At 31.7% G+C, this 57671-nt stretch carries 53 protein-coding genes and 1 tRNA gene (2 of these 54 running past the window's edge); 38 read left to right on the forward strand and 16 right to left on the reverse strand.

Going from position 1 to position 57671, the window contains the following annotated elements:
* The 14 genes from acs to GB234_RS12485 form a co-directional block, all read left to right on the forward strand.
* A protein-coding gene (gene acs / locus GB234_RS12420) for an acetate--CoA ligase (protein ID WP_151894899.1) crosses the window boundary here: on the forward strand, window positions 1-53 show its final stretch. The gene continues 1855 nt to the left of window position 1, outside the view; the window shows 53 of its 1908 coding nt (coding positions 1856-1908); its start codon lies beyond the left edge, outside the window; it ends in the stop codon at window positions 51-53.
* A gap of 225 nt (window positions 54-278) precedes the next feature.
* Complete coding sequence (locus GB234_RS12425; protein ID WP_151894900.1) at window positions 279-1112, forward strand: DMT family transporter; 834 nt, start codon at window positions 279-281, stop codon at window positions 1110-1112.
* A gap of 289 nt (window positions 1113-1401) precedes the next feature.
* Entirely contained in the window at window positions 1402-3717 is a 2316-nt protein-coding gene (locus GB234_RS12430) for a chondroitinase-B domain-containing protein (protein WP_151894901.1), read from the forward strand.
* A 25-nt stretch (window positions 3718-3742) separates the two neighbouring features.
* Window positions 3743-4786, forward strand: a complete 1044-nt coding sequence (locus tag GB234_RS12435; protein WP_151894902.1) for a polysaccharide lyase family 7 protein — start codon at window positions 3743-3745, stop codon at window positions 4784-4786.
* A 29-nt stretch (window positions 4787-4815) separates the two neighbouring features.
* Window positions 4816-5931, forward strand: a complete 1116-nt coding sequence (locus tag GB234_RS12440; protein ID WP_151894903.1) for a polysaccharide lyase family 7 protein — start codon at window positions 4816-4818, stop codon at window positions 5929-5931.
* Window positions 5932-5992: 61 nt separating this feature from the next.
* Window positions 5993-6340: a cupin domain-containing protein gene (locus tag GB234_RS12445; protein WP_151894904.1), complete on the forward strand. Its 348-nt coding sequence runs from the start codon at window positions 5993-5995 to the stop codon at window positions 6338-6340.
* A gap of 247 nt (window positions 6341-6587) precedes the next feature.
* On the forward strand, window positions 6588-9770 hold the full coding sequence (locus GB234_RS12450) for a SusC/RagA family TonB-linked outer membrane protein (protein ID WP_151894905.1): 3183 nt from the start codon (window positions 6588-6590) through the stop codon (window positions 9768-9770).
* A gap of 12 nt (window positions 9771-9782) precedes the next feature.
* Window positions 9783-11105: a RagB/SusD family nutrient uptake outer membrane protein gene (locus tag GB234_RS12455; protein WP_151894906.1), complete on the forward strand. Its 1323-nt coding sequence runs from the start codon at window positions 9783-9785 to the stop codon at window positions 11103-11105.
* Between the two features lie 203 nt (window positions 11106-11308).
* Window positions 11309-12016: a FadR/GntR family transcriptional regulator gene (locus GB234_RS12460; protein ID WP_151894907.1), complete on the forward strand. Its 708-nt coding sequence runs from the start codon at window positions 11309-11311 to the stop codon at window positions 12014-12016.
* Between the two features lie 164 nt (window positions 12017-12180).
* Entirely contained in the window at window positions 12181-13449 is a 1269-nt protein-coding gene (locus GB234_RS12465) for an MFS transporter (RefSeq protein ID WP_151894908.1), read from the forward strand.
* Window positions 13450-13464: 15 nt separating this feature from the next.
* Window positions 13465-14229, forward strand: coding sequence for an SDR family NAD(P)-dependent oxidoreductase (locus GB234_RS12470; protein WP_151894909.1), 765 nt, complete (start codon window positions 13465-13467; stop codon window positions 14227-14229).
* Between the two features lie 116 nt (window positions 14230-14345).
* Window positions 14346-15368 carry a sugar kinase gene (locus GB234_RS12475; RefSeq protein WP_151894910.1) on the forward strand — a complete coding sequence of 341 codons (1023 nt, stop codon included), beginning with the start codon at window positions 14346-14348 and terminating at the stop codon, window positions 15366-15368.
* A 10-nt stretch (window positions 15369-15378) separates the two neighbouring features.
* On the forward strand, window positions 15379-16056 hold the full coding sequence (locus GB234_RS12480; protein WP_151894911.1) for a bifunctional 4-hydroxy-2-oxoglutarate aldolase/2-dehydro-3-deoxy-phosphogluconate aldolase: 678 nt from the start codon (window positions 15379-15381) through the stop codon (window positions 16054-16056).
* Window positions 16057-16214: 158 nt separating this feature from the next.
* Window positions 16215-17198: a type I glyceraldehyde-3-phosphate dehydrogenase gene (locus tag GB234_RS12485; RefSeq protein ID WP_151894912.1), complete on the forward strand. Its 984-nt coding sequence runs from the start codon at window positions 16215-16217 to the stop codon at window positions 17196-17198.
* Window positions 17199-17385: 187 nt separating this feature from the next.
* On the opposite strand, the gene GB234_RS12490 is transcribed toward GB234_RS12485, so the two are convergent.
* The 4 genes from GB234_RS12490 to GB234_RS12505 form a co-directional block, all read right to left on the reverse strand.
* Window positions 17386-18255: an alpha/beta fold hydrolase gene (locus tag GB234_RS12490; RefSeq protein WP_151894913.1), complete on the reverse strand. Its 870-nt coding sequence runs from the start codon at window positions 18253-18255 to the stop codon at window positions 17386-17388.
* Window positions 18256-18410: 155 nt separating this feature from the next.
* Window positions 18411-19025, reverse strand: a complete 615-nt coding sequence (locus GB234_RS12495; RefSeq protein WP_151894914.1) for a MarC family protein — start codon at window positions 19023-19025, stop codon at window positions 18411-18413.
* Window positions 19026-19079: 54 nt separating this feature from the next.
* Entirely contained in the window at window positions 19080-20918 is a 1839-nt protein-coding gene (locus GB234_RS12500; protein WP_151894915.1) for a monovalent cation:proton antiporter-2 (CPA2) family protein, read from the reverse strand.
* A gap of 42 nt (window positions 20919-20960) precedes the next feature.
* A complete protein-coding gene (locus GB234_RS12505; RefSeq protein WP_151894916.1) occupies window positions 20961-21842 on the reverse strand; it encodes an AraC family transcriptional regulator in 882 nt (293 codons plus the stop codon).
* A 169-nt stretch (window positions 21843-22011) separates the two neighbouring features.
* Between GB234_RS12505 and nfsB the strand changes: the two genes are divergently transcribed.
* The 8 genes from nfsB (at window position 22012) to GB234_RS12545 (ending at window position 29692) form a co-directional block, all read left to right on the forward strand.
* The gene (gene nfsB / locus GB234_RS12510) at window positions 22012-22671 is read left to right on the forward strand and encodes an oxygen-insensitive NAD(P)H nitroreductase (RefSeq protein WP_151894917.1); all 660 of its coding nucleotides are present in this window, start codon (window positions 22012-22014) and stop codon (window positions 22669-22671) included.
* An 18-nt stretch (window positions 22672-22689) separates the two neighbouring features.
* Window positions 22690-23703, forward strand: a complete 1014-nt coding sequence (locus tag GB234_RS12515; protein ID WP_151894918.1) for a zinc-binding alcohol dehydrogenase family protein — start codon at window positions 22690-22692, stop codon at window positions 23701-23703.
* Window positions 23704-23708: 5 nt separating this feature from the next.
* The gene (locus GB234_RS12520) at window positions 23709-24542 is read left to right on the forward strand and encodes a DUF4437 domain-containing protein (RefSeq protein ID WP_151894919.1); all 834 of its coding nucleotides are present in this window, start codon (window positions 23709-23711) and stop codon (window positions 24540-24542) included.
* Between the two features lie 97 nt (window positions 24543-24639).
* Entirely contained in the window at window positions 24640-25503 is an 864-nt protein-coding gene (locus tag GB234_RS12525; RefSeq protein WP_151894920.1) for an AraC family transcriptional regulator, read from the forward strand.
* Between the two features lie 122 nt (window positions 25504-25625).
* Complete coding sequence (locus tag GB234_RS12530) at window positions 25626-26471, forward strand: enoyl-CoA hydratase/isomerase family protein (RefSeq protein WP_151894921.1); 846 nt, start codon at window positions 25626-25628, stop codon at window positions 26469-26471.
* A gap of 41 nt (window positions 26472-26512) precedes the next feature.
* Window positions 26513-27496 (forward strand): zinc-dependent alcohol dehydrogenase family protein, encoded by a 984-nt coding sequence (locus GB234_RS12535; protein ID WP_151894922.1) that lies wholly within the window; start codon window positions 26513-26515, stop codon window positions 27494-27496.
* Window positions 27497-27766: 270 nt separating this feature from the next.
* Window positions 27767-28729 (forward strand): 2OG-Fe(II) oxygenase, encoded by a 963-nt coding sequence (locus GB234_RS12540; RefSeq protein ID WP_151894923.1) that lies wholly within the window; start codon window positions 27767-27769, stop codon window positions 28727-28729.
* A gap of 168 nt (window positions 28730-28897) precedes the next feature.
* Window positions 28898-29692, forward strand: a complete 795-nt coding sequence (locus GB234_RS12545; RefSeq protein WP_151894924.1) for an SDR family NAD(P)-dependent oxidoreductase — start codon at window positions 28898-28900, stop codon at window positions 29690-29692.
* A gap of 24 nt (window positions 29693-29716) precedes the next feature.
* Here the strand turns inward: GB234_RS12545 and GB234_RS12550 are convergent, their stop codons facing one another.
* From GB234_RS12550 to GB234_RS12560, 3 genes are all read right to left on the reverse strand, one after another.
* Window positions 29717-30334 carry a hypothetical protein gene (locus GB234_RS12550; protein ID WP_151894925.1) on the reverse strand — a complete coding sequence of 206 codons (618 nt, stop codon included), beginning with the start codon at window positions 30332-30334 and terminating at the stop codon, window positions 29717-29719.
* Between the two features lie 173 nt (window positions 30335-30507).
* Window positions 30508-30581 (reverse strand) — tRNA-Arg (locus tag GB234_RS12555).
* Window positions 30582-30630: 49 nt separating this feature from the next.
* Entirely contained in the window at window positions 30631-31083 is a 453-nt protein-coding gene (locus GB234_RS12560; RefSeq protein ID WP_151894926.1) for a GatB/YqeY domain-containing protein, read from the reverse strand.
* Between the two features lie 231 nt (window positions 31084-31314).
* Here GB234_RS12560 and GB234_RS12565 point away from each other — a divergent pair, with 231 nt between their 5' ends.
* Both GB234_RS12565 and GB234_RS12570 read left to right on the forward strand, forming a co-directional pair.
* On the forward strand, window positions 31315-32220 hold the full coding sequence (locus tag GB234_RS12565; RefSeq protein WP_151894927.1) for a serine hydrolase: 906 nt from the start codon (window positions 31315-31317) through the stop codon (window positions 32218-32220).
* Between the two features lie 88 nt (window positions 32221-32308).
* A complete protein-coding gene (locus tag GB234_RS12570; RefSeq protein WP_235906132.1) occupies window positions 32309-35092 on the forward strand; it encodes an Npt1/Npt2 family nucleotide transporter in 2784 nt (927 codons plus the stop codon).
* Here the strand turns inward: GB234_RS12570 and GB234_RS12575 are convergent.
* The 3 genes from GB234_RS12575 to GB234_RS12585 form a co-directional block, all read right to left on the reverse strand.
* Window positions 35079-36323, reverse strand: coding sequence for a serine hydrolase (locus GB234_RS12575; RefSeq protein ID WP_151894929.1), 1245 nt, complete (start codon window positions 36321-36323; stop codon window positions 35079-35081). The two genes, GB234_RS12570 and GB234_RS12575, sit on opposite strands and share 14 nt — an antisense overlap.
* A gap of 51 nt (window positions 36324-36374) precedes the next feature.
* On the reverse strand, window positions 36375-39305 hold the full coding sequence (locus GB234_RS12580) for a PEP/pyruvate-binding domain-containing protein (RefSeq protein WP_151894930.1): 2931 nt from the start codon (window positions 39303-39305) through the stop codon (window positions 36375-36377).
* Window positions 39306-39601: 296 nt separating this feature from the next.
* Window positions 39602-40621: a helix-turn-helix domain-containing protein gene (locus GB234_RS12585; RefSeq protein WP_151894931.1), complete on the reverse strand. Its 1020-nt coding sequence runs from the start codon at window positions 40619-40621 to the stop codon at window positions 39602-39604.
* Between the two features lie 177 nt (window positions 40622-40798).
* Between GB234_RS12585 and GB234_RS12590 the strand changes: the two genes are divergently transcribed.
* The 3 genes from GB234_RS12590 to GB234_RS12600 all read left to right on the forward strand — a co-directional run bounded on the left by GB234_RS12590 (window position 40799) and on the right by GB234_RS12600 (window position 43111).
* Window positions 40799-41332: a DUF8685 domain-containing protein gene (locus GB234_RS12590; RefSeq protein ID WP_151894932.1), complete on the forward strand. Its 534-nt coding sequence runs from the start codon at window positions 40799-40801 to the stop codon at window positions 41330-41332.
* Window positions 41333-41502: 170 nt separating this feature from the next.
* Window positions 41503-42204 carry a Bax inhibitor-1/YccA family protein gene (locus tag GB234_RS12595; protein WP_151895077.1) on the forward strand — a complete coding sequence of 234 codons (702 nt, stop codon included), beginning with the start codon at window positions 41503-41505 and terminating at the stop codon, window positions 42202-42204.
* A 58-nt stretch (window positions 42205-42262) separates the two neighbouring features.
* The gene (locus GB234_RS12600) at window positions 42263-43111 is read left to right on the forward strand and encodes a zinc-dependent peptidase (RefSeq protein ID WP_151894933.1); all 849 of its coding nucleotides are present in this window, start codon (window positions 42263-42265) and stop codon (window positions 43109-43111) included.
* Window positions 43112-43136: 25 nt separating this feature from the next.
* On the opposite strand, the gene GB234_RS12605 is transcribed toward GB234_RS12600, so the two are convergent.
* The 6 genes from GB234_RS12605 to GB234_RS12630 form a co-directional block, all read right to left on the reverse strand.
* The gene (locus GB234_RS12605; protein WP_151894934.1) at window positions 43137-44114 is read right to left on the reverse strand and encodes a YpdA family putative bacillithiol disulfide reductase; all 978 of its coding nucleotides are present in this window, start codon (window positions 44112-44114) and stop codon (window positions 43137-43139) included.
* 88 nt (window positions 44115-44202) lie between these two features.
* Complete coding sequence (gene rpe, locus GB234_RS12610; RefSeq protein ID WP_151894935.1) at window positions 44203-44862, reverse strand: ribulose-phosphate 3-epimerase; 660 nt, start codon at window positions 44860-44862, stop codon at window positions 44203-44205.
* A 2-nt stretch (window positions 44863-44864) separates the two neighbouring features.
* Window positions 44865-45263 (reverse strand): BLUF domain-containing protein, encoded by a 399-nt coding sequence (locus GB234_RS12615; RefSeq protein WP_151894936.1) that lies wholly within the window; start codon window positions 45261-45263, stop codon window positions 44865-44867.
* Window positions 45264-45536: 273 nt separating this feature from the next.
* Window positions 45537-46208, reverse strand: a complete 672-nt coding sequence (locus GB234_RS12620; RefSeq protein ID WP_151894937.1) for a hypothetical protein — start codon at window positions 46206-46208, stop codon at window positions 45537-45539.
* Window positions 46198-46752 (reverse strand): RNA polymerase sigma factor, encoded by a 555-nt coding sequence (locus tag GB234_RS12625; protein ID WP_151894938.1) that lies wholly within the window; start codon window positions 46750-46752, stop codon window positions 46198-46200. The genes GB234_RS12620 and GB234_RS12625 overlap by 11 nt, the downstream gene beginning before the upstream one ends.
* Window positions 46753-46817: 65 nt before the next feature.
* Window positions 46818-47789, reverse strand: a complete 972-nt coding sequence (locus GB234_RS12630; RefSeq protein WP_151894939.1) for a C1 family peptidase — start codon at window positions 47787-47789, stop codon at window positions 46818-46820.
* A 236-nt stretch (window positions 47790-48025) separates the two neighbouring features.
* Here GB234_RS12630 and GB234_RS12635 point away from each other — a divergent pair, with 236 nt between their 5' ends.
* The 11 genes from GB234_RS12635 to GB234_RS12685 form a co-directional block, all read left to right on the forward strand.
* Window positions 48026-48505: a hypothetical protein gene (locus GB234_RS12635; RefSeq protein ID WP_151894940.1), complete on the forward strand. Its 480-nt coding sequence runs from the start codon at window positions 48026-48028 to the stop codon at window positions 48503-48505.
* 153 nt (window positions 48506-48658) lie between these two features.
* Entirely contained in the window at window positions 48659-49072 is a 414-nt protein-coding gene (locus GB234_RS12640; protein ID WP_151894941.1) for a response regulator, read from the forward strand.
* On the forward strand, window positions 49072-49611 hold the full coding sequence (locus GB234_RS12645) for a heme NO-binding domain-containing protein (RefSeq protein ID WP_151894942.1): 540 nt from the start codon (window positions 49072-49074) through the stop codon (window positions 49609-49611). Before GB234_RS12640 ends, GB234_RS12645 begins: the two co-directional genes overlap by 1 nt.
* Window positions 49611-51977, forward strand: coding sequence for a PAS domain S-box protein (locus tag GB234_RS12650; protein ID WP_151894943.1), 2367 nt, complete (start codon window positions 49611-49613; stop codon window positions 51975-51977). Before GB234_RS12645 ends, GB234_RS12650 begins: the two co-directional genes overlap by 1 nt.
* 4 nt (window positions 51978-51981) lie before the next feature.
* The gene (locus tag GB234_RS12655) at window positions 51982-52296 is read left to right on the forward strand and encodes an Hpt domain-containing protein (RefSeq protein ID WP_151894944.1); all 315 of its coding nucleotides are present in this window, start codon (window positions 51982-51984) and stop codon (window positions 52294-52296) included.
* A gap of 8 nt (window positions 52297-52304) precedes the next feature.
* Entirely contained in the window at window positions 52305-53018 is a 714-nt protein-coding gene (locus GB234_RS12660) for a LytR/AlgR family response regulator transcription factor (protein WP_151894945.1), read from the forward strand.
* A 216-nt stretch (window positions 53019-53234) separates the two neighbouring features.
* On the forward strand, window positions 53235-53936 hold the full coding sequence (locus GB234_RS12665; RefSeq protein WP_151894946.1) for a hypothetical protein: 702 nt from the start codon (window positions 53235-53237) through the stop codon (window positions 53934-53936).
* Between the two features lie 216 nt (window positions 53937-54152).
* Window positions 54153-54728: a cysteine hydrolase family protein gene (locus GB234_RS12670; RefSeq protein WP_151894947.1), complete on the forward strand. Its 576-nt coding sequence runs from the start codon at window positions 54153-54155 to the stop codon at window positions 54726-54728.
* Window positions 54729-54745: 17 nt separating this feature from the next.
* Window positions 54746-55954, forward strand: a complete 1209-nt coding sequence (locus tag GB234_RS12675; RefSeq protein WP_151894948.1) for a sensor histidine kinase — start codon at window positions 54746-54748, stop codon at window positions 55952-55954.
* A 331-nt stretch (window positions 55955-56285) separates the two neighbouring features.
* Window positions 56286-56972 (forward strand): response regulator transcription factor, encoded by a 687-nt coding sequence (locus tag GB234_RS12680; RefSeq protein ID WP_151894949.1) that lies wholly within the window; start codon window positions 56286-56288, stop codon window positions 56970-56972.
* Window positions 56973-56979: 7 nt separating this feature from the next.
* Window positions 56980-57671, forward strand: partial view of a HAMP domain-containing sensor histidine kinase gene (locus GB234_RS12685; protein ID WP_151894950.1) — the 5' portion only. It continues 688 nt past the right edge of the window; only the first 692 of its 1380 coding nucleotides appear in the window; its start codon is at window positions 56980-56982; the stop codon falls past the right edge of the window.

The following is a 57671-nucleotide window of genomic DNA, read 5'->3' on the forward strand; positions in this document are numbered from 1 at the left end:
GTACACTTTTAAATCCCGAATGTGTTCAGGACATTATGGATAATGTTTTATAAGAGTAAAATAATTATAGATGTAATTATATTTAACGCACAACTATTTTTTTAGTTGTGTTTTTTTTTTAGAGCAATAAAACAAGTGTCTTTAAATTGAATAAATTAAAAATCCAATTTAATGTTTCATAGTATTTTAATATTCTTTACTTCAAATAGACTAGTTTTGCCGGCTTAAATTCACTCAAAATAATCTGTATAAATTATCTAGCTATAATTTTTAATAATATGTTGAAAAAATCAATTTATTATATGATCGTTAGCGCTATGGCATTTACTTTCTTAAATGTTATTGTGAAACTCCTTGGTAGATTTGATGTAGCTCAAATTGTTTTCTTTAGATCTGTGGGTTCTTTGATTTTTACATTCTGGTTTTTGGCTAAACACAAAATAGCTCCTTTGGGAAATAAAAAGGCATTATTAGTTTTAAGAGGAGTAGCAGGATTACTTTCTATGGGACTCTTCTTTGCTGCCATAAAAGAATTGCAATTAGGATCAGCTGTTTCTTTGCGATACACTTCGCCAATTTTTGCCTTAATTTTTGCATTACTTTTTTTGAAGGAAAAAATTAAACCCATCCAATGGCTCTTTATAAGCATTGCTTTTTTAGGAGTTTTATTAATGAAAGGGTTTGATACTGAAGTTAACGGTATAGGGATGATTTATATCCTAGGTTCGGCAATCTTTAGTGGATTTGTATTTATAATAATTAGGAAGATAGGGGACCGAGATCATCCTGTTGTTGTCGTAAATTATTTTATGATTATCGCTGCAATAGTTAGTGGGTTTTTTGCTATTTATAACTGGAAAACTCCCATAGGATTAGACTGGTTTTTTCTACTAAGTCTTGGAGTTTTTGGTTATGTAGGTCAATATTTTATGACTAAAGCTTTTCAGATAGAGAAGACCAATCTTGTAGCCCCATTAAAATATTTAGAAGTTATTTTTACAATGCTACTAGGTTTTATGTGGTTTAATGAAATCTACTCTTTTTGGACTTTAGCGGGTATTTTATTAGTAATAACTGGGTTGCTTTTAAATACATTATTGAAACGCAATTAAATTTTAAGCTATCGTAACTTCATTTTTTCCCTTTGTAATTTTTCTGAAATATTTAGATTTTATTACGCCACAATTGCATACATACATATAAATAATAAGTACGTTATTAAAAATTAATGTTATTGCACAATCTTTAATTTTAAAGGATATAATTTACATCATGATATTTTTTTAACACAAAATTTGTTTTTAAAATATTAATATGCATATATTTGGTAAACCAATTTGGTAAACCAATTTTTTATTTTTAAGAAGATATCTCTTAAACTTCAAAATAAATAAACAAAATATGTCCATAAAACCACTATTAATTTTAGCCTTGGCTATTATTACAATACTATCTTCTTGCGATACAAAACAAGAGAATCATATTATTGTCAGTGATATAGCAGGTTATAATAATGCAATTTCAAAAGCAGAGCCAGGAGATGCTATTATATTAAAAAATGGTGTTTGGAAAGATGCTGAATTTATTTTTATTGCTAATGGTACAAAAGAAAATCCAATAACATTAAAAGCAGAAACACCTGGAAAAGTTTTTATTGAAGGTGTATCAAGTTTAAAACTTGGTGGAAATTATTTAGTCGTTGACGGCTTACATTTTAAAAATGGTTATTCCCCATCCAATGCAGTTGTAGAGTTTTGGGTTGATGAAAATAACATTGCAAACCATAGTACTTTAACAAACTGTGTTATTGAGGATTTTAACAAAATGTCAAGGGATGATTCAGACCTTTGGGTATTGTTAAGAGGTAGGCATAACACTTTAAGTAATTGTTATATTGAAGGAAAAACTAACCGAGGCCCTACGGTGAGAGTAGACGTTGCAGGAAGAGAAAGTATAAATAACTATCATCAAATTATCAATAACCATTTTGGGCCAAGACCAACTAAAGGTGGTGCTAGTGGAGAAACCATACAAATAGGCGATAGTTTTACCTCTATGTCGCCGAGCTACACTATGGTTGCAAATAATCTATTCGAAAAATGCAATGGGGAGGTTGAGATTATATCAAGTAAAACAAATTTTAATGAATTTAGAAACAATGTTTTTTATCAAAGCGAGGGTTCATTAGTTACACGTCACGGAAATTATGCAACCATCAACGGAAATTATTTTATTGGTGATGGTGTAAATGAAAATTATGGTGGAATTAGAATAATAAATACAGGACATACAGTTACAAACAACTATTTCTACAGCATAATAGGAAAGAACTTTAGAAGTCCTCTAGCTGTCATGAATGGCATTCCAAAATCACCTTTAAATAGATACAATCAAGTCACAGATCTTGTAGTTGCATATAATACTTATATTAATTGTGCATCTCCGTGGCAGTTTGGGGTAGGCACAAACATTAATCAAAAAGATGTTTTGCCGCTGTCCGAAATTCGTTCTGCACGTCCAATAAGGTCTATTGTTGCAAACAATGTTATTTACAATGAAAAAGGAGACCCAGCTCCTATTATCGAACATGATGAAGCAGATGGTGTATCTTTTAAAAGTAATGTAATTAACAATCAAGCCGTTGCTTTTAAATCTCATAAAGGGGTGAAAAATGTAAATTTCAAGGTAAAAGAAATTGCTCCTAATATTTACATACCCTCTGAGACTTTAAATACTAAGGCTTTTCAAGGATTTGGATTTGATGAATTTTCAAAAGATCTCTTCGGAAATTCTAGACAAAATGATAATTTGGTTGGGGCAAGTGTAACTACTGATATAAAAAACCCAATGATTTTAGATAAATCAAAATATGGAGCAAAATGGTATTCAAATGAAAAAGAGCTAAAAGAACCCACCACACATAATGTTACTAATGCAGATGAATTAAAAATAAAAATAGATGACGCTGAAGATGGTGATATTATAATGTTAAAGATGGGTAATTATAATATTGATTCTTCATTACAGATTAACAAAAAACTTAACATTACGGCTGAAGATAACTCAAACACTACAATTAATTATTCTGGCGCTAAAAACACCCCGCTTTTTGAATTACAACCTAAAGGGTTTTTAGACCTAAAAAATTTAGCTATAAAAGGAACAAACTCCCAATTTACATTTTCTAGTTTAAAAGAAAACATGTTTACTCATTTTGGGTTAAATGTTTCAAACTGTGTAATAAGTGATTTTGATTATGTATTAAAAGTATATAAAGAATCATTTGCAGAACGTATAACTTTTCAAAACACAACGATTTTAAATTGTGTAAATGGATTAGAACTATCTGAAGAAACAAACGATAAAGGAGATTACAATACGGAATATTTAACCATTAAAAATTGTGTATTCACAAATATCGATAAAAATGTAATTGACTATTATCGAGGCGGATATGATGAATCAACTATAGGTGGAAATCTACTTCTTACAAATTCTACATTCACTAATTGCGGTGCAAAAGAAGAGAACGGAATTTTAATAAATACACGTGGTATTATAAATGTTAATATTTCAGAAAATACCTTTAAAAATAATCCTGTAAAATTAGTTGCGCTACTTTGGGGTGCAAAAAATAACTCACATGCAAACAATAAAATTTCTAACTCAGGAGAGATCATTGTAGAAGAAAACTTAAAGCTTAAGTTATTCTATTAATAATAAAAAAAATAAATTTCAGTCAATGAAAAACATCGTATATATAATAGTTATATTTTTTGTCATAGTTGCTTGTAAAGACAAGGTGCAAAATATTTCAGAAGAAATTACACAGACCAATGAGATTGTAAAATATCCAAGTGATGTTTTACCATTTATGAACCAATGGAAAATTTTATTAGGTGACGGCACCGATAATGAAACGTTGGTTAATTACACAAAAAAAGATTTTTTCTATGTTGAAAATGATAGTGTAACAAATTGGGTAGTTTATAAAACACCAAACTCAGGGATTACTTCAAAAAATTCAGGGAATACAAGAACAGAATTAGGACAAAAAAAACGCTGGATTCCTGAAACTGGAGGTAAACTTACTGGAACACTTAAAGTTCAACACGTCTCCACTACTGGTGATGCGAGAGTCGCTGCTTCATACTCAGTAGTTGTAGGGCAAATTCACAGTGATGAAGGCCATAAAAATGAGCCCTTAAAAATATTTTACAAAAAATTTCCTGGGCATGAAAAAGGTTCAGTTTTTTGGAATTATGAAATTAATACAGAAGGGGATAATTCAAAAAGATGGGATTTTTCTACCGCCGTGTGGGGGCATGATATGTCAGTTATTGGAGAAGGCTCAAATACTTACCCTAAAGAGCCTGAAAATGGTATTGCTTTAGGGGAGGAATTTGCTTATGAAATAAATGTTTTTAAAGGTATAATGTATCTCACATTTACAAACGACACACAAGACACTAAGACCTTTACAAAAAACTTATTAGTGTCAGACTACTCAAAGAAATCTAATATCCCTCAACAGACGATAACTTTATTTTCATCTATAGGTCAAGATGGTACTGAAAGAGCAAATGCTTATGCTGGGGAATTACAATTTTTTAAACAAGGAGCTTACAATCAAACAAATGGAAAGAACCCTAAAACAAATATGGTGTGGAGTACGGGGTCAGAAATTTATGAAGGAGATATAAAAAAGCAATATGAAAACGGGAGCTACGCAGAAGTCTGGTTTAAAGAAGCTTCTTTAAGTTCTGGAACTGCCCCAAACAATTAAAATATATAAAATTTTCTAACCAAAATATAATGAAAAATAAAACTAATATAAGTTTCATCAACTTTTCAATACCGGGACTACTATTCTTGTTTTTTGTTACTCTCTTACCACTAAATAGTTGTAAAGATGAAAGTAAAGAATCAAAAAAAGAAGAAAAAGGATTTTCAAAAATAGAATACCCAAGCGATGTAATCCCTTTTTTTAATAAATGGAATTTAATTTTAGGTGACGGCTCAAATGCTGGAGTTGCAGAAAAATTTAAAAAAGAAGACTTCTTTTACACTGAAAATGATGATAAAAATAATTGGGTGGTTTTCAAAGCACCAAATTCAGGAGATACACATGGGACGTCAAATAACACAAGAACAGAATTAGCACAATTAAAAAAGTGGTATCCAAAAACAGCTAATGATAAGTTATCTGCTACACTAAAAGTAATGAATGTTTCAACTACGGGGGATGCCCGAGTCGCTGCATCGTATTCGGTTGTTGTGGGTCAAATACATAGTGCTGATGGTCATGAAAATGAACCGCTAAAAATTTTTTATAAAAAATTTCCAGGGCACACTAAAGGTTCTGTTTTTTGGAATTACGAGATTAATACAGCTGGTGATGATAACTCTAAAAGATGGGATTATTCTACACCTGTCTGGGGTTATGACTTTTCTAAAGTAGGCGAAAGCCCTGATACATATCCAGAAGAACCAACTGATGGTATTGCTTTAGGAGAAGAGTTTAGTTATGAAATTAAAGTCCTTGATGGTGTTATGAGTTTAACATTTACCAGCAAATCAAACAAAACCAAAACGTTTTCAAAAAACTTATTAGAATCTGAATATTTCGAAAAGTCTAGCACTCCAAAACAAACACAGAATTTATTTGTGCCAATAGGCCAAGATGGAGTGGAGCGTAAGAATGCTTATGCTAATGAAGGTTGTTTTTTTAAGCTAGGTTGCTACAATCAAACAAACGGGAAGTCTCCTGAAGTAAATATGAATTGGTGCTCTGGTGCAGAAACGCATGGAGGAGACATCCAAAAACAATATGCAGATGGAAGCTATGCAGAAGTTTGGTTTAAAACAGGAAGCATATTTGTAAGTGATGCTGCCGTTTCAAACGAAGAATATTTTACTAAAAATGATTAAACATTAATTATGAAATGCAATTATAAAATTTTGCATATTAATATAAATAAAATGATAAACTATGAAAACATTTGGAGCAAGTAAAGAATTTCTATTAGATAAAAACCAAGAATGGGAGGTTGTTGGTGAAGGCGTTAAAAGAAAAATTATGGGTTATGATGATAAGATTATGCTTGTCAAAGTAGAATTTGATACAGGAGGAATTGGTTACAAACATGAACATCATCATTCTCAAGTAACATATGTTGAAAGTGGTTCATTTGATTTTTCAATTGGGGAAGAAACTAGAACTGTAAAAGGAGGAGATTCTGTTTATATTCCTCCACATGTAATGCATGGAGCTATTTGTACAGAAAAAGGAATTCTTATTGATGTATTTAGTCCAATTCGTGAAGATTTCATGAAATAGCCTTGAAATTTTACGGATAATACTTTTTAATTAACAATATTTTAATATATTTGGTAAACCAATCTGGTAAACCAATTTGGTTTGCCAAAAAAAAAGGACGGGCACACACCTATCCTTTTTATAATATTACTTCTTTGGAGGGAAGTAAATTTCACGTAGTAGCGAACTAAAACATGAAATGCAAAGATATTAAAATGCAATTTTGTTTTTAAGTGTCTATGATTAACTAATCATTAAATTTTTAAATATGAATTTAAAAACAAAGTTAAATTTAATTATCATGCTTTTTAGTAGCATTGTAATAATAGCGCAGGATAACTACTCACTCACGGGTACTGTAGTTTCTGCAGTTGATCAAATGGGAGTTCCTGGGGCAAACGTAATAGTTAAAGACACGTCTAGTGGTGCAATTACAGATTTTGATGGAAACTTTGAAGTTGAGGTTAAGAGTGGTGATGTTTTAAAAATTTCATATATAGGATTTGTTACTCAAGAAATTTTAATCTCTAATCAAACTACATTAAACGTAATATTAGCTGAAGATGCTAATAATTTAGACGAGGTTGTAGTTGTAGGTTATGGAACTCAACGTAAAAGTCATGTAACGGGTTCTGTAGCTAAAGTAGAAGGAGGAGATCTTGCAGCCATACAAGCTAGTCGTGTTGATGAGGCTCTTGCGGGTAAACTTGCGGGTGTCTTAATTCAAAACCAAGATGGTTCACCCGGTGCAGATCCTAAGATACAAGTAAGGGCTGCGTCTTCAATTAATGGTAATTCAAACCCGTTGATTGTAGTTGATGGATATCCAATTTCTGGGAGTTTAGCAACCGTCAACCCTAATGATATACAAAGTTTAGAAGTTCTTAAAGATGCGGCTTCAGCTGCAATTTATGGATCTAGAGGAGCCAATGGTGTTATTTTAGTAACTACTAAAAAAGGAAAATCTGGCGAGCCTAGATTTAGTTATAATGCTTACACTAGTATTTCAAGTGTTTATAAAAGTGATAGAATTAATAGTACCGCTGGCGAATGGGCAAATACATTAGAAACTGGGATAGCAAACGGTACATATGATGTTTCTGAGTTAGATCCTGCTTTCGTTAATTACAAAATTAATGCATACAGAAATTCACCAGATGTATGGGCTGTTGAAGATTGGTTATACGGTGAAGGTTATAGTAACAGCCATGATTTTAGCTATAGTGGTGGTTCCGAAAACTCAAATTATTTTGCTTCAATAGGGTATCAAAATACAGATGGAGTTGTAAGAACCGAAGGTTTTGAAAGAGTAAATGCTCGTTTAAATGTAGAAACTAAATTGGGAGATAAATTTGAAACAGGGCTAAGCTTTAATGGATTTGTATCCAAAAGAGATATTATAGGTCATGATCAAAGAGATCTTATAAGGGCTTATAATATTAGCCCAATTTACCACACAGCAGAGTCTATTGCATTTGTACAGCAATTAGATCAACAAGCACAGGCATTAGGTCTTGATCCATTTGATGCTGGTTACAGAGCAGGCCCAGATGCTCCTTTTAATCAAAGTATCTACACATTACAACCTGGTGATACAGCTCAAGACTGGCATTATGGGAGGAACGGTAACGGTATTGGAGGGTCTGGAGATGCTGGTCCGGCAACAAAGCTCGACAATACAGATAGATGGCAAAAAACGTATTTTGGAAATGTGTCTACATATCTACAATATAATATTATTAAAGGTTTAAATATTAAAGCAGTATTAGGAGCGGATCTTAGAGATACTGAAGATTATTTTTACAGAGGACTTGAATTTGATGCAAGAGCAAGATCTAATCAAACTGCTTTAGATCAAACAAATATAAAGCAAACCTCAACGTTAAGTGAAACCACATTAAATTATGCTACAACTATAGGTAAGCATGATGTTTCAGCAGTAGCTGGAATTGAATTCCAAAAAATATTTTTTAAAGGCACTGCCTTAAGAGGTACAAATGTTCCTTTTAGTGATATTATTAATTATAATTTACTAAGACCTGAAGATATTGTAGTTACAGAAAGAGATGAGACTATTTCTAGATGGAGTTATTTTGGTAGAGTTAATTATGCGTTTGATAATCGATATTTAATAACTGCGTCTGTAAGGAGAGATGGTGATTCTCGTTTTGGAGCTAATAACAGATACGCTACATTTCCCGCACTTTCATTAGGGTGGAATGTACATAATGAAGCTTTTTACAACTTCGATCTTATTAGTTTGTTAAAACCAAGATTTAGTACCGGTTCTTTAGGTTCTACTTCAGATTTAGGAGCTTATAACTCGTTAAGTTTATTAAACCCACAACCTACAGCATATGGTACGGGGTTTCTTATCCCAGATGATATAGCAAATTCAGATTTGACATGGCAAACAAATACGGAAACTAACTATGGTTTAGACTTAGGTTTTTTAAATAACCGTATTAGACTAGGGATGGATTATTACACTTCGGATATTGAAGACATTTTAATAAATCAAAGTGTTTCTGAAGTTTTTGGTACTCCTTCAATAAGACTTAACTCTGGTGATGTAAGAAGCTCAGGGTTTGAACTTGAAATTTCAGCAGGAATTATTAGAAGCGAAAATTTAAGATGGGATTTTGGTGCTAACCTTTCTACAGTAAAGACAGAAATCACAGATTTAGGTGGCTTAGATGAACTACCTCAAGCAATTTATGGTCAAAGTGGTAGAGGTCCCGTTTTTAGAAACTATGTGGGTGGAGAAATTGGAGAAATGTGGGGAATCGAAACAACTGGAGCTGTTGAGGACAATTATATTACAGATCCAACAAGGGTTATAGATACAAATAGTTCTGCATTTTATGTAGTTGATCAAAATGGGGATGGTGTAATTGACAAAACTAAAACCGTTGAAGAAGGTGGAGATTTAGTGAAAATTGGACAAAATACCCCAGATTTTTACTACGGTTTTAATAGTACAGTAAATTATAAAGATTTTGATTTGTCATTTCAATTTCAGGGAGCAGAAGGAGGAGATGTTTGGAATGTAGATCCAATTTATTACAATTCAGAATTCGGTGGTAGATTACGTGATAGTTTTGACGCAAATAATGATGGTATTGCAGATCATAATGGACAGCATTATTTAGATTCTAACAATCAATTAGATGCTCAACTACAAGATGCTTCTTTTTTAGCATTGCGAAATTTAACTATTGGATACACACTTAAACCAGAGTTGATATCACAAGTAGGTTTAGATTCGGCGAGAATATATCTGGCATCATCTAATTTACTTTATTTCTGGGGTGATGATTATACCTCTTACAATCCAGAAGGTGTTGAGACTAATAATGCTGATTATCTAGGACCAACCACTTATGGAGTACAAGTAGGAGCAAGTCCTATAGTAAGAAGTTTCGCTTTTGGTATGAATGTTAATTTTTAAATTAAAGAAAAGATGAAAAAAGTATATATATTATTTTTAGGATCATTATTATTAACAATGTCTTGTAGCACAGACTTAGATGAAGTACCACCAAACATTGCGAGTTCAGATTCTTTAACAGATTTCACTGGAGTTTTAAATGCTGCATATTATTACCAACTTGGTTCTGTAACACCAATGGCAGTAATGGGCGATTTTAGAGCAGACAATGCATTAATGCAAGAAGCTCCATATACAGAGTTTGATGAATTTGACCCAGGGTTAACGGCAATGGAAGATCAGTTTTTTGGGCCGCTCTACACTGCATTATATAGATCAATATTAAGCGCTAATAATGTAATTTTAAATTCAGAAAACGCTACTCATATTGGCGAAGCAAAATTTTTAAGAGCTTTATCTTATTTTAAACTAGTTCAAGTATTTGGTGATGTAAGTGTTGTTTTAACCGTACCAGGAATTGAAGACATTCCTACATTTGATTTAACTAGACAATCCACAACAGCAGTTTACGATACTGTAATTATTCCAGACTTACAAGATGCTATTGCAACCTTAAATAATGGCGGAATAACTACTGGTAGGGCATCTAGGTTAGCTGCTCAAGGACTACTTGGTAAAGTGTATGTCCACAGAGGCAGTTTTAGTAGTGCAGAACCTATTCTTGCAAATGTTTTAAGTGAAGCATCGTCAGCCGGTGTAACCTTGGAAGAAAACTACGAAGATATATTTGATTTGGCAAATGTTGAAAATTCTGAAATATTATTTGCTACTTTAATTTCTAGTTCTGTTGAAGACGAATATGGCTTTTCAGAATTTTGGGAATGGTATTTAGGACAAGATACTAAAGCACCTACGCCATTAGATCCAGATTTAGTTGCTGCTTTTGATGAAAGCCCTGGAGATTTAAGAAGAGTTGTAAATATTGATGAAGCCGCTTCTAGGTCGCCAAAATATACGCAAGCTGGAGGTCCAGACCACGATTGGATAGAGCTAAGACTAGCAGACATGGTTCTATTGTATGCAGAATCATTAAATGAAAATGGAGCTCCAGCGTCAATAGTATTGCCATTACTAAATCCTATAAGAACTAGAGCTGGGTTAGATGTTTTAGACCCTAATATATTAAACACTCCAGAGCTTGTTAAACAAGCAATACAAGATGAACGAAGATTAGAATTAGCATTTGAAGGTCATAGGTGGTTTGATTTAGTTAGAACAGGAACTGTTAATGCTGAAATGAATCAAGATATAAACCCTAATTATTTTGTATTTCCAATCCCAATTTCAGAAATTCTTGCAAGCGATGGGGTAATTACGCAAAATCCTGGATATTAAGAAGATTTAGTTATAATTGACTTATTTCTAAATCTTACAAACGAATTTTTGGATTAGCTATATAAAATTCGTTAATAGTTTTACTGACCTTATCAGTAAAGGTCAGTAAAACTTATCTAAAATAAATGTATTACTAAAATATAAGAGGCATCTAACTTTAAAATTATAAATTTGGTTAACCAATTATTCAATATATAAATTTTATGAAAGTAGAGGTCTTTACAACACATGATAATTACTCAGTCCAAAAAAGAGTGATAGCTAAAATTAGAGATTTAATAAATTATAAAAATCTAGAGCCAGGTGATAAATTACCATCTGAGAGAATGCTTTCAGAAAAATTTGAAGTAACAAGAAGTACAATTCGTGAGGCAATTCAAAAACTTGAATTATATGGATTATTAAAGTCTATACCTCAAAGTGGAACATTTATAGCAAACATTGGTGTTGTAGCAATGAATGGAATGATTGAAGATATTCTGCGTCTTGAAGACCCAGATTTTAAATCACTTGTTGAAACAAGAATTTTATTAGAATTAAAAACAGCAAGGTTAGCAGCAATTCGAAGAACAAATGAAGACCTCACTAGCATAAAAAATGCTCTTGAATCTTATGCTTCTAAGGTAAATAATGGTGAAGATGCTGTTCAAGAAGACTTGCTTTTTCATCTAGCAATAGCAAAAGCTAGCGGAAATAGTACTATGAATACATTTATGTTAATTATCACCCCAGAAATTATTACAAATTTCGGAAAATATCATGTATGCGATGCTGCTTCAGCTTTTTCAGGAATTGAAGAACACAGGCTTATTTATGACGCAATTAAAGAGCAAAATCCTCAGCTAGCTAAAAAAAGAATGAAAAAACACTTTAAAGAGCTTTATAAATACTGCTATAACGTAGATATGTAAAATATTCTTTAAAAAATAAACAATCAGTTTAGCTTATAATTTTTTTATAAGCTAATGATTACTCAAAAGCAATTACAAACTATAGCCCATTGTTAATTGAATTTTAACTAATAATTAATCAAATGCCTAATTCTAAGAATTTAGCTTAACTGAAATATAAAAACATGAAAGTAAAAGGACTTAGGTGGTGGATTATAGGACTTGTTTGTCTCGCAACAATTATAAATTATATAGATAGATCTGCATTAGGAATAATGTGGCCAGAGATGAGTAAAGACTTAGGTTTAACTGAGGCAGACTACGCTTGGGTAATTAACATTTTCACCGCCACTTATGCAGCTGGTAAATTTATTTCTGGAAAAGTATATGATAAAGTTGGAACAAAAATTGGTTTCGTTTTATCCATTGCCCTTTGGTCATTAGCATCTGCATTACATTTTTTTGCAAAAGGTGCTGCATCTCTAGGAATTTTTAGAGGACTTTTAGGAATAGGTGAAGCAGGAAACTGGCCAGGTGCAGTTAAAAATAATGCAGAATGGTTTCCTATACAAGAAAGAGCACTTGCTCAAGGAATTTTCAATGCTGGAGCAGGGATTGGATCAATAATTGCCGCTCCAACAATCGCCGAACTTTTTGGAGCTTATGGATGGCAAATAACATTTCTTATTATTGGTGTTCTTGGTTTTCTATGGATAATTCCATGGGTTATAATGAATAAGAAAAGCCCTGTAGCACACCCATGGATTACTGAAATGGAGAGACAATATATACTTGCTGGAAGACACGAAAGCAGGAAAGATCAAGTAAATGGGCTCAGTTTAAGTGTGAAAGAAATTTTATCAAAAAAAGAATCTTGGGGGGTAATTATTTCACGATTTTTTATTGAACCTATCTGGTGGTTGTTTGTATTCTGGATGCCTATATATTTATTTAATGAATATAACTTTAGTGTAAAAGAGATTGGCTATTATGCCTGGTTCCCTTATGTAGGAGCGATGATAGGTAGTTTAGCCGGAGGCTGGTATGCAAAAAACCTAATCAAAACTAAAACCATTGATTACAGTAGAAAGAAAACTGTTGTTATAGGAGCTGTAGTCATCGTAGTATCAATCTTAGGAGCAATACTATTTGCAGACACACCATTAAAATTTGTTTGTTTTGTTTTTCTGGTATTATTTGGTTTCCAGTTTGCTATTAGTAATATTCAAACAATTCCAAGCGACCTTCTAAGTGGTGAGTCAGTTGGAACACTTGCAGGATTATGCGGAAGTATAGGGGCTGTGTCAGTAATAATTATGAACTGGTTAATTCCAATAATAACGGTTGACTCTTACACACCAGCATTCATTATTTTGGCTGTGTTAGCACCACTAGCAGTATTGTCAATATTCTTACTAATTAAGAATATTGAACCAATAGATATAAATGATTAAGTATAAATTATAAAAATGAGTAAAATGGAAAAGAAAGTTGCAATAATTACAGGAGCCACAGGAGGTATTGGATTTGCAGTAGCAAAAAGATTAGGCAAAGATGGTTATACTGTTGTTTTAAACGGTATCAATGCTGAGGCAGGAGCAGAAAGAATTAAAGAACTTACAGACGAAGGAATCACTGCTGAATATTATGAGTTTGACGTTACTAATGAAGATGCTGTTACAGCAAACATTAAAAAAATAGGAGAGAAGTATGGCAAAATAGATGTTCTGGTTAACAATGCTGGAGGTTTAGGGGGCAGGTCTAGATTTGAAGAAATGACAACTGAATTCTACAGAAATGTTATGGCATTAAACTTAGATTCCGTGTTTTTTGCATCTAGAGCAGCGATTCCATTTTTGAAAGATGGAGAGCACCCTTCTATCATTAATTATACATCAAATGCGGGATGGACAGCTGGAGGACCTGGAGCAGGGATTTACGGCACATCAAAAGCGGGAGTACATGCTATTACTAGAGCATTAGCAAAAGATTTAGCAGAATACGGGATTAGAGTTAATGCAGTATCTCCTGGAACAATTGATACGCCATTCCACGCTCAAATAAAAGCTACAAAACCAGAGGTTTTTGCTTCTTGGGCTAATAATATTATGCTAGGGAGATTAGGTCAACCTGAAGATGTCGCTGGTGTTGTGTCTTTTCTAGCTAGTAAGGATGCATCCTTTATTACTGCGGAGACTGTTCAAATAGGTGGTGGACAAGCACTAGGAATTTAAAAATGTAGCAAATAGCTTTATTATTTTTTATCCTTTTTATTTAATATAATATGGGGACTTCTAATAAAGCTATTTGGCTTTTTAAATTTTAAGATTTAGTAAAAAAAAATTATAAAATGAATAAAGTTGTCACATTTGGTGAGATTATGTTAAGGCTCTCAACAGAGCGTCATCTAAGGTTTTCTCAAGCAAAAACTTTTGCTGCTACATACGGTGGTGGTGAATTTAACGTAGCAGTATCTTTAGCAAATTATGGGATTCCTGTCGAGTTTATAACTAGGCTTCCAGAGAATGAAATTGCTGCTTGTGCACTTAAAGAAATGCGCAAATTTAATATTGTGTCTAAAAATATTGTTTACGGAGGAGATAGATTAGGTATTTATTTTCTAGAAACAGGTGCTGGTACTCGTGGTAGTAAAGTGGTCTATGATAGGACAAATAGTTCAATGGCCACTATTGAAAAAGGTTCTATAGATTGGGAGTCAGTTTTAAAGGATGTATCATGGTTTCATTGGAGTGGTATAACTCCAGCAATTTCTGAATCTGCTGCGGAAGAATGTCTTGAAGCGATAAAGGTAGCACACAATCTAGGAGTTACAATCTCTTCAGACTTAAATTATAGATCTAAACTATGGCAATATGGTAAAGAACCCCATCAAGTAATGCCCGAACTTTTAAAGTATAGCAACATTATCTTAGGAGATATCGATACCGCTTTATTTATGTTAGGGAAAGATAAAGTTGATCCCAATTACCATAATGAAACTTCTCTACCTGTGTTATATGATCAAATATTTAAACTATGTCCTAACTTACAAACTGTAGCTACAACGTTAAGGTATTCTGTTAGTGCATCTCACCAACGTATTGGGGGTATTTTATATGATGGTAAGACAATCTATAATGCAGATATTAAAGAAGTAACTCCAGTTGTTGATAGAGTGGGAAGTGGCGATGCATTTATGGGAGGATTAATTTATGGATTATTAAAAGATACTAATGATAAACAAAGAGCACTTAATATTGCAGTTGCTGCTTGTTGTTTAAAACATACTGTTTCGGGAGATTATAATTTAATTACACTCGAGGAAATCGAAAACTTATTAAGCGGGAATACTTTTGGCGAAGTATCAAGATAACATTATTAAAATGGCACAATATTCAAGAATAGAAGTAGCACAGAAAATGGAAAAAACTGGCTTGGTTCCTTTATTTTTTCATCCAGATTTAGAAACAGGAAAACAAGTTTTAAAAGCATGTTATGATGGAGGTGCAAGATTAATGGAGTTTACTAGTAGAGGTGATTTTGCTTTTGAAATATTTTCTGAATTAAATAAATATGCAATTGGAGAGCTCCCAGGGATGATTATGGGTGTTGGCTCAGTTACAGATGCAGCAGCGGCATCATTATATATGCAGTTAGGTGCAAACTTTATAGTTACTCCTGTCTTAAGAGAGGATATTGCTACAGTTTGTAATAGAAGAAAAGTATTGTGGTCGCCTGGTTGTGGTTCTTTAACAGAAATTGCTAAAGCTGAAGAATTAGGTTGTGAAATTGTGAAATTGTTTCCTGGTGGAATTTATGGCCCAGATATAATTAAAGCAATTAAAGGGCCTTGTCCATGGACGAGTATTATGCCTACTGGTGGTGTTTCTCCCACGAAAGAAAATTTAACAGGGTGGTTTAATGCTGGAGTAACTTGTGTGGGTATGGGGTCAAAATTAATGGTCAAAAATAATGAAGGAAATTTTGATCTTCCTAAAATACAATCACTTACAAAATTGTCTATAGAAATCATTTCAGAATTAAAGAAACAAGTACACTAATAATTGTTGTTTTAAATGAGAAATTTTATTTGATTAAAATTTCCGAAGAGAATATATAAGTAGCTGGAAGTAAAGACGTACAAATAAAGAAATCTGTTCCTTTTAAAAACAGGTTACACATCATATATATATCAATTTTATAGTTAAATTAAAAAGGAATGAAGAAAATAGCAATTAATGGTTTTGGCCGAATAGGAAGAGCTGCATTTAAGGTTATAGAAAATACTGCAGATTTGAAAGTGGTTGGTATCAATGATTTAATGAGTATAGAAAATGCTGTTTATGCTTTAAAATATGATAGCGTCTACGGGAATTACGAAAAAGTTGTAACTCACGATGCCGATAATTTAATTATTGATGGAGTTAAGATTAAATATACATCTATTAAAGATCCCGAATTATTACCCTGGGAAGATCTTGAAATTGATGTTACTATAGAAAGTACAGGTTTTTTTACAAATATGGCTGGTGCTCAAAAGCATATTATTGCTGGGTCTAAGTTTGTGATTATATCTGGTCCTACAAAAGATACACCTATGATTGTTCATGGTGTAAATAATAGTAAAGAGAAAATGAATGTTTTTTCTTGTGCAAGTTGTACAACTAACAACACTAGTCCAATTATTGAGATTTTAGGCCGTCGTATAGGAATAAAAAAAGCGATACTTAATACCATTCACGCTTATACAACATCACAATCACTTGTTGATGGGCCTTCGAATAGCAATTTGAGAATGGGAAGAGCTGCGGCGATAAATCTAGCACCGTCTACAACAGGTGCAGCAATTGCAACGACTAAGGCATTACCACAGTATGAGGGCAAATTTGATGGTGTTGCTGTAAGGGTTCCTGTTCCTGTGGGTTCTATTTCAGACATAACTTTCATAACAGAAAGACCAACTTCGATAGATGAAATCAATTCAATTTTAACAGACGAGTCAAAATCTAAAAGATATAATCAAGTGGTCGCTGTTACATTAGAGCCATTAGTTTCATCCGATATTGTTAAAAGTTCTTTCGCGGCAACTGTTGACTTAGCAATGACTAAAGTGGTTGATGGTGATTTAGTAAAGGTAATGGCGTGGTATGATAATGAATGGGGGTTCACAAATCAAATGATTCGGTTAGTTCAAGAAATATAAGTGTTTTCGTGTTTTTTCTGTGTTTTGCTGAAATAAAATACAATTTTATTTTTACACCCGCTAATAATATCTTGTAAGCACCTATTATTGTGTTTATAGGAACATTAAAAATTGAAAAATAAGCGACATTTTTTGATATGATTTCTCTAGTGAATTCAATGTTTTTAAATAAATTTTATTTGAAACTTTAATTAAAAACAGTATCAATAAATTTAAGAATTTCGGGCTTAACAATGTCAATTCTTTCCCATGCTAAATTATGCCCAATTTTTGGTATTAATTTTATGGTGCTATTTGGAAAAATTGAATCTGTATATTTTAGATTGCCAACGGGGACTACGTTGTCATCCGATCCGTGAAGATGGAGTACTGGAGTTTTAAGATTATTCCAGTCCTTTTCTATTTTTTTTAATTCAAATGAATGCACTTTCTTTTCATCTCCTGCCACTCTGTAACCAGTAGGAACAATCCAACGTGTCAACCACCAGCGAGTAAATCGAGAAGCCCAAATATCTTTTTCTTGAATGGGATCCATTGCCGCAGATAAAAGTATAACACCCTTGACATTTTTATTGAGTACTGCTAACCTTGCGGCTAGTGACCCTCCATATGATGTTCCTATGGTAATAATATTGTCTAATTTTAAATCTTTTACAACTGCATTTATTAATACGGCTTGTTCCTCAATGGATGGCATTGCTTTGCCAAAATTAGAATACCCATAACCTGGTCTATCAATTGCAAATAAATTTGCTGCTTTTCCAAGTGCCGGATCGCCCATATATTCCTGCCAAGCTGTGAGAGAACTAGGTGAGCCGTGAAAAAAAACTACGTTGATATCTTGGTCAGAAAGCTTTACTTTTTGAACCCGGATATTAATGTTTAATTCATCTTTTTGATAATAATACATTTCAGAAGAGACCCCTTTTTTCTTAAACTCATCAATAATTTTAATATCTGGTTTTCTGTATTGTAAAGAAGTACAAGACATAAATAATAGGCAAGAATATATGACTACTCCCCATATAATTGTCTTTCTAAAATATATTTGAGTCATTTTTTTATTAAGCTTGATATTTATATTTAGAAATGAATTTATGTATGAATACAAAAAAGTATAAATAATTATCATTTAAAGAAAGTGTCATTATTTGAATGTTTAATATTTTTTTGTCAAAAATAAATTTTTGTAAGTTCCTTGCTCATTTCTGGTTATAAATCAAAAGCAATTCTTATTCCTTCGATAATCATACCAGTTCCAATTATACCAATAAGTAACCCCATAATTTTTCCAATAACAGAAATTACATTGTTCCCTAATACTTTTACTATTAGATCACTGGCCCGAAATGTTATGAAAGTTAATAAACACATTAATCCAAAAATTGCTATAACCAGTCCTATCTGCAAATAGCTTACATCTGAAACAGCATTCATGGCAGTTACAATAGTTCCAGGTCCAGCTATAATAGGAATGGCTAATGGTGATACTGCTATGTTTTCATCGACATCAACTACTTTTAAATGTTTAACATTAGATTTTTTTGACTGAAGCATTTCAAAACCTATAAAGAAAACTAAAATACCTCCAAAAATTTTAAATGCTGGTATGGTAATGTTGAATAATTCAAAAATGAATTTACCTAAAACTATAAATAACGTTACAATTATAAATGCAATAATATTTGCTCTTTTATTAATACTATGCTTGGTTTTAGCAGTAGCCCCTTCGGTTAATGATAGGAAGACTGTCATGTTTGAAATAGGGTTTGTAATTGCAAAAAAACCTGTAAACACTGTTATTGAAAAGGATAATAAATTCTCCATGTTTTTTATCTATAAATACTTTAATAATGTGAATTGATATATTGTTTTAATATTTTAAATTTTACTGCTTCCCATCTTAAGATCTTCCATCAATAATTTTTCCTGTTGTGCGATTTCTTCTCGTGCTTTAAATATATATTCTTTTTCGTTTTTTGGTGTTACAGCTAAACGTTGTAAACTAGCTATGTCAAGTTGCGTAAATTTTTGAGCCTGTTCATCAGTTGCGTTTCTATCAAAACCCATAAAATGTAATACATCACTCGCCATTTTGACTGAAGTATCAAGCGATTCCCGGTATATATGCTCAATTCCTAAATTATGAAGTTCATAAGCGTCGTATCGATTTTTAGCACGGACTAATAATTTTACATTAGGATATTTTTCTTTTACTTTCTTTATGATACCCAGTGCGGCTTCTGGGTTGTCGATAGCGCAAATTAAAAAATCTGCTTCTGAAATACCTGCAGACTCTAAAAGATCCATTCTGGATGCGTCTCCATAGAATACCTCAAATCCCATTTTTCTTAAAAAATCTACTCTATTTGAATCTAAATCAAGTACAGTGGTGGGTACACCATGTGCACGAAGAAACCTTCCTACGGTACTGCCAAAATGGCCAAAACCTACTAAAATAACTTTATGGTTTTTTTGAATTTCGTCCATAGGTCTTTTTTCAGCTTCTTTAGTGCCTATTCTAGGAAGACACAATCGTTCATTTAATATCCATAATATGGGTGTAAGCGTCATTGTGAGTGCTGTTACCACAAGCATAATGTCTAATTGTTCGCGCTCAAAAATATTAAGCTGAAATGCAAAAGAAAGTAATACAAATGCAAATTCGCCTATTTGTGCTAATCCCACCATTAATAATAGACGTTGATCAATCTTAAGTTTAAAGATGACTCCTACGACAAATAATACTATTGCTTTAATAAGAATAACTGCGATTACTAAACCACTTATTAATAATGGATTTTCGCCTATTACAACAAAATTAATAGAAGCCCCTACTGCCATAAAAAACAATCCTAAAAGTAACCCTTTAAAAGGGTCGAGAGTGCTTTCTAATTCATGTTTAAATTCACTTGTAGCTAAAACGACTCCTCCTAGAAAAGCTCCCAAAGCAGGGCTTAGTCCTACTAATTCCATTAAAAAAGAAATCCCTACCACAATTAATAAAGAAGAAGCTACTAATAATTCTCTTACTCTTGCCTTAGCAACTAATCTTAACATAGGAACTATAAGATATCTACCTGTTAATACTATTAACGCTATAGATACAACGATGGCGAGCGCTTGTAAACCTAAAGGTAAACTTTCGAGAAGGTTTGTATGAGCATTGTGTGTGTCATCTCCAGCTGAAGTAGTGCCTGAGACATTAGATAGCAAAGGAAGTATTCCTAACATGACAATTACTATAATGTCTTGAAATAAAAGAATTGAGAAAGAGGACGTTCCATATGTGGTTTCCATTAATCCTTTTTCCTTATTTGTTTGTAGGGTAATTGCCGTAGAAGATAGTGCTACTGCCATAGCCACAGTTAATGATAAAGTCCAATCTATCCCTAAGCCATACAACAGTAAAAATGTTAGTGTCATGGTTCCAAAAACTTGAATACTTCCCATACCTAAGACTAATTTTCTCATTTGCCAGAAACTCTTTGGTTTTATTTCTAACCCAATAATAAAAAGCATCATCACTACTCCAAATTCAGCAAATTCAAGAATGTCTTCACCTTCCTGACCCACAAAGCCTAAAATGTAAGGACCAATTAACATTCCAGCTAATAAATACCCAATTACCGAACTTAATCCAAGTCGTTTAACAATAGGTACACATATTACTGCACCGGCCAAAAAAACGATGGCTTCAAAAAGAATGCTTCCACTCATATCACTAAATTAGATTTTAAAGTTTTTTTTCTGAAATTTTAATTAGGAACAAGCTGTACGTTTCAGCAGCATATATTCTCCATTATTTTTAAACTCACGTAAGGATATTCCCGAATAACGTTTAAAAGTTTTAGATAAGTGACTCACATCAGTAAAACCTAATTCTTCAGCAATTTGAGTTAATGTGAAATCAGAATTTAATAAGCGTATTTCAACTAATTTCAGCTTTGCTTTAATTATATACTCACGTAAGGATATGTTCACTTGTTTTTTAAAAAATTCGCTAACATAGGTTGAAGACATCATAAAAACATTTGCTAAGTTTTCAACTTTTAGTAATTCTGTTTTATCAATATTTTCATTAATATATGTCAGCATTTTAGTGATTCTATCATCCGTGTTTTTTTGTTGAATTTCGTAATAACTACTCTTTTTAATGTTTCTAATTAACAACTCTAAAACGCTTGTCATTAAGCTAGTTATCAGACTAACAGATTCCTTACCATAATTTCTAGATTCTTGTAAAATCATTTCAATCAAACTTGTTAAATGATTTCTATCTATATCGTTTTTAATGATATCTCCTGGTAATTGGTTGTAATTAGATAATATATATGATGCCTCTTTAAACCATTCATTTCTATCAATAGTTACATTATTTATATTTTTAAAAAATGAATCTGTAAATTTGAGAAATACAAATTTTGTAGGTTTCTCAATAGTAAATGAATGGCATTTTAAAGGTGGGAGCAAATAAACACTTCCGTTTTGATAATTAGATTCATTATAGTTTATACATTGAATGCCTTTGCCACTTTTCACTAAAACCAATTCAAAAAAATTGTTTTTGACAGGACGTTGTTTCCACTCCTCTAATTCAATTTCTTGTATTTCAAAAGGTTTATATGATTCAATTATGTTCATTATTACAACATTTTGCTTCAAAATTAGGTAAAATAACTATATAATTTAGAATTACTTGAGAGTAAACCTTTATTTGTACAATCATTCCCTTTGCTTGTACATTAATGAGTTTCTTTATGTATTTATCTTTGTCCCACTAATTAGAATCAACCTTATTAAATATACTTAAATGAATTTAAAAGAAATTTTAAACTGGAGATACACAACTAAAGAATATGATGCAACCAAAAAAATATCTGATGCAGATATGGCTGAAATTAAAAACTTGTTAAGAATGAGTCCTTCAAGCGTAAACCTACAACCTTGGCACTTTATAGTTGCTGAAACTACCGAAGGTAAAGCACGTGTCGCAAAAGGAACACAAGGCTTTTTCAGTTTTAACGAACCTAAAGTAACTAATGCTTCAGCTGTAGTTTTATTTTGTTCAAAAATTGATGCAGATGAAGATTACTATAATCACATAGCAAACACAGAGGATGCAGACGGAAGATTTCCAAATGAAGATATAAAGAACGGATTCTTAGGTGCTGTTAAAGCATTTGCAGGAATTCATAAATACGATTTAAAAGATTTACAACATTGGATGGAGAAGCAAGTATACCTTAACATTGGTAGCTTTTTATTAGGTGTTGCTAGTTTAGGAATTGATGCTACACCAATGGAAGGTATCGATGTAAAAGCTTTAGACGAAGAATTCGGGTTAAGAGAAAAAGGATACACATCTTTAGTCGCTGTATCTTTAGGATATCATGCTGAGTCTGATTTCAATTCCACAGAAAAAACACCAAAATCAAGATTACCAGAAAGCGAAACTTTCACAATAATATAATTTCAAATTTTTTGTCAGATGAAAGCAATAGGATACAAAGAGAATTTACCGATCGACAATGTAAATTCTTTACAAGAAATAGAATTAGAAACACCAAAAGCAACGGGAAGAGATATTCTTGTTGAAATTAAAGCCATTTCTGTAAATCCAGCAGATTACAAAGTGCGTGCAGGAATGCCTGTAGAAGGAGACGATTGGAAAGTAATTGGTTGGGATGCAACTGGTATTGTAAAGGAAGTTGGAGAAGATGTTACTTTGTTTAAGGTTGGAGATGAAGTTTGGTATGCAGGAGATTTTACACGTCAAGGAAGTTATGCAGAATATCAAGTTGTAGACGAACGTATTGTTGGTAAAAAACCTTCAAGCTTATCTTATGCTGAAGCTGCTGCTTTACCATTAACGACACTTACAGCATACGAAATGTTGTTTGATAGATTACAAGTTTCTAAAGACAATGCCAACAAATCTATTTTAGTTATTGGTGCTGCTGGGGGTGTTGGTTCTATATTGGTTCAACTAGCTAAAAAGCTGACAAAATTAAACATTATTGGTACTGCTTCTCGCGAAGAAACGACGTCTTGGTTAAAAGAATTAGGCGCAGATACAGTGATCAATCACAGAAATAAATTAAGCGAAGAGTTTAAAAAATACAACCTTCCTGCACCAGAATATGTAGTGAGTTTAAATGCCACAGAACATCATGTAGATGAAATTGTAAAACTGATTAAACCACAAGGTAAATTCGGATTTATTGACGATCCAAAATCGTTAAACGTGATGCCTTTTAAAGGGAAAGCCGTTTCTACGCATATCGAGTTAATGTTCACACGTGCAATGTTTCAAACGGAAGACATGATTGAACAACACAATATTTTAAACAAAGCTTCCCAATTAATTGATAACGGTACGATTAAAACAACCTTAGGCGAAAACTTCGGAACTATAAATGCCGAAAACCTTAGAAAAGCCCACGCTTTCTTAGAAACAGGAAAAGCTAAAGGTAAAATTGTTTTAGAAGGATTTTCAAAATGAAAAACATGAAAAAAAATATCTTAATCGCATTAGCACTAGTCACTGGTGTTTTTGTAAACGCACAGACACCAACAACAGACAGTATTAAATCTGTAAATGAAGTCGTAACTGCAGACAACGTGGAATCGGGTTGGTTAAATCCGTTACGAGGTGATAAAAGTCCTGCAGCAGGAAAACTTTGGGGAGACCGAACAAAAAACGAACCAGCAGGGTTCTTAGTAAAATTCAAAAAGGGTTTTTCTTCACCACCACACATTCATAATATTACCTATCGTGGAGTAGTAATTCAAGGTTTATTACATAATGATGACGAACAAGCCGAAAAACAATGGTTGCCAGCAGGTTCTTATTGGCAGCAACCAGCAGGAGAAGCGCATATTACAGCTGCTGCTGATAACGAAAACATGGCTTTTTTAGATATTCAAGAAGGTCCATATTTAGTAAAACCAACATCGGAAGCTTTTGATAATGGCGAGCGTCCAATTAACGTAGATAAAACCAATTTGGTATGGTTAAATTCTAAAGATATCGAGTGGGTTTCAGCAAAGAGCAATGTTGAAACTGCCTTTTTATGGGGAAGTCACGAAGAAAATCAATTACGTGCAACGCTTTTAAAATTACCAGCTGGTTTTAAAGGAAAAATTAAAAATTTGAGTCCGAATTTTAGAGCAGTAGTTATTTCTGGAGGAATTTTACACCAGTTTTCTAAAAAAGAAACTAAAAAGAAATTAAACGCACCATCGTATTTTGGAGCAAAAGAAAATGCAACGTCAATTATTTCAGCAGAAAAAGAAACGGTTCTTTATATTAGAAGTAACGGAGAGTTTGAAGTAAAATAATATAATTGATATTTATTTATTGATTAATAGCAAGTAGAAGCCACAGTTTTGTGGCTTTTCCTATTTCAATATTCAGTATATTTAAAAAAAGATTGTCATGCCTAGAACTATCATCGAAAACATCGTTATTGCGCAATACAAAAACCAAACGTTTTTTGAGTTTTGTAAATACACAACCATTCGATTTTTTGAAATCGTCTATTTTGAAGAAGGCTCAGGAACCATAAAAATCAATGGTAAAATGGTAAAATACACACCAAATAGCATTTTTGTATTTATTCCAGATGATATTTATATCTTAAATCCGGAAACAGAAACTTCTACGGTAGCAGTTAAGTTTTTAAAGAGTTTTTTTAGAAATACAAGTTCGCAAAATGTAAATCTTCCGGTAAACGATTGGTTTCGTAAAATAGAAGAAATCTTAAATAGTGAAAGTCATGAGCTTCGTGAAATGCAGTTTGAAACCGAAGCAGATCGTTCGCATTTAGTCGCTTTAGTAAATATGGTGGCAACCGAATATCTGAATAAGCAATCCTTCGATATCTTCATCATTCAAAATTCATTGTCCGTAATTTTACATCTTATTGCGCGAAATATTCAATTTATAAATACTTCCGATTCTGTAAAAGAAGTGAAATCGTCTAAAATTCAGCAAATCATCAATTATATCCATTCCAATATTTATAATTCGGAATTGCTATCGACTAAAAGTCTAGCAGAAGAATTTCATATGGCAGATAATTACATCAGTGAATATTTCAAAAAACATACGGATGTTTCCTTAAAAAAGTACGTCATCAACTACAAATTAAAACTTGTAGAAACCCGTTTAAAATATACCGATTTACAATATTCTGAAATTGCAGCAGAACTCGGTTTTACAGATTCAAGTCATTTAAACAAAACATTTCAAAGTTATAAAGGCACGAGTTTAAGTGCTTTTAGAGCAAGTTTGGCTTAATTTTTTAATAAAACCTTTTTTTTTACTAATACCACTTTGATTTCTACCAAATAAAACCTTGGTGTCTATTTTAAATTTGCAGTGTAATTAATACACACATAAACAATTTAAAATACGAGACCATGAACTACAAGAACTTTCAAACATTTACAGCAAAGCAAGACGGAGGAATTTTAACCGTAGACATCAACTTCGGACCAGTAAACGTACAGGGACAAGAAATGTTGGCAGATTTAAGCAGTCTTTGCTTACGATTAGAACGCGATAGAAGTGTAAAAGTAGTAGTTTTTGAATCGTCTAATCCAGGATATTGGGTATGTCATTATGATACCGATTTATTAAAAGATTTATCTACAGAAGCAGTACCAAGAAACGAAATACAGTTATTAGACTTACAAGCTATATTAGAAAGATTAAGTAATGTACCACAAGCAACTATAGCAAAAATTGAAGGATTTGCACGTGGTGGCGGACACGAAATGGCATTAGCATTAGATATGCGTTTTGCAGCTAGAGGAAAAGCCAAGTTTATGCAAATGGAAGTTGGTATGGGAATTTTGCCTTGTGGTGGTGGCGCATCTCGTATGGCTAGACAAGCAGATTTAGGAAAAGCATTAGAAATAATATTAGGTGCTAAAGATTGGGATGCTGATGAAGCTGAAAAATTCGGAACTATAAACAAAGCTTTAGACGCAGATGAAATTGGTGCTTATGTAGATGCTTTAGCACAACGTATTTCTCAATTTCCAGCAGAATCTATTGCAGCTTCAAAACGTGCAGTGTATGCATCGGTAGATTTACCAATTAAAGAAGCTTTAAAAGAAGAAGCGTATCAATTATTTCAAGCGACAAGTAAAACACCAGCAGTAAAACGTTTCCAATATGCAGATGATAATGGTGCCCAATTTGACCATAACAACCAAAAGAATTGGGAGCAAATGGTTATGGATATTCAAGCAGTTAATTAATAAAAACAATACTAATTATAATAAATAAAAGAGGATAGAATATGAAAGCAATGCTTATAAACAATTACGGAGAAAACGGAAATTTCGAAGTATCAGAAATAGCAAAACCAGAAGTAAAAGCAAATCACGTTTTAGTGAAAATAGCAGCATCTAGTGTTAATACTATTGACATGATGATTAAAAATATGGGAACAGATTTACCATTATCACCAGCTGCACCAGCCTTATTAGGTATGGATTTCTCAGGAACAGTAGAAGCTGTTGGCGAAGGCGTTACAGGTTATGCTGTAGGAGACGAAGTTTACGGTTGTGCTGGCGGATTAGCAGATTTACCAGGAACATTAACCGAATACATTGTTGCAGATAGTAACTTAATTGGTCATAAACCAAAAGATTTAACCATGCGTGAAACTGCTGCTTTACCATTAGTTGCAATTACAGCTTACGAAGGTTTAACAAGAGCAGGAGTTAAAGTAGGTCAGAAAGTATTAGTACATGGTGGTTCTGGTGGTGTTGGTCATTTAGCAGTGCAATTAGCTAAATACTTTGGAGCAGAAGTTTTTGCAACAGGAACTGGAGATAATCAAAAAGCTACCGTTGAAAAATTTGGCGCTACGTTTATTGATTACATGACTGAAAAAGTAGCAGATTACACTGCAAAATACACAGATGGTGGTTTTGATGTGGTTTTCGATACCGTTGGTGGTCCAAACCTGACTAACTCTATGGAGGCGGTTGCCTTAAACGGACATATTTCTACAACGGTTTCTTTATTAGAAATAGATTTAACTCCGTTGCATTTTAAAGGAGCATCGTTACACGTGGTGTTTATGTTAATTCCGATGTTACATAACTTCAAAAGAGAAAATCACAGTAATATTTTAGAAAAATTAGCTAAAATTTCTAACGAAGGTCACTTAACACCGATTGTAGATGAAAATCAATTTTCATTAGAGCAAGTTGGCGATGCTTATGCACATTTAGCAAGCGGAAAAGCTATTGGAAAAGTAGTTGTTGAAAATTAAAATTTTTATGGATTTTTATAAAATCCAGTTAGTTGGTTAGTAGTTTAAAATGCCTCTTTTTAGAGGCGTTTTATATACACAATAATAAACCTTGGAATCTACCGAAACAACCATTTTTAGTACTAAAGAGTTACTTATGTCTAAGGTTATCTTTGTAGTAAGATTAATGGTTATTTGAATTACAATTAAAATGCGATTAATTAAATAGAATGATAAATACAATACCAAAAAATCTTTGAACAGTGGTTTTTGGTTTAAAACAATTATACGATGAAATCAACAACAAATAATAACGCACTTGCGGGAGCTCGTGCACTTGCATTACCTTCTAGAGAAGATTCGTTAAGACGTGAATCTTCTGTGTCACAATTTTGGAATACTAACCGAAGATTACTTGAAGATGCTTGGAGAGAATGGGAATTTGAAAACAAAGACAGTTTATTAGTTCCTGATGAAACACTGCTTGATCCAAAATTGAGAAAAGTTATTAACGAGGCCTGGGAAAATCCTGAAAAAGAAAATGCTGTAGCCGATTTATGGGAAGAAATTATTCCTGGAGTATATTCTGCTCAGTTTTTTGACTTGGAACGTTTAGCAGAATTTCGTAATTATTTAGAAGCTACTGTAAATTCTGAAATTCCGAGGCGTGCACCGTATGGCATTCAATTAAATCGTTACGGAGTTATGTTAGACCCACGATCAGAGGGATATCTTGCTGCGCCTAATTTTCAAGCATTTTATAATGAAATTATGGATCGTTATATGCGTCCGATAGCTCGTTTGTTACTTGGTACTTATGGTTATGATAACCAAACTTTTGGTTTTTCTATTCAGTACAATCCAGATAAAGATAAGGATTTGCATGCGCATACCGATGCTTCGGCTGCTACCTTAAATATTAATATTAACTTACCTGATGAAGAATTTACAGGGTCTCAAGTAGATTTCCATGATAAAACCACAGGAAATGTTGTTAAAACTATTTTTGAACCAGGTAAAGCAATAATTCACACAGGAAACGTACCACACGCTACACATCCAATAACTAGTGGACAACGTAGTAATTTGGTTGTATGGCTTTACGGTGACCGTATGCAAGTTCCTAGAGGTAGTGCAAGTAGCTATGGTAATACAGGTAATTCATCGTCTAAGGTTGTGACATCAGACAACGTCACAGCTAGTGATCGTTGGAGTGTGCCAGATAGTCCTAAAGACATGATTGCACCGTTTTAAACGATATAAAAGTTTTAGAATAAATTACAATGATAGCAAGACGTCAGTTCGAGTGATTTTCCTAATGAAAATAGTGTCTAGAATATGTTAAGAAATACTATTTGATACAATCCCGAAAAAGTTGTTATTACTCGCGTGACGTTACTAATAATATTAAATACTATAAAAATGAAAACTATAATAATAACAGGAAGTACTGACGGAATAGGAAAACTAACCGCTTTAAAACTAGCTAAAGACGGAAACACCGTTTATATTCATGGTAGGAGTGAAGCTAAAGTAAATGCAGTTGTTGAAGAAATTAAGTCAGCTTCAAATAACAAGAACATCAATGGCCTTGTTGCAGATTTTTCAGATTTAAAAGCTGTGAAAAATTTAGCGGATCATATAAAAAAGGAAATTCCTAAAATAGATATATTAATTAATAATGCCGGAATATTAAAAAGCCCTATTAGTAAAACAAAAGATGGTTTAGATATAAGAATGACAGTAAATTATTTAGCCCCTTATGTATTAACTACTAACATACTTTCAATCCTTAAAATTTCCGAAGCACCTAGGGTTATCAATTTGAGTTCTGCTGCTCAATCTTCTGTTAATGAATCTGTATTGAATGGAGACGAAGAAGTTACGGACAATAATAGTTATGCGCAGAGCAAACTAGCATTAACAATGTGGAGTTTTGAACTAGCGAAAAACGAGCCAAATATTACAATTATTGCTGTAAATCCAGGATCGTTATTAAATACAAAAATGGCTAAGGAAGCGTACGGACAGCATTGGTCACCTGCAGAAAAAGGTGTAAATGTTTTATATGATTTAGCAACTTCTAAAGAATATAATAATGGTTCTGGGAAGTACTTTGATAATGATAAAGGAGCTTTCTCAAAAGCTCATGAAGATGCATATTCTATAGAAAAAATTAAGAATCTTATAAAATTTACTGAAAAATTTTCACTTTAAAGTGGATGTGAGTGAAGAGACTAATTACTTGTTTTTAAATAATAATACAATGGCATCTAAGAATTCTTCTTTTAATTTATCAAGAGATTTGGGGTTTATGGCTTTTAAAGTGGAAGTTGCTATTGGTTTGTCCTCAGAGGTAGTGCCTATATCATATACTGCTGCTTCTAAAGTATAAGTAATAATTTCCTTTTTATCATATACAAGACTATTCACATCTGTTTTTCCTAACTTTAATGGTTCTAATGTATTAAAATAGTTGTGCAGCGATTTTGTGTTAACTGTATCTACGATCATAGACTTTCTTGATGCTAGTAAAACCTTATTAATATTTTTGTTTTTACATTCTAAAGCAAACTGATTTATTTCTTCTTGAGTTCGATTTTCTTTGTATGAAATTTCAGGAAATATAACATGCATTTTTAGAGGAGAGAGTCCTTGCTTTGTGAGTGAAAGTGCAACTTTATTTTCAAATTCTACTTGAAGATTAGTGTCCTCAGTATTTGCATAAACTAATAAACGATCAATTTTTTGGTTTTTAAAATCTGCAGAAACCCATTGAGAGGGGATTGTTTTACTTGTTGAACATCCCATACATATTAAAAGTGCAAATATTAAAAAAGTAAGGGTGGTAGTTTTCATTTGTAGAGTTTTATGCAAGTTAATTAAAATGAAGATTAATTACAATAATTAGTTAAGTTGAAAATGTCTTAATCAATCTTTTTTATTCAAAGCAATACTATTATTATAAATTGCAAATAGAGAATAAAATTTTGAGCAAGCTCAATTTCATTCTCTATTCTTCAACATATTTGTGACCTCGAAGGGATTCAAACCCCCAACCCTCAGAGCCGAAATCTGATGCGCTATTCAGTTGCGCCACGAGGCCTTGTTTTCCGTTAAAAGACGGATTTTTTAAATTTATATTATATAAAAATTTAATTTGCTAACCTAGCTTTAACAATAGTACTAATGGTTTTTCCATCTGCTCGACCTGCTGCTTTGCCGTTAACTATTCCCATAACTTTGCCCATATCTGCCATAGAGGATGCACCAGTTTGAGTAATAGCTTCGTCTACTAATTTTGCTACTTCTTCTTCACTAAGTTGTGCAGGTAAAAATCTTTCAATTACTGCAGCTTCGGCAATTTCTGGGGCAGCTAAATCTTCCCTCCCTTGCTCACTGAAAATTGCAGCACTATCTTTACGTTGTTTAACGAGTTTTTGTAAAATCCTCATTTCAGCATCTTCATTCAATTCTTCTTTTGCTCCACTTTCTGTTTGAGCTAATAATATTGCACTTTTGACAGACCGAAGCGCTTGTAAAGCTTGACTGTCTTTTGCTTTCATTGCTATTTTCATAGCCTCCATAATTTTAGAAGATAAACTCATTTTAGTATATTTTTATGATAACGCGAATATACTAAATTTACATAGTTGCGTTATAAAGAACAATAGTAATTACATTGTAAGTTTTTACTTTTTAATACTATAACAAAATATTAACTAAAATTGGCTTAATTATTTATAAAACAGTAGTTTGGGTGTGTTTTTTAACATACATTTGTTCTCTTTTATGAGTATAAAATTGACTCCAATAATTTAAAACCTTATATTAATTAAATGAAATACAATTTTAAATTTTTATTTGCTTTAGGTTTTGTTTTTTCTCTAACATTGAATGTATTCTCTCAAGAGTTGCCTTTAGGTGACGAATGTGATGTGAATCCAATTGCAGAATTAGATGATCCTACATTAACAATTATGCTTGAAAATGAACTTTTCAAAAACAAGGCATGGAAGACATTGCTCCAAAATCAAAAAATGGCCGTTGGTATTGTTGATTTGTCAGATTTGAATAATATTCAATACGCTGGGATTAATGATGATAATATGATGTATGCAGCCAGCTTGCCCAAAATTGCAGTATTGTTAGCTTCAATGGATGCAATTGATAAGGGCGAATTAATTGACTCAAAAGAAATAAGAAAAGATATGAGTTTGATGATTAGTAAATCTAATAATCAAGCTACAACGCGTATGATTGATCGCGTGGGTTATGAAAAAATTGAAGAAGTTTTAAGAATGCCTAAGCATAAACTATATGATGAAGAAGTAGGTGGTGGTTTATGGGTAGGTAAACGTTATGCAGCAGGAGGAAGACGATATCCAGAACCTATGAAAGGTTTAAGTCATGCTGCAACAGCACGTCAAGTTTGTAGTTTTTATTATCAACTTGCAATGGGAAATTTAATAAGCGAAGAGCGCTCAGTAGAAATGCTAGGAATTATGAAAGATCCAGCATTACACCATAAATTTGTAAATACGTTAGATAGAATAGCTCCTAATGCAAAATTATATAGAAAATCTGGCTCTTGGAAAAACTACCATGCAGATTCTGTTCTTGTATGGGGTCCAGAAAGAAAGTATATTATGGTTGCTTTAATTGATAATGATTATGGTGAACAAATAATTAGAGATTTAGTAATTCCTTTAGAAAAAGTTATGAAAAAATCACGTTCTTTATAAAACAACCTAGTGTCGTTTTATAATGTTAAAAAACCTTTTTAAGAAAACGTTTGATATAAGAGATGGGGAAATCCGCATCTCTTTTTTTATGCAGTTATATATTTTTCTGCTTATCACCGTTTTATTAATGGTAAAGCCTACCATCAATGCACTATTTTTATCAAAATTAGGCGCAGATCACCTGCCATATGCATATCTTTTAGTGGCGTTAATTGCTGTAGTTACTTCTTACTTTTATAACAGAGCAGTAAAAAAATATTCTCTAAAAAAAATAACAACGAGCACCCTTCTTTTTTTTAGTGCCAGTTTTATGCTTTTGAGTTTCTTAATGTATTACAGTCTAAGTAATGACTTTATTTTATACAGTTATTATTTAAGTGTTTCTCTTTTTGCGGTACTCGTTACATCTCAATTTTGGATAATAGCAAATATGGTTTTTAATGCTAGAGAAGCAAAACGACTTTTTGGTTTTATAGGAGCAGGAGCAATTGCTGGTGGAATCTTTGGAGGATATATAACTTCAATTATAGCACCGCTCTTCGGAAATCGTGTAGTAATACTAATTGCAGCATTGTTGATACTTTTTTGTATTCCTATTCTAAATACAGCTTGGAAAATGCGGATACGTAAATTGAGCACTTACATTATCAATCAACGAAAAACAAAAGAAACTGAGTTTACTCCAGCTTATAAATTAATTATTCGCTCTAAGCATTTAACGTATCTCGCTGCAATTGTAGGGGTAGGGGTGGTTATGGCAAAATTAGTTGATTTTCAATTTAGTGATTTTGCAAATAGGGCAATACCAGATAGTGATGAGTTGGCGTCATTTTTTGGATTTTGGTTTTCGTCATTTAATGTCATAGCATTATTAATACAGCTGTTTTTAACTAATCGATTACTTGCATGGTTGGGTGTTACAAGTAACTTATTAATTTTACCCTTAGGGATTGCTTTAGGTTGTTTGTTGTTTTTAACATTTCCAGAGCTCTGGGTATTAGTTATTATTAAAGGAATGGATGGTAGTTTTAAACAATCCATAAATAAGGCAGGGATTGAACTTTCAATTTTACCCATACCTTCGCATGTTAAAAATGAAGCTAAGTCATTTATTGATGTTGTTGTAGATAGTATAGCGACAGGGTTTGCGGGTCTTTTACTTATTTTTGTTATTAAAAGATTAGAGTTAAGTACTAGCTATATTACAGTGATTATTCTTTTAGTGCTTTTTGTGTGGATGGTATTGGTGTATAAACTGCGTGAAGCTTATTTTGAGTCATTTAGAACTAACATTCATCGCTCGCTTGATACTAATGAATTACAACAGCACAAGTTTCAAAAATCTAGTATTTCAGAAAACATAAAAATCCTTAAGAATGGGAATGAATCACAAATTTTAGCATTACTTGAAAGATTACGTGATGTAAAATTTAGTGCATTTGAGCCGCATATAATTAATCTTTTAGATCATCCAACTCATAAAATAAAGGTTGCCGCAATTGAGAGATTGTATGACTTTAGAAAAGGAACTGCGGCAGAGAAAATAAAAAAATTAATCAAAGAAAAGGATGATGAACTTGTGTTTAAAGCAATTGAATACTTAATCACCCATACAAATATTGATGACATAAAATTGTATGAAACATATTTAGAAAGTTCTTCTACATATATAGCAAATGCTGCTTTACTGTGTTTAGCTAAAGCCGCCTCAGAAAATGATAAGCTGGCTACAAAATTTAAATTGCATGAACGTATTGAGAAAAAAATTAGCACTTTTATTGAAGCTGGTGATGTGATTAGAAAACAAGAAGTAGCAGAGTTAATGATGACAGTCGCTTATGCAAAAGAATTAAAATTTTACTCATTTATTTCTGCAAACTTTAATAACAAGTCAAACTATATTGTAAAACATGCAATTAAAGCAGCGGGTGTAACCAATCATGCACCTTTTATAGAGCCACTTATTGCATTTTTAGCAATAAAAAAATACAATCTAAGAGCTAAAAAGGCTTTAAAAAACTACGGAGAGACCATTTCAAAAACAATACTAGAAATGGATACTAGTCAATATTTAAATGATGACGTGCGAAGGCATATTCCTGGTGTTATTGAGTCGTTTAAAAACCGAAATGCCATCAAAGTTTTAATGCGACTTTTAAAAAGTAAAGACTTTGTAATTAGGCTAGAAGCTGCAAAATCATTAAATAAAATAAAGAGTAAATTTCCTCAGGCTTCTTTGGATCAAAGGTCGCTCACAAAAATTATCCTCCGTGAAAGCACTTACTATAAAAACTCCATTAATACCCTTGCTAGTTTAAAAGCAGCAGCTTCAAAAGCTGCCGCTATTGAAACAGAAACAACAGACGACCTACAAGTGGATTTGCTGGTAGCGCGCGAGAGTTTAATTGATGTATTGGAACTTCAATTGGAGCAAAGTTTAGAGTGTGTTTTCAAATTGTTAAGTTTAAAATATGATCACTCAGATATTCAGACTGCATATTTCGGTCTCAAAAGCGAGGAGAAAGAAGTAAAAATAAACGCTATTGAGTTTTTGGATAATTTATTAAAATCAAAACTTAAGAGCACCATGCTGCCTATGATTGAATATCATATTATAGATAGTGACACATATCATATATCCTCTTTTGAAGTAAAGCCAATGCTAGAAACACGTGCACTACCATTGTTGTTAAAAAACAGAGGCTCAAAAATGAAGCTAGCAGTACTCAATGTAATGATGCATACTTCTGAAATGAGGTACATCAAACTAATAATGCCATTGTTAAAGCATAGAAACAAAAAAGTGCGACTCTTTGCAAAGTACGCACTTGATGGAATTAGAGCAAACAAAAAAGCACTTACTCTTCAGTAACAACTTTATCAATTGCCGAAGCTAAATACATGTGCGCTCCAGCACTATTTTTACTCAAAACATTTGTCATTAAACAGACAATATAATTTTTACCATTAGGGTGTTCTACTGTAATTACAGAATTCATATAATTAAATCTATTTCCAGCATAATCACCACATGGTGTAGGTTTTGTTTTATCACAACTATAAAAACTACCTGACTTAAAATATACTCTAGCACTATCTAAGCGATTAGATTGCGCATATCTAATTCTTCTGTCAGTAATATAAAGTAAGCGTTTCATTTCAAGGCTTGAAGCTTCATCAACAACCTTCCCTTGTTCTAATTGTACTAAGTATTTCATTAAACCTTTTGGAGTACCAATACTCCCGCCCATACGTCCTACGTATTTTCCTGGTGTGTCTGTAAAAAAGCCTCCAAGTCTCCAGTCATCCTCTGTAATTCCTATATCCCTCAATGGATCATTAACAACTCTGTTTGCATATACAGTTAATGAATCTCTATTTGTATCTTCAAAATATTTTGTCGCTTCTTCTTCGGTTAATCTAGGGTATTCTTTGCCAAATGCGCTCATTAACATTGCTTCTCTATACATTACACTTGCGGCGCCATTGTTACTAACACTTACCATATGGTCTAACCATTCAAAAAGTGTAAACTCATCACTTGCAATCACTTGTCTTTTTAATTGCGTTTTCTTTTCCTTATTGTAAATTGGTATTGTGTGGTGGTCTCCTAATCCCCATATTCCAGAAGACACTCTTTTGTTGCATAATAACCCAATACGCGCTTCAAAGTCATCTGGATATATTTTTGACATTTCATGGAAAACTGCATTGAGTACCGCAATTTTCCCCACACTTCCAGGTTGATATCCTACATCCTCTCTATGTGATGCGTACCTAATATTGTTTGGATCTGTTATATCCATTACAGCTAGTGAGTAAGCTCCGCCAGGCGTAATCCGCGCTATTTTTTTTGAAAATTCTGGATCCTCATTTAGTAAATCATCAATTGATGTATTACTAATATCTTTCAAATTTAGCTTAATATCATCGATTGATGCATAAGCTCCAGCCTCAATACGGGTATACTTCGCCCCACTATCAATTTGATCTTGAATATAAAGAAGTCTTTCAATCCTTGAGCGTTCATACCCATCAATTGGGTAAAAACCAAATGACGCCACTATGGCAAAACCTAATGCTATAAATGCTATTTTTTTCATGTTTATTGCCCACATAGGTGGGTGACTTTTTAATTAATTTTTAAGTGTCTATTATATCTTTTCCATAACCCAAACCAATTGATTATAGTCTACCTTAGGGGTTATTGATGTTAAATATTCTGAACTTTTTGCACGCTTATTTTCTACAAAAGGACGAATTTGAAAGAGCCATAATTTATTATTTTCAAATCCAAGTTCTACATCCCAAGCCCCCTCATATTCACTTCCAGTTTCTTGCGGTATCTTCACTCGAATTTCTTCGGCTATTCTTCTGATGTCATTTATGTTATTCTCATTCAAAATCTCTTTTTCAAATGTGGTTGTATTCTTAGTTGTGCCTCCTGTTTTAGGTAGCCTTAAATAACCATCTTCACGTGCTGGAGCTAATAGAAAATTTGAAGATTTTGTAATAAGTCTTGTTTCTGCACTTTGGCCGTCAACAGCACCTCCAGCACCTCTACTAAATGCTACGGTAAGGTCATCGTCATTACCGCTATTAATACCTTTCGTAATCATAACGCCACTATATTCAACATCAACACTTGGAATAATTAAAATAGATGGGAACACGTTTTCAGGATTGTTTAAATATTTTTGTCTCCATTTAAAACTCCTTTCAGTATAAGGAGAAGCCCACACTTTTTTAATTCCTTGTGTAATGTTTTCTTCACTAAGAATATTAAACAATGTTAAGTTTAAACCAGCACCAGTAAATTCTTTTAAATCTTCCATGTTAGTATCACTTCGTAAAAAGACAGGAACATTACCTATACTATTGCCAAAAGCATCTCTAAAACCTTTCTTCAATTCTGAAACGAAACTAGCGTCAAGCTGCATTTTTTCAATGGCAACTTTTAATTTTTCTAAACGTAGTAATTGAAAATTTTCAACTTCTTTTTCCGACAAATTAGAGGCGCGCATTTTATCTGCATCTGCAAATGTAGTGTTGAGGTATTGCCAGTAGGATACTCCTTCTTGTGGCATAGTTTGATCCATGTGCTTTCTAAAGATACCAAAAGGAATAATTAAACCTTCAACCACGTTTTCAGGAAACATTTTTTTTAATTGCCCAAGGTTTGCTGCTTTAGGACCACAAAGTTTACCTGAATCACTTGCGTCAACATCTCGCATATTTAATACATTTTGAACGTCTAATCGTATCTGCTCAACGGGCACAGCAATCTTTTCTTGACTGCGTTCTTTTTTACTAAACAAATCTTTTTCAGTGCCACTCATATCATCTTCTTCTTTGATGATAACATTTCCTTTTTCTGAAACCGCATAAAACACCTTCTTGCCATTGTATTTTGACAGCGCTTTTAAATTATCTCCAGAGAGTGCAGCGTTTGGTATCCCTAAATTACGAGCAAGTAATTGCACATGGGATACTAAATTTCCTTCGCTAACTGTCATAATTCCAGCGACGGGTTTAAGGTCGCTAGGTGGCTTTTGGAATATGTAAATTTTATCTGTATCAATTGGAACATTTTCTGGACTTTCTTCAATCACTACAAGTTCACCAAAGGCATAACCAGGATTAAGTCCACGAATACTGCTTTGAGATTTAATGTTTAATACATTATTTGAAAGGTTTGATTTCTTTGCAATAATTGCCCCTAATCTGCTTACACTTTCACCTAAATCCAAAGCTACTGAAGATCTAATTCTATCATCAATAAAACCATATGCCATGGGTTCAAAAGAGCTATATAATTCTACAACATCACTGTAGTTTGCTTTTACCATTGAAGCACTCCATTCAACGATACCCCTTGATGTATTTAAAAAATCGTTTAGTTGTTCTAGAGTTACATCTGCGTTGCCTAAATGCACTTCGAGTTGGGGTTTTACTTTTTCCCATTCCCACAATTCAATCAATCCTGTCCCTGCGGCGGCTAGGCTAAGGTGTCTTATTTTTTCAAGTAATCCTAGTACGTCATCTGGTTGCCATTCTTGACTTTTCTTTAATAATACATCTTCAACTGCATTCGAGAGATCTAGTAATAATAATCTATCATTACCCGAAGAGGCATCAGTTATTTCTGTACGAATTACACAAAGTATATCTGCTAATTGCGGCACTAATAATTCTGGCTTGTCTGTGTCATTATAGGTGTCTAGAAATTCAAGTAACCTTATGCGAGTAGCATTATTCTTTGAGATATTTTGAACTTGTTTGCGCAATGTTGTCAAATCTAAAGGCGCATAAAATTCTGCCATTGTTTTCTGAAGGTTTGTTAACTCTTCTTTTGTTTTTGGCTTTAAATCATTTTCAAACTTAATTTGAAAATTTCGTACCATTTCAATGTCTTCAATAGTAGGTTTCCCATGAATTTTAATTCTGGCATCCATAAATTTAGGAAAATCGTCCGCAACAGTTTTGGATTGGCTGCGCATATCCTGTGCTAAATTGCTATCTCCATCATGTGGAATATCTCTTAGCGATTGGCGTAATAAAAAGTATTCATTAATAACGCGTGTGTCACGAGGTAAAAATTTCTGAAAAAATTCAACACCCCATGATTGTTCATCTTCACTTTGTACGGCGCCTCGATAAAACTGCGACTTTCTTTGTATCCATCCATCATCAATACTACCTAAGTATTTATTGATTTGGTATTGTTTTAACCTACTGTTATTATTTTCTTCATCCCAGAATGCAGTGCGATCTGTATTTGATAAAATTTCACCTAGATAAATTGAATATTTTTTTGCAATTTCCTTAGTGTCATCTCTGTATGCAGCATGTTGTCTAGCATCGTCTTTGTTCTCAGGACAAGGGTCTCTAGCTTCTCGTACTTCACCATTATTACAAAACCAATTAATTGATTTATATGGACCACGATCATTTGCTTTATAAAAAGATATTTTCTCCTTAAGATAAGAGGTAGGAATATCTTGTGCTTGTGATAAAAACGGTATTAGAAAATTAAAGATTAGCAACGACAATGTTGTCTTTAATACGCTGTTTTTTAATTGCATACGTTAAAATTGTTGTTAGGTGTTTTAGTTACACAAATATATTTTATTGCCACTATTTAAAATGTTAATTAGCGTTATAGTAAACTTAAAATTTTAATACATTTAATCTATTAGAGTTAATCATTGTGCGTATTGCGCTACATGAAACATTGAATTTGAAGTACTTTCACATCATAAAATTCTTTCTGAGCAATTGAATTTTATAATTCTGGTAACAATGCATTTTTTTAGCCTAGCTAATAGCATTGTTTCATTGGTTGTTAGCAGCTTCACTCAATTTTTTGAGTGAAGCTTTTTTATTCTCTTGAGTTCTTTTTTCTAAAATCTGATGGAGAAATTCCATAGCGTTCTTTAAATACTTTAGAGAAATAGCTTTTACTTGAAAGTCCAATCTTTTCTACGATTTCTGAAATATTATAATCAGTTTTATTTAAAAGTTTTTTAGCTAAATCTAAGCGCGTATTTTGAATGTATTCATTCACAGTTCCGCTATGCATATGCCTAAAGCCTTGTTGTAATTTATTAATATTAAGGCCTACACGTTCGGCAATTTTTTCAATGTTGTCAAGATTGTTTATTTCCTCTTCTATAATTCTTGTAGCTTTATTTATTTGATGAATTTCAGATTGTCTAAGCACAGTCCTGCTACCAGAGTCTTGTAAATCATCATGAAATTGAATAATCTGGTGGGTTAGTATTTGATATGCTTTTCCTTCTAGATATATACGCCTAATAAAATCGTTATTTTCAAAACTTTCAGTATTTCTAAATAAATCTGCTATCTGTAGGCTAAAATATCCATTGTGGTAAAATTGTTTTGATGCATCTTTATCCCTAAATAAATCTTTTAATTCTGTAGTTAGATTTTTAAGCTCGCAGTCCATCTTAATTTTAAACTTTTCTCGATCAATCTCTAAACTTCCTATTTCAATATCTGTGTTTGCTTTAAAGTGTAAAATATGACCATTTCTATTTTTACTTGCAACAATGGAGCTTTGATACTGTTCGATAGAGTTATTTTCTTTTCCGTCTTGAAATCTGTGATGTAATTCGCCCACTAAGCAGTATAAAAATTTTAATGGATGCACATCATCCACAACAAAGTGAAATTCTACATCTTCCTTAAAATTACATTTGTACATAATAATACCAAAACCTCCATCAAAGTTGATTCCTTTAATATAACCCTCTCCCACGTCTGGTGGTAAGTCTAGATGATATTCACCACAATTTTCTTGATACGAGATGCTAAGAGCTTGTGATATATCTGTAATTACTTCTAAAAGTGGAAGGGACTGGACTGCAATTTTTCTCATAAGTTATTTCCCGCGTCAAGCGATAAAGTATTTTTAATAACTAGTTGAGCAGGTTAGTTTATTAAGTTAGGTTTTTTGTTTTTTACAAGTTAATATTTATTCATTATAATTTCTGCAGAAATAATAAAAATTCGTACTTTGAGTTCATAGAATAAAGTAAATAATTTGATAAAAACAATGAAAAAAATATTAGGAATAGGCTCAAGAATTAATCATCCAGACCACGGTAAAGGAGTTGTGACAAACGTTTCACCCACGCAATACTGGGTAACTTTTATTGACAATGGTCTAGAAACAATTGATGTTGATGCTAATTTTGAAGTAATAGAAGCTGCAGATGATGATGTAGATACCGTGAGTTTTTATGAAGTAGAAAATTCGTTACGAGAAATTTTAAAAAAATGGAGTGATGTGAGTGAGGTTGTGCCTTTGGCAGATAAGTATAAAGGTGGTACAATGATATTACAGCCTAAAGATGTAAGTCTATCAAACAAAGAAATACCTATTAACACCTTTTTCCATAAAATAGTAATGTTGCGTGATAGACTCCGCGTAATGGAACAAAAAATAAATAGTAGCAAAACACTGGATGATCAAGATAAGGTTGACTTACAACAATATATAACTCGCTGTTATGGAAGTTTAACAACTTTTAATGTATTATTTAAAAGTAATACTCAGCATTTTAAAGGAGATAGTAGTAAAAAATAATAACTATTAAATGCTTCGGAAATTTAAATGGTGGAAGCCCTTGTGTTTCATTTTGCATTTAGACACATGTAATTTTAACAAATATTAAATACTTAGTAGCATGAAATAGCAGAGTATTTAATTACATTTAATTTCAGAAAATATAATACAATTTTTTATTTATGGAAGAAATGCAACAACCTCAATCACAGCTTTTTATTCAAGATTTAACATCAGAAAAAAGAGCTGCCTTTTATAGAAAAACCTATACACACTTGGCATTAGCAGTATTGCTATTTGTACTTGTAGAGATGGTGTTTTTTCAAATTGAACCTTTAGTTAATTTTGCGATCTCATTAACGCAAGGTTGGACATGGCTATTAATGTTAGGAGGCTTTATGCTAGTAACTAACTATGCTGAGAAAATGGCAGTTGAAAATCATGATACTACTAAACAGTATTTAGCCCTTTTAATCTATGTAATCGCTGAAGCATTTATATTTATCCCTTTAATTTTCATGGCTATGTATGCTGCTGGTGAAGGTGGATTTCATATATTAAGTCAAGCAGCTATTATGACGTTGTCTTTGTTTACAGGACTCTCAGCAATTGTTTTATTAACTAAAAAAAATTTTTCATTTTTAAGTTCTATATTAACAATTGGGTTTTTTATAGCAATTGGGTTAATAGTAGCTGGAACATTGTTTGGTTTTAATTTAGGTCTTTGGTTTAGTGTAGGAATGATAGCACTAGCTTCTGGGTCTATTTTATATCAAACATCAAATATGGTGCATAAATATAATGAAGATCAATATGTAGGTGCAGCTCTTGGACTTTTTGCATCGCTAATGTTATTGTTTTGGTACATTTTAAGTATTTTGAATAGAAATTAAATGCACTAATAATTTAATACTATAAAGCATAAAATGCCGTTTTATTTAAACACATTTTGTGCTTTTTTTATTTATGGTACTACAAATAGATACTAGTAATTTTGAGTGGGCAGCACCATATGCATTATCAATTTTACTTATAGGTTTTGCTTTTTTCTTTTTCCGCATTTTTGAAAATTGGTATGCAGATACTAAGGATAAACCTCTTTATACTAATCTATTTGTTTTTAGAAAGCTGACACCTTCGCAGGTAGAGATTTTAAAAACTCATTTTTCTTTCTACGGAAAATTAACAATCAAACAACAAAAACAATTTCAACACAGAGTAGCAACATTTATTACAGAAAAACAATTTGTAGGTAGAGAAGAGTTACAAGTGACCGAAAAAATGAAAATATTAATCGCCGCAGTAGGGGTGATGCTTAGTTTTGGTAGGAAAAATTATACCTATTCACTCATTAACACAATATTAATTTTCCCTAACCAATTTTACAGTAACTCAAATGAGGCTTTTCACAAAGGAGAGTTTAACCCTAAAGAAAAAACACTTGTTTTTTCATGGAAAGATTTTGAAGCTGGTTATGCAATTGAAGATGATAATTTAAATTTAGGAATTCATGAATTTATGCACGCAATGCATATTGAAGCTAAAGTATCAAACGATATTGATGCTTCAAGGTTTTTAAAACAATTCAACGAAATTTTAAAAAGGCTTAATGATAAAGAGCTTAAAAAGTTACTTGATGAAACAAGGTTTTTTAGAGATTATGCTTTCACAAATCAGTACGAATTTATGGCAGTCTTAGCTGAGTATTTTATGGAGTCACCAACAGAGCTAAAAAAAACATTTCCAAAAGTGTATGATTTAGTACAAACGTCTTTAAATATGCGTGTAGCAGGATATTAATGCTATTAATTTACTCTAAGATTTCCTAAATTTTAGATTTTTTCAAATCGTTTATAATCATTTTTGCGTGTACTCTAGAGTTTTCAATAAACCATTTGTGAGTTTCATTTCCACCACAAATAACACCAGCTAGATAGAGACCTTTAACATTACTTTCCATAGTTTCGGGGTTATATTCTGGAATATTTTTTTCTTCTGAAATGTTAATTCCTGAAGCTTTTAGAAATTCAAAATTAGGTCTGTATCCTGTTAATGCAACTACTGCGTCATTTTCAATTGTTTTATTTCCTTGGGGAGTTTTAATGGTGATTTTATGTAATTCAATATTTAAAATTTCCGAAGAGAAAAAAGCCTTGATACTACCTTCCTCAATGCGATTAATTATATCTGGACGTACCCAGTATTTTACACGTTCGCCTATGTTTTTCCCCCGTATAATCATTGTCACATCACCACCCTTTCTGTAAATTTCTAGTGCTGCATCAACGGCACTATTACTAGCACCCACGACAGCAACTTTTTGCATAATATATGGGTGGGCTTCTTTATAGTAATGCGCTACATTAGGCAAATTTTCGCCAGGGACATTGAGTAGTTCTGGGATATCGTAAAATCCTGTGGCAATGATAACGTGGCTTGAGTTATAGGTATTTTTGTCTGTTGTAACTGTGAAGGTTTCTTTATTTTTTTTTATGGTTGCTACTGTTTCAAATAAGTTGATATTGAGCTTATTTGATGTGGCTACTCGTCTGTAATATTCTAATGCTTCGTTTCTGTCAGGTTTTGGGTTTTTGCTTATAAAGGGGATTTCGTTTAGCTCTAACTTTTCAGAAGTCGAAAAGAAATTCATGTTTAGTGGATAATTAAATATAGAGTTTGTTAAAGCTCCTTTTTCTAATACTACATAATCAATATTGTTTTTTTTGCAAGCAAGGGCACAAGCAATGCCTATGGGACCTGCGCCTATAATAATAGTATTTTTATAGTTTTTTTGTGTATCCATAACGTTAAGTAAGTTGCAAAAATAAAGGTTAAATAGTAATCAAAATTCTGATTAACATTTAACCCTAATGTTTTTAACTAAGTAACTATTATTTTAATAAATCCTTTAATCCAGCAATAGTACTTGTAGGGTTATCTGATTTAAAAACATAGCTTCCAGCGACAAGAACATCTGCACCAGCTTTGGCAAGTTGTTTCGCATTTTTATCAGTAACACCACCGTCAATTTCTATTTTAGTAGATGCTCCATTATCTTCAATCATTTCCTTTAATGCTTCTACTTTTTTATAGGTATTTTCAATAAAACTTTGACCGCCAAAACCAGGGTTTACACTCATTAAGCAAACAAGGTCAATATCATTAATTACGTCTTCAAGTAATGCAATATTTGTGTGGGGGTTTAAGGCAACACCAGCTTGCATTCCAGCAGCTTTTATTGCTTGTAGTGTGCGATGAAGATGTGTACATGCTTCATAATGTACCGTTAATATGTTTGCGCCAAGATCTGCAAATGTTTGAATATACCTGTCAGGGTTAACAATCATTAAGTGAACATCAACTGTCTTTTTTGTATGTTTTGTAATGGCTTGCAATACTGGCATTCCAAAAGAAATATTAGGGACAAAAACGCCATCCATAATATCAATATGAAACCAGTCTGCTTCACTATTGTTAACCATTTCAATATCACGTTGAAGGTTTGCAAAATCTGCTGCTAAGATTGATGGGGCAATAAGAGTGTTACTCATGATTAAAGAATAAAAGAATTTAACAAGCGTTGAAACTTATCTGTTGTTGTGTTTATTTCGTGCTCGCGAAGATACTTTTTTACATCCTCAAGTTGTTCGTTTGTTCTTATAATATTGAAGTGTGTACGATAATTTGCAAATATTGCTGTGTCCTTGGGTTTATTGATTACCTCGAAAATATCTGAATGGCGTTCGTCATTTTTTATGTTTTCTTCATATAATGGAAGGATGTGATTTTTCTCCCCTTCAAGGATTTGAAAAAAATTTCCCATTCCGTGTAAAAGAATACCTGTAATAGATTTAAGTGAGTTTTCTGTGTAAGTTTTATTGAAAATCTCTTCAATTTGAGACTCCGTTAAATCATCTTTGGCTTTACTTATGTAGCATATTGTATATCCCATATTCAAAGATACTTTTTTTATAGAAAATCAAAATAACACAAAACATTTTTTTGTTGACACTAAATATTATAAAAAAACCTCCGGTAATCAGCCGGAGGCATTCATCAATCAAAAAACGAACAGTTAATCTAAGTTGTACTTAGATATAGTACTGTCGTTTGCGTTAATTTGTTTAAAACCACAGTAATTTATAAAAAATTATTGTGGTTTTAAACATCCAAATATAATTTACTTTGTAATTTATACTACGTATTTTTTTAGTAAATGTTACAATTAAATTGAATCTTTTTTCTTTTCAATTTTTGCATTTAACTTTTTAATAGAGTCTAGACTTTTTTGAAGTTGCATGTTTTTCTCAATCACACTATCCATCATTTTTTTATTTTCGGTAACAATTTCCTCTTTTGTTTTGCTGTTGTAATAACGGTAGCTTTTTGTCACTTTATATTGTTCATCAGTAACTCTTTCTTTTGTTTTTTTATGGTTTTGAGTAGCACTTTTTACTTTGTCTTCTGAAATTTTAAGGGTGCTTTCTTTTGCTGAAATATTAACCTCTTGCTTCATTTTATTTGGAGTTGAATTTATTGTTTTACCATCAGTTTCTTTTGAACCTTTTGGTGTTACATTTTCTTGCTTTAATGTTTCATTTGTAGTGATTTCTTGGGTGTTTTTAATTTCCGAAGCATTTGTTTTTGTTTGATTATTATCAATTTCTTGAATAGTTACAATTTTATTCTGCGTGTCATTATTGCTTGTTGCAACGTATAGAGTTGTGAGTGCAATGATCAAAATGCCTGCGCCCCAAAGCCAAAAAGCTATCTTACGTCGACGGTCTTTTTTGTCTAATGAACCATTAATTTTTTCCCACATATCTGGCGAAGGTGACCTATGCGCACCTTGAAGCTTTTTTTCAAGTGCTATTCCTATTTCTTTTTCAGTTTTCATATGCCTTTGCGTTTGGGGTATTCCTAAATGCGTTTATTTTATCTCTTAATTTAAGCTTTGCACGATGGTAGTTTGATTTTGACGTGCTTTCTGTAATATTTAACATTACACTAATTTCTTTATGGCTAAAACCATCTAATTGATATAGATTAAAAACTAATCTATATTGATCTGGTAGTTCTTGAATAATGCTTAATAATGTATCTATCGAAATGTATGCTAACTCCTTTTCAATGGTAACGTTATCTGTTAATATATCATCATTTATTTCAATAGCGAGTGGTTTTTTAGTTTTGTATTTATCAATTGCTTTAAAAATAGTAATTCGTTTCATCCACCCTTCAAAAGAGCCGCCATGCCTGTAGTTTTTTATCTTATCAAAAATAGTCATAAAACTATCGTGCAGATTGTCTTCCGCGTCTGCTTGATTGCGGCAATATTTTAATGATAAAAAGTAGAGCGTGTCTTTGTACTGCTTAAACAATTCACTTTGAGCAGCACGGTTATTTTTTATACATTTTTTTATGAGTTGGTCTTGTGTCAAATGCGATAACTATTTTTAATTAATACAAGATACGTTACATTGTAAAATTATTTTCATGATATTTATTAAAGATCATACGCAATAAATGCTTGGTTAATAACCTTAAATGCTGCATTTTGAACAGATGCATTATCAAAAGCTTTATAATCAAACCAAACAAAACCATTGTCTCCCCAGTTTTCTCCCCACGAGTTTACAATTTTAAAAGCGTTATATTCATCTGAATACCCTACAACCAGCATAGCATGGCATCTGTCCAAACTATAATCTACTACGTGCTCTCTATAAGCGGATAGTCCAAAATCATCTTCTCTGCCAAATTGAGAGGACAAATATGCTGTTATGATTATTGGTTTTTGTTCATTTAATAAAGCCTTCATCTCTAGAGTCATATTTTCCCCACTTAAATTTTTAAAATCACTTATTCTATTTTGAAAAGCTTCATCATCCTGTTCTTGAGTAGGTTGTTCAACGCATGTTGTTTCTGTGTAAGGAAACGAATCCATAGAACAAGCTCCTTTATTTTTTAGAATACTTAGTGTTGCTTCTACTTGAGTACCCACACAATTTCCTAAAGTTATCTGGTTATAAGTATAGGCAGGGCTCATAATATTTATATCGTTAAATGGAATTCCTGTTTCTATATTCTCTTGCATCGATTTCATATAATAGGTTACTGCCCAAGAAACACATGAGCCTTGTTGTCCTTGGCTCATTACCGGAGGTAAGAATTCTGACAAGTCATAAAATTCAGGTAAATCTTGTGGAATAATTATTTCGTCAGGTACATTGTTAGGATTGACAAGATAATCGCCGCTACCTATACAAATACCACCAGTATAATAATCTTCGTTGGGATCTAGATCTGGATCAGGATCAATATCAGGATCAGGGTCTGGATTTTCATTAGGGTCATCAGGATTTTCTGTGTCATTGTCTGTATTTTCGACGTATGTTCCAATATCTACAGGTTCGTTTTCACAGGAGATAAAAAGTATAACTATTAAAATGCTGATTAACAAAATGATTTTTTTCATAGCAATTTTTGTTTTGTTCTTTCTTTATAGTCTGCTATGGTTTAAAATAGTTGCGTGGTTTTAATGTTTATTTTTAGTTTAAACAATTTCTTATAGGGTGCTATTTACTTGAATTTAAATAACTGCACAAAATTACCATTCGTCTACACATAATTACCCATCTAACGATTTTTGAAAAATTGACACTTAGCAGTCACATAAGTTTGTGCTATCAACAAAAAATAAAATTTGATATTATGCTTAGATCTAATTTATACATACTTGAATGTTTTTTAGTTTTTATAAATGAACTAACTTCATTAAGTTTTGAAAAATACATGCAGTTTGCTACTAGTTTTTTAAAAGTGACTTTCAATAATGAAAATTGGTCAAATGGTTCAATAAAGTCTATTTCAATTAAAACTTTAACTTCAGAAACTACCACAGATATTAATTTAAACAAACATTATTATAGTGCACAAGAGATTTTAATAATGGACTTAATTCAAAAAAAGAAAAACATAAATAATCAAATTACTCATAATATCGAGCGATTAGATTATATCTCAAAAATGGAATCAACATTTGAAAATTTAGCTTCTAAAAATATATGTGACATTAATAAACTACAGGAATATATAACTTTTAAGTATGAGGTTCAATCAGATATAGCAAACCTTGTTAATGAACTTTCTACTTTAGAAAATCCTTGTAATACTAAACTTAATGCTGCTTAAGGAATAAGTTTATTGACATATTAATATACATTTCCATTCGTCTACACTTTATTTCCATTCGTCTTCATAACTTTACACTTTTACCGAAATAAACGTCAAATAACATTAAAACATGAGATATTTGAATTTATTTAACCTCTCTAAATGTTATAAATGAACAAACAACTGTCAATCCTTTTTATTGAAGACGACTTGGTCGAAACAATGAAAATACATAGGATTATAGATAAACTTGGTCTCAATCACCATATTCATGAAGCAAAAAACGGTGAACAAGCGCTAAATTATTTAAATAACAACAATGATCTTCCAGATATTATCCTCCTTGACTTGAATATGCCAAAAATTAACGGAATCGAATTTTTAAAAATTTTAAAAAATGATGAAGTTATGAAGTACATTCCTACAGTTATTTTAACAACTTCACACAATCGAAAAGATATTTTAGAATGTTATAATATAGGCATCGCTGGATATATTATTAAACCATTAAAATATGAAGATTATGTATCTAAAATTGATACATTGTTATCTTATTGGAGTATGAATGAATTAATTAAAGCATAATGAAAGGTATTGTATTTACAGAGTTTTTAGAATTAGTTGAAGAAAAATTTGGATTAGAGGTGGTTGATAAAATTATCACACAATCTAATTTACCTTCTAAAGGGGCATATACTGCTGTAGGTACATATGCTTTTTCTGAAATGTTAAGTTTATTAAATCACTTAAGTAACCATACTAATATTAGTATTGATGATTTATTGCTAGTATATGCAGAGCATTTTTTTAAAGTAATTGTTGATAGCTATCCAGAAATAATCAAATCATATAAAGATCCTCTTGAAATGCTAGCATCAATAGAAAATCACATACATCTTGAGGTTTTAAAAATATACCCTGATGCAGAATTGCCAACATTTACAATTATAGATAAAACAGAAGACTCTCTTAACATGATTTACAAATCGAGTAGATCGATGCATTATTTTGGACTTGGGTTAATGAATAAAACTTTTGACCATTTTAAGGCCTCAGCCACAATTACTATGGAAAAAATAAAAGAGAATGGAACAGAAGTGAAATTTTCTATTATTAAAAACTAATGAGTAAGGATAAGGTAAATATATTAGAACGTGCTTTAGAAAGAGAAAAACTCGCTAGAAAAGAAGCTGAAAAGATTTTAGAAAGCAAAGCATTTGAGCTCTATGAATTAACAGATAAGCTCAAAGAGAGTAATAATGTATTAGAAAGTTTATTAGCAAAGAAAGATCTTGAGTTAAAGGGGGTATTTAAAAATATCGTTGACGCATACTGTGTAATGGATTTGTATGGTAACGTTCTAGAAATGAATGATGCTACTTTCGAACTTTTAGAGTGCAAGTCAAAATCAGATCCTATACAATTATCAAATTTTGTACACAAAAATGATATTGTTCCAACCTTTGAGGCATTTTATTTAATTAGAGAAAAAGGAGCACTTAAAGATTTTAATGTTAGAATTATTACAAAAAATAACAATGTCAAACAACTTCATATTAATGCAAGTGTAATTTATAACCAAAAAGGTAAACCTATTGCTATACAGGGAATAGCAAGAGATATAACTCATGAAAGAAAACTTCAATTAAACCGTATTGAATCTGAAAGTAGATTAAAAGCACTGATTGGAAATTTAGATAGTGGTATTTTACTTGAAGATGAACACAGAGAAATTGTACTTGCAAATAAAAAACTATGTGATTTATTTAAAATTTCTGACTTACCGGAAAAATTAATTGGTAAAAACTGTGGGAGATTTGCTCATGAGTCTAAATATGCATTTAAAAATCCAGAGAAATTTATAACTAAGATTGATACATTAATCAAAAATAGAAAAGAGACACTCTCTGAGGAACTTCATACAGTTGATGGGCGAATATTACAACGAGATTACATTCCCATTTTTAATGATAAAATGTATAAAGGTCATCTTTGGAGTTATAAAGACATAACTAAAGAAAAGGAAGCTCAAACTCTGTTGAAGGAATCTCAAAACAGATTTAAAAATTTAATTCTCAACTTAGATAGTGGTATATTTTTAGAAGATGAAAATAGAGTTGCAATACTCACAAATAAAAAATTTTGTGAACAATTTTATATGCCCAATCCTCCAGAATTTTATGAAGGTGTTGATTGCTCAAATGGAGCAGAAGAAAGCAAATCTCTATTCTTTGAGCCAGAAAGTTTTGTAAGTCGTTATAAAGAAATAATTTCTAAAAGAGAGCCCGTAACACGAGAAGAGGTAAAATTAGTTGACGGTAAAATATTAGAGAGAAATTTTACCCCAATTTTTGAAAAGGATGATTTTAAAGGTCATTTATGGAGTTTTAATGACGTTACCTTAGAGAAAAAATATAATAAAAATTTAGAGGTTGAAAAGCAAAAATACAGCAGCATCATTGCAAATATGAATTTGGGCTTGATAGAAGTTGACACAAATAACATTATTGTTATGGTCAATCAAAGTTTTGCAACCATTACAGGTTATGAAGAAAAAGAGTTAATTGGTATGGAATCTATCAATGTACTTATACCAGAAGAAGAACAGGAAACTGTTAACGAGATAGCAGAACAAACCAGAAATGGTAATTCAGACTCAAATGAAATTCGGATAAAAACAAAAAATGGAAGTTTTAGATCATTATTAGTAAGTTCGGCACCAAATTATAATCATCAAGGAAAAGTCACAGGTTCAATAGGAGTTATACTAGATATTTCAAATACAAAAGAGCTTCAAAGACAAAAGGAGGAGTTATTAAAAAATCTTGAAATTAGTAATAATGAACTTCAGGAATATGCTCATATCGTATCTCATGATTTAAAATCACCATTAAGAAGTATTTTTGCTTTAGTGTCATGGTTAAAAGAAGATAATCTAGATAAACTTGGTAATAATAGTCTGCAAAACATTAGTCTAATCGAGAGTACTTTAGAAAAAATGGAGCAATTAATTTCAGATATTTTACATTATTCGAGTGTAACTTCAGAGCAGAAAATTATTAAGCCAGTTGATTTAAACATAGTAATCAAAAACCTGAAGGAAATTTTATATTTTCCAAGTCATATTGAATTTAAAGTATTAAATAAGTTGCCTATTATTAAAGGAGATGAGACAAGACTTCAACAATTATTTCAAAATTTAATAAGTAATGCTATTAGATACATCGATAAAGAAAATGGTATTATTCAGATTGACTTTATAGAAACTGAAAAATACTACCAATTTTCTGTAATTGATAATGGCATAGGCATTTCAAAAGAGCATTACGATAAAATATTTAAAATTTTTCAATCATTAAACGACAATAAAGAGTCTTCTGGAATAGGGTTGTCAATTGTGAAAAAAATTGTTGATTTGTATAAAGGAAATATTTGGCTTGAAAGTGTAGTAGATGAGGGGACTACATTTTATTTTACTCTAGAGAAATAATCATATGGAAAAATGTAACACGAATTACATTGATGCTTTAAGCGATGGAAACAAGGTGTTTAGAGCTAAATTAATTGCTACTTTAAAAGAAGAATTTCCTAACGAGTTTGTCATTTATTTTGATAATGTTGATAAAGACTTAAAAAAAACAGCCGAATCTGTCCATAAGTTAAAACATAAAATTGGTATTTTGGGTCTTGAAAAAAGTTATGATTTAGCAATTATTTATGAAGAAAATTTGAGAAAACATTCCTTGGAAGGTAAAGAATCTTTTGAGTTAATATTAGATAACATGTATCATTTTATCAATAAACTTTAATTACTTATATGAATTGTATTATAATAGATGATGAAGAAACTGCGAGATCAATAATTGCTCATCTATGTTCAAGTTATGATGAGTTAAATGTAATATGTGATTTTAGCAATGCACTAGATGCAATTAAATTTCTTAATAAAAATGAAATAGACTTAATTTTTTTAGATATTCATATGCCAGATTTTACTGGCTTTGATTTAATAGAAACTCTAAAAAACCCACCCAAAATTGTACTAACGACTTCAGATAAAAATTTTGCTATAGATGCATATGAGTATGACTGTATCAAAGATTATTTAGTCAAGCCTATAACAAAAGAGCGCTTCGCAAAAACTCTTGAAAAAGTAAATAAAACCACTTTTTCAAAAAAAAATAGAGCCACACATTCATCCTCAGATAACAACCAAAAAGACAATGAGTTATTTATTAATATTGATAGGAGGTTAATAAAAATAGATATTTCATCAATAATTTTAGTTGAAGCAAAAGGAGATTATATTTTATTAAAAACGGAGGGTAAAAACTATACAGTACATTCTAGTTTAAAAAAAATACATGAAAAACTACCTGTAAACTTATTCTTAAAAGTACATAGATCTTATTTAATTAATACTAGTAAGATTGTAGATATCGAGGATAATAGCGTTCTTATAGATGGAAACGTAATTCCTGTAAGCCGTTCAAATAGACCAGAGTTAATGAGAAGGCTTAACTTACTTTAATTTTTTTTAAACAAATTATATCCCTTTCTTTTTTAGAATTCTAAACATGATTTCTCGAAATTAGTCTAGGTTTTCGCTTCTTATTTAAGAAAATAAAGTTTAATAATCTAACAAAAAACTTCATTAAACTACACTTCTCCTCCATTCAACGAATTTTAAAATAATCAAGTTTCATATATAAATATGTTTGTTATATAATTACAAACAACTCTTACTATGAAACTTACCAATTTTTTTAAATGTGCATTTTTATTAATCGCCACACAATCGGTTTCTCAAGTAGGGATAAATACTGTGGATCCTACAGCTACTCTAGATATTAATGGTGATTTGAGAATTAGAACTGTAGAAAATGAAATAAATTATGAACTTGCGAAAGATTCACTACTTGTAATCTCAAGAAATGGAAAATTGAAGAGTATTTCCTCAAGTGCAGTATTTAATAGTTTAGAGAAATCTTTAGTTAAATCAAGATTTGTAACTAGCAATGAAATAGATGTCAATTTAATAAGTGGCGTAGCGCAAATACTTCCATTTAATGATGAACTAATCGACATTTATGAGGAGTACAATACTTCAACATATACATTTACGCCAAAAAAAAATGGATATTATAAAATTTTTGCAACAATAAATTTAGCTCCAGATGATATTTTAGGTGCGACATCATCTCTTAGTGTATCACTTCAAGTAAAAAAAGGATTTACTATAATTACAGAGTCTTCCTCTGCTTTAATAGGTGCTGTAGTAGGAACATCAAACGTTTATATTCAACCTATAAGAACTATTGAGACTGTGGAGTATTTGACCACTAATGATGAGGTTAGTTTTTACCTCTTAAATTCAGATTTAGCTCCTCTAGATGTCGATTTGTTAACAGGTGATAATTCATTTTTTTATATAGAAAGGATAAGATGATACTTTTAATTTAAATGTTATTTTTTTCTGAAATGTTACTTTAATTAATATTAATTTAATCTAAAAAAAATTTTTATTGTTTTTTAAAAATCCTTTGGTCTTTTAAATTAAACCATCCGTCTAATGAAAATTGCCACTCACCGATAGATTATCTTTTTTTTAATTTGAAATATACATTTTTGACAGGTATTTGAAATTATAAATTAAAAATTAGGTATGAAAAAAGCATTAATTCTTATAGGATATCAAAACGATTATTTTGCGCAAGACGGTATGTTAAGATCTGTAGTTGAAGAGTCCTCTAAAGTTACAGATATCATCAGAAACACAGTAAACTTAATTGAAAATATAAAAAATATACCAATTATATCTACTCCAATTATCTTTTCAAAAAACTATGAGGAGTTAACTGATCCAGTAGGTATATTAAAAACAATTAAATCTGTGAATGCGTTTAAAGAAGGAACTAGTGGTTCAGAAACCATAGATGAAATTAAAGTATTTGGTGATAAAATAACAGAAATACCGGGTAAACTAGGATTAAATGCTTTTATAAATACGTCACTAGATAAATATTTAAAAGACAATGAGGTGGAGCATGTTCTTTTAGCAGGAACAGTAGCGTCAATTTGTATTGATAGTACCGGTAGATCGGCCTATGAGAGAGGCTACAAGGTAACTATGCTTTCAGATTGTATTTCTGGTCGTACTGTTTTTGAAAAGGATTTTTATTGTGATGAAATTTTCCCCCTTTATGCTAATGTAGAAACATCTTTAAAGCACTACAAATAATTTGCTAATCCAGTATTATGAATAAAGAAGAAACATTAAATATCCAAATCCAAAATCGATTGGTGGAGCAACTTACTGTTAGTAATCGTGAATTAAAATTAATTAATGCATTTACTCAGGATTTACAAAGTACATTAAATACAAGTGAAGTTATTGATTTACTAGCAGACAATTTTAAAGCTTATTTTAATCATTTTTGGTGTGAAGTTTACCTAATGGATGATGATAAAAAAAGATTAATTCGTATTAATCCTGATTCTGAAATGATAAAAAATCATGATGTAATTTGTTATGGTAAAGGATTAATCGGAGAGGTAGCAAAAAGTGGAGTTGCTGAAATCAAAACTCACAATGCTTTTATGGAAGGAGAGCTAAAACCTTTTTTTAAAAGCGAAATAGCGGTTCCATTAGTGCACAATGGAAAAGATGTTGTAGGAGTTATTTACTCGAGGCATATAGATTTTGATTTTTTTAATCAAAATCAAATAAAAACCATACTAACCATTACATCTATTGCAGCATCTAAGGTTTTACAAACGGAAAATTTGGCAAAAATTGAAAATTATCAAACACAATTAGAAGAATATGTTCATATAGTTTCTCATGATTTAAAATCGCCGTTACGTTCAATTAACGCACTTATATCTTGGATTAAGGAGGATAATAAGGATAGTTTAAATTTTGAAACAATTAAAAATTTTGAACTAATTGATGCTACTTTGTTTCAAATGGATAATCTTATTACTAATACTCTAAAATATTCAAAAATAGGGTATGATGTTTATGAAGAAGATGATGAAGTTGATTTAAATGCTGTAATAAAGGATATTGAAAAGACATTGCAAATTGACGAACATATTTCATTTTCAGTCCCTCAACAGTTACCTGTAATTCAGGGCAATAGAACTAAGTTCATGCAAATATTTCAAAACTTAATTGAAAATGCAATTAAATATTGTGATAAATCAAAAGGTCTTATCTTATTGACATATACAGTTGAGGCAGAATACTACACTTTTTCCTTACAAGATAATGGAGTTGGTATACAAGAAAGATATTTTGATAAGATTTTCCAAATATTCCAAACTTTAAATGATCAAAAAGATTCTTCTGGAGTTGGACTTTCAATTGTAAAAAAATTGATTAATAACTATGGTGGTAAAATTTGGTTAAAGAGCCAAGTGGATTTTGGAACAACTTTCTTTTTTACATTGAGAAAAACTTAAAATCCACAAGTTATAAAAAATGACCATGACTATTTTTAAAGCATTAATGTTAAATTATAAGTGCTTCTTGTAATTTATATTAGAATTTTAGTAATATCTGTTTTCTTCTCGTCTAGTTATATAGTAAGTTGGAAAACAAAAATCTCTGTTGTTTTAAAATTTCAGAAAATAGATCAGCAAAAATTTTTTGAAGCTTATTTTCATCTCTGGATAGGCAAAACAAACTTTTATGGCTAATTAGTTACAATTCTAATGTAATTCTAATTTTAAAACTAAAAGTCATAGTTTCAATAATCTATCTTTGTTTTTTTAATAACAAAAAGGCATTATAATCGAAACGCAAATTCTAATTATAGAAGATGAACCCAATGTAGCTGCATTTATTAGCCAAGGCTTGCAGGAGTCTGGTTATAAAGTGTTTGTTGCTTATGATGGGACAAATGGATTAGAGTTATTGAAGCAGAAGGAAATAGATCTTGTCGTATTAGATATTATTTTACCCGGAATTGATGGGAGAGAAGTAGCACAAAATATAAGAAGCCTAGGTTATGAGAACTTGCCTATAATTATGTTAACGGCTTTAGGAACTACAGAAAATATTGTAAAAGGGCTAGACGCTGGAGCTGACGATTATTTAGTAAAACCCTTTAAGTTTAAAGAATTGTTGGCTAGAATAAGGGCTCGTACGAGAAAAAAAGGAGTGCTTGGAAATACAATTCATAAATTAACGATTGAAGATTTAGAATTGGATATTGACGCTAAAATTGTTAAGAGAGCTGGTGTTGAAATAAACTTAACTTCTACAGAGTTTAGGTTACTTGAGTACTTATTAAAAAATAAAAATAGAGTCTCCACTCGTATTAATATTCTTGAGAGCGTTTGGGATATTAATTTTAATATGGGCACTAATGTTGTTGATGTTTATGTTAATTACCTTAGAAATAAAATAGATAAAAAACACGATACTAAACTTATACACACAGTTATTGGTATGGGGTATGTAATAAAAAGCGAATAAAAAAATTATGCAATTAAGGACAAAAATTACATCTATTTTTATAGTTCTTACTAGTTTATTCTTGACGGGCATATTTATACTTATTTATTATAATTCAAAAAAATATACAGAGAGTGAATTTTATCTTCGCTTAAGTCAAAGGGCAACTATTGCAGCACAAGCATATTTAGAGGCAGATGAGCTAAATATTGATATTTATGATGATATTAGGATTCGTCATTTACAAACCTTGCCTAATGAAAAGGAAATTATATATCCTGTTGACGGGGAACGCAAAGTTCCTTTAGTAAATCTTGATGTATCGCTACCAATGAGTTTTTATGAAGAAATTTTTTCTCAAGAATACGCAGAGTTAAAATTAGGTGATTATTATTATACAGGGTTACTTTACCATGACAATGAAGGAGATTTCATTGTGGTTTTATCTGCAACAGATTTATATGGTTTTGGCAAACTAGATAATTTAAGAAACACGCTTATTATTGCTTTTTTTATAAGTATAATTTTTATTCTAATTTTAGGAGGATATTATGCTAGGCAAGCACTAAGCCCTATCGCTAAAATTATTAATGATGTTAATTCTATAAGAGCAGAAAATCTATCCCAACGTTTAAATATTACTAATGGAAAAGATGAGCTAGGTCAACTTGCAAAGACTTTTAATAATATGTTGGATAGATTACAAATTTCTTTTGATCT

It is taken from the genome of Patiriisocius marinistellae (genome assembly GCF_009014635.1).
Taxonomy (GTDB): Bacteria; Bacteroidota; Bacteroidia; order Flavobacteriales; family Flavobacteriaceae; genus Patiriisocius; species Patiriisocius marinistellae.

What these genes read in the sequence shown, in the direction of transcription:
- GB234_RS12550 (WP_151894925.1), bottom strand. Translation starts at nt 30,334, where the DNA reads ATGAAAACTACCACCCTTACTTTTTTAATATTTGCACTTTTAATATGT.
- GB234_RS12580 (WP_151894930.1), bottom strand. Translation starts at nt 39,305, where the DNA reads ATGCAATTAAAAAACAGCGTATTAAAGACAACATTGTCGTTGCTAATC.
- GB234_RS12565 (WP_151894927.1), top strand. Translation starts at nt 31,315, where the DNA reads ATGAAATACAATTTTAAATTTTTATTTGCTTTAGGTTTTGTTTTTTCT.
- GB234_RS12450 (WP_151894905.1), top strand. Translation starts at nt 6,588, where the DNA reads ATGAATTTAAAAACAAAGTTAAATTTAATTATCATGCTTTTTAGTAGC.
- GB234_RS12635 (WP_151894940.1), top strand. Translation starts at nt 48,026, where the DNA reads ATGCTTAGATCTAATTTATACATACTTGAATGTTTTTTAGTTTTTATA.
- GB234_RS12480 (WP_151894911.1), top strand. Translation starts at nt 15,379, where the DNA reads ATGGCACAATATTCAAGAATAGAAGTAGCACAGAAAATGGAAAAAACT.
- GB234_RS12630 (WP_151894939.1), bottom strand. Translation starts at nt 47,789, where the DNA reads ATGAAAAAAATCATTTTGTTAATCAGCATTTTAATAGTTATACTTTTT.
- GB234_RS12645 (WP_151894942.1), top strand. Translation starts at nt 49,072, where the DNA reads ATGAAAGGTATTGTATTTACAGAGTTTTTAGAATTAGTTGAAGAAAAA.
- GB234_RS12605 (WP_151894934.1), bottom strand. Translation starts at nt 44,114, where the DNA reads ATGGATACACAAAAAAACTATAAAAATACTATTATTATAGGCGCAGGT.
- GB234_RS12675 (WP_151894948.1), top strand. Translation starts at nt 54,746, where the DNA reads ATGAATAAAGAAGAAACATTAAATATCCAAATCCAAAATCGATTGGTG.
- GB234_RS12585 (WP_151894931.1), bottom strand. Translation starts at nt 40,621, where the DNA reads ATGAGAAAAATTGCAGTCCAGTCCCTTCCACTTTTAGAAGTAATTACA.
- nfsB (WP_151894917.1), top strand. Translation starts at nt 22,012, where the DNA reads ATGAATTTAAAAGAAATTTTAAACTGGAGATACACAACTAAAGAATAT.
- GB234_RS12425 (WP_151894900.1), top strand. Translation starts at nt 279, where the DNA reads ATGTTGAAAAAATCAATTTATTATATGATCGTTAGCGCTATGGCATTT.
- GB234_RS12650 (WP_151894943.1), top strand. Translation starts at nt 49,611, where the DNA reads ATGAGTAAGGATAAGGTAAATATATTAGAACGTGCTTTAGAAAGAGAA.
- GB234_RS12535 (WP_151894922.1), top strand. Translation starts at nt 26,513, where the DNA reads ATGAAAGCAATGCTTATAAACAATTACGGAGAAAACGGAAATTTCGAA.
- GB234_RS12615 (WP_151894936.1), bottom strand. Translation starts at nt 45,263, where the DNA reads ATGGGATATACAATATGCTACATAAGTAAAGCCAAAGATGATTTAACG.
- GB234_RS12515 (WP_151894918.1), top strand. Translation starts at nt 22,690, where the DNA reads ATGAAAGCAATAGGATACAAAGAGAATTTACCGATCGACAATGTAAAT.
- GB234_RS12430 (WP_151894901.1), top strand. Translation starts at nt 1,402, where the DNA reads ATGTCCATAAAACCACTATTAATTTTAGCCTTGGCTATTATTACAATA.
- GB234_RS12620 (WP_151894937.1), bottom strand. Translation starts at nt 46,208, where the DNA reads ATGAAAACTGAAAAAGAAATAGGAATAGCACTTGAAAAAAAGCTTCAA.
- GB234_RS12435 (WP_151894902.1), top strand. Translation starts at nt 3,743, where the DNA reads ATGAAAAACATCGTATATATAATAGTTATATTTTTTGTCATAGTTGCT.
- GB234_RS12445 (WP_151894904.1), top strand. Translation starts at nt 5,993, where the DNA reads ATGAAAACATTTGGAGCAAGTAAAGAATTTCTATTAGATAAAAACCAA.
- GB234_RS12460 (WP_151894907.1), top strand. Translation starts at nt 11,309, where the DNA reads ATGAAAGTAGAGGTCTTTACAACACATGATAATTACTCAGTCCAAAAA.
- GB234_RS12660 (WP_151894945.1), top strand. Translation starts at nt 52,305, where the DNA reads ATGAATTGTATTATAATAGATGATGAAGAAACTGCGAGATCAATAATT.
- GB234_RS12655 (WP_151894944.1), top strand. Translation starts at nt 51,982, where the DNA reads ATGGAAAAATGTAACACGAATTACATTGATGCTTTAAGCGATGGAAAC.
- GB234_RS12525 (WP_151894920.1), top strand. Translation starts at nt 24,640, where the DNA reads ATGCCTAGAACTATCATCGAAAACATCGTTATTGCGCAATACAAAAAC.
- GB234_RS12665 (WP_151894946.1), top strand. Translation starts at nt 53,235, where the DNA reads ATGAAACTTACCAATTTTTTTAAATGTGCATTTTTATTAATCGCCACA.
- GB234_RS12575 (WP_151894929.1), bottom strand. Translation starts at nt 36,323, where the DNA reads ATGAAAAAAATAGCATTTATAGCATTAGGTTTTGCCATAGTGGCGTCA.
- GB234_RS12590 (WP_151894932.1), top strand. Translation starts at nt 40,799, where the DNA reads ATGAAAAAAATATTAGGAATAGGCTCAAGAATTAATCATCCAGACCAC.
- GB234_RS12640 (WP_151894941.1), top strand. Translation starts at nt 48,659, where the DNA reads ATGAACAAACAACTGTCAATCCTTTTTATTGAAGACGACTTGGTCGAA.
- GB234_RS12560 (WP_151894926.1), bottom strand. Translation starts at nt 31,083, where the DNA reads ATGAGTTTATCTTCTAAAATTATGGAGGCTATGAAAATAGCAATGAAA.
- GB234_RS12485 (WP_151894912.1), top strand. Translation starts at nt 16,215, where the DNA reads ATGAAGAAAATAGCAATTAATGGTTTTGGCCGAATAGGAAGAGCTGCA.
- GB234_RS12505 (WP_151894916.1), bottom strand. Translation starts at nt 21,842, where the DNA reads ATGAACATAATTGAATCATATAAACCTTTTGAAATACAAGAAATTGAA.
- rpe (WP_151894935.1), bottom strand. Translation starts at nt 44,862, where the DNA reads ATGAGTAACACTCTTATTGCCCCATCAATCTTAGCAGCAGATTTTGCA.
- GB234_RS12545 (WP_151894924.1), top strand. Translation starts at nt 28,898, where the DNA reads ATGAAAACTATAATAATAACAGGAAGTACTGACGGAATAGGAAAACTA.
- GB234_RS12670 (WP_151894947.1), top strand. Translation starts at nt 54,153, where the DNA reads ATGAAAAAAGCATTAATTCTTATAGGATATCAAAACGATTATTTTGCG.
- GB234_RS12475 (WP_151894910.1), top strand. Translation starts at nt 14,346, where the DNA reads ATGAATAAAGTTGTCACATTTGGTGAGATTATGTTAAGGCTCTCAACA.
- GB234_RS12570 (WP_235906132.1), top strand. Translation starts at nt 32,309, where the DNA reads ATGCAGTTATATATTTTTCTGCTTATCACCGTTTTATTAATGGTAAAG.
- GB234_RS12490 (WP_151894913.1), bottom strand. Translation starts at nt 18,255, where the DNA reads ATGACTCAAATATATTTTAGAAAGACAATTATATGGGGAGTAGTCATA.
- GB234_RS12500 (WP_151894915.1), bottom strand. Translation starts at nt 20,918, where the DNA reads ATGAGTGGAAGCATTCTTTTTGAAGCCATCGTTTTTTTGGCCGGTGCA.
- GB234_RS12455 (WP_151894906.1), top strand. Translation starts at nt 9,783, where the DNA reads ATGAAAAAAGTATATATATTATTTTTAGGATCATTATTATTAACAATG.
- GB234_RS12595 (WP_151895077.1), top strand. Translation starts at nt 41,503, where the DNA reads ATGCAACAACCTCAATCACAGCTTTTTATTCAAGATTTAACATCAGAA.
- GB234_RS12530 (WP_151894921.1), top strand. Translation starts at nt 25,626, where the DNA reads ATGAACTACAAGAACTTTCAAACATTTACAGCAAAGCAAGACGGAGGA.
- GB234_RS12520 (WP_151894919.1), top strand. Translation starts at nt 23,709, where the DNA reads ATGAAAAAAAATATCTTAATCGCATTAGCACTAGTCACTGGTGTTTTT.
- GB234_RS12470 (WP_151894909.1), top strand. Translation starts at nt 13,465, where the DNA reads ATGAGTAAAATGGAAAAGAAAGTTGCAATAATTACAGGAGCCACAGGA.
- GB234_RS12540 (WP_151894923.1), top strand. Translation starts at nt 27,767, where the DNA reads ATGAAATCAACAACAAATAATAACGCACTTGCGGGAGCTCGTGCACTT.
- GB234_RS12465 (WP_151894908.1), top strand. Translation starts at nt 12,181, where the DNA reads ATGAAAGTAAAAGGACTTAGGTGGTGGATTATAGGACTTGTTTGTCTC.
- GB234_RS12440 (WP_151894903.1), top strand. Translation starts at nt 4,816, where the DNA reads ATGAAAAATAAAACTAATATAAGTTTCATCAACTTTTCAATACCGGGA.
- GB234_RS12495 (WP_151894914.1), bottom strand. Translation starts at nt 19,025, where the DNA reads ATGGAGAATTTATTATCCTTTTCAATAACAGTGTTTACAGGTTTTTTT.